We start from the raw sequence: 55,199 nt of genomic DNA, 5'->3' as shown, positions 1-55,199 counted from the left end.
TTTCCTGCGCCAGCTCGGCCACGACGTCACCGTCATCGACCGGCAGGCCGCGCCCGCCGCCGAAACCAGCTTCGCCAACGGCGGCCAGATCTCCGTCAGCCACGCTGAGCCGTGGGCCAACCCCTCCGCGCCGCTCAAGGTGCTGCAGTGGCTGGGCAAGGAAGACGCGCCGCTGCTGTTCCGCCTGCGCGCCGATCCGCAGCAGTGGCGCTGGGGCCTGCAGTTCCTGCGCGAATGCACGCCGGCCCGCACCCGCCACAACATCGCGCAGATCGTCCGCCTGGGCACCTACAGCCGCGACACGCTGCAGCAACTGCGGCGCGACCTCGGCCTGCAATACGACCAGCGCACGCAGGGCATCCTGCACTTCTACACGAGCCAGAAGGAGTTCGACGCCGCCGAAGCCCCCGCGGCGCAGATGCGCGATCTGGGCTGCGACCGGCGCGTGATCTCGGCGGACGAAGCCGTGCGGCTGGAGCCGGCGCTGCGCCACATCCGGCCGCAGCTGGCCGGGGCGACCTTCACCTCGGAGGACGAGTCGGGCGATGCGCGCCAGTTCACGCTCGCGCTGGCCGAGCGCTGCCGGCAGGACGGCGTGCGTTTCCTGATGGGGCACCACGTCATGGCGCTGCGCACGGTGGGCGGCCGGATCGACCACGTCGAGGTGACGGACGCCGACGGAGCGTTCCAGCGGCTGCGCGCCGATGCCTTTGTCCTGGCCATGGGCAGCTTCAGCCCGCTGCTGGCACAGCCGCTGGGCATCCGGCTGCCGATCTACCCGGCCAAGGGCTACTCGGTGACGATGCCGGTGAAGGACGCGGCGATGGCGCACCAGGTCTCGCTGACCGACGACGAATACAAGCTCGTCTTCTCGCGCCTGGGCGACCGCCTGCGCATCGCCGGCACGGCGGAGCTGAACGGCTACAGCCGCGACCTGAACCGCGTGCGCTGCGAGGCGATCGTGCGGCGCACGGAGCAGCTTTTCCCCGGCGCGGGCGACACGGCGCAGGCACAGTTCTGGACCGGCCTGCGCCCCGCGACACCCAGCAACGTGCCGATCATTGGCCAGTCCCGCGTCCCGAACCTGTTCCTCAACACCGGCCACGGCACGCTCGGCTGGACCCACGCCTGCGGCTCGGGCAAGAGCGTGGCGCGCATCCTCAGCGGGCTGGCGCCGGAGCTGGAGTTCGCCTTCACGCGCCCCTGACCCACACCGTCGTCATCCTCGCGAAAGCGAGGACCCACCCGTCCCCCCACCCTCAGAACCCCGAGCCGGGTTGCATCAGGAACCCGGCCTCCTCGGCGGTATTCGTCCGGCCGAGCGCTGCATTCCGATGCGGGAAGCGCCCGAAGCGCGCCACGATCACCCGGTGCCGCTCCGCCCACTCCAGCAGCCCGGCCAGCGCCGGCTCGTCCCGGCCCAGCTGCGCGAACAGGCGGATCGACTCGTCCTGATCGGCGAGCGACTCCGAGTGCTCGAAGGGCAGGTAGACGAACTGGCGCTGCACCCCGGTCAGCGTCCTGTCCGCGCCAGACGCGACCAGCGATTTCGCCAATGACAGCGCCCGCGGATCGCCCGCGAAGGCGCGCGGCGTGTCGCGGCCGGTGTTGCGGGTGAACTGGTCGAGGACGAGGATCAGCGCGAGCGTGCCGGTGGGGGTGGCGGTCCAGTCCTGGAGGCCGCCGGACAGGGCTTCGTCGATCAGCGGGCCGAAGCGGCGGGCGATCTCGGCGTCGAAGGTGGCGTCCTTGCGGAACCACTGGGGGCTGGATTGAGTGTGGGTGGGGTCGGTGGGGGGGCCGAACCAGAAGTCGAGGATGGCGCTTGATTTGGGTTGCATGGCGATCGATGGTATGACTGGTTTCGCGATGGAAGCACTCTGCATACACGCGAAAAAACTGCTAGCGTCATGGACTATTCCGATTCACCACCAAGGAACCCCGCATGACCATCTCCATGTCCTCCGCCAGCCTGCCCGTCTTCACCACCATGCTGCGCAACCTGAGCCACTGCATGGACAAGGCCGAAGCGTCCGCCGCAGCCCGCAAGTTCGACGTGAACGTGCTGGTGCAGGCCCGGCTGGCGCCGGACATGCTGCCGTTCGCCTCGCAGGTGCGCATCGCCTGCGACGCCGCGAAGCTGGCCGCGGCCCGCCTTGGCGGTGTCGACGCGCCCAAGTTCGCCGACGACGAAACCACCTTCGCCCAACTGAAGGAACGCATCGCCAAGACGCTGGAGTTCCTCGTCACCGTGCCGCCCACCGCGATCGACGGCACCGAAGGCAAGGACATCACCTTCCCCATCGGCCGCGACGGCTCGACCCGCACGATGAAGGGCGAGGACTACCTGAAGCACTGGGTGCTGCCGAACGTGTTCTTCCACGTCACCACCGCCTACGCGCTGCTGCGCCACAACGGCGTCGATCTGGGCAAGGTGGATTACCTGGTGGGCGCTCAGGCCGCGGCGTAACATTCGCTGGCCGGTTCATTCGAGGAGTCGATCCGATCATGTCTGCTGCTGCCATCCCCGCCATCGCATTCGACGACGCCCAGCAGCGTTTCGGACAATTGATCGATCAGGTCGGCAACACCCATGAATCGGTGCTGATCCTCGGCCGGGCCGGGCAACCCGTGGCCCGGCTGGTGCCCTTGGAGCCGTCTGGCGGCATCCGGCTCGGACTGGCCAAGGGACGTTTCCGGATTCCAGAGCCTTCGGACGAACTGGATGCGGAGATCGCGGCCGAGTTCGACGTTGAAACGCTGCCTGACAGCGGGTTGCCAGCAACCACTCGCCGGTAACCCGCGGCGATGCGGCTGCTCCTGGACACGCACATCGCGCTCTGGTCGGTCTATGAACCGGACCGGCTCCCGCGCCGGGCACACGCGCTGCTCACTGCGCCTGATGTCGAGGCCTTTGTCAGCGTCGCGACCCTGTGGGAAATCGCCATCAAGAACAGCAAGCATCCCGGATTGCTTCCCCCGGTTGCCGTTGCCCGGGCAGATTTCGCCGAGGCTGGCTTTCGCGAGTTTCCGATCACCGGGGAGGTGATGGCCCAGGTCGAATTGCTGCAAACGGACATCCACGGTGATCCGTTCGATCGTCTGCTGATCGCAACCGCCTTCAGCGAACCAATGCATCTGGTCACGCACGACCGCAAGGTCGGCGCGTACGACCCGGCCATGCGGTTGATCCTGCTCTGCTGAGGCGCGTCAGTCGCCGTCACCACTGCGCCGCAGCAGTTCGACAACGCTGCCGACGCTGACCGGCGCACCCGCTGCCGCAGCGCCACCCTGCGGCGAGTCCTGCCACTGCCAGACCCAGAACCCGACCACCACCGCGATCACCAGCGCCGCCACGACCCCGTGGTTGCGCTTGGCCAGATCCGGCCCGGCGCCGGGAATCCGCCCGGTGAGCATCGGCCGCGCAGCGTTGGTCCGGCGCAGCAGGCTCAGCAGCGCGATCAGGCCGATGTGGCCCAGCACCAGCGCCAACATGCCGTTGGCGAACAGTTCGTGTGCCTCCGCCAGCACCTCGCCGACCAGATCGCCACCCCATTCGTTGTAGGTCGCGTAGCCGCTGAGCGTCAGCGGCACGACGGCCACCATCAGCGCCAGCACGGCCAGTGCCATGCCCAGGTTCTGCGCCTGCCGGCCGTTGAACTGCCCCGCGCGGGCACTCGCCAGCCACGGCTTCAGCCCCGAGAGCTTGCGCAGCAGCAGCCCGAGCCGTGCCTGCCGCGGACCCACCAGCCCCCACACGATCCGGAACGCCAGCAACCCGGCCAGCGTGTAGCCCAACGTGACATGCACCAGCCGCCAGTGCTCGGACTCGGCGGTCAGGTACGCGCCGGTGAAGCAGAGCGCGAACAGCCAGTGGAAGACCCGCGTCGGGGCGTCGGTGACGCGGCGGCTCGGGGCGGTCGTGGTGGCCGAGGCGGCGTTCAGGGTCGGGCTGTTCATTTCGGGATCCTCACGCGGTCTTCGTCAAAATCGCCCTTGTCGGCGCCAGCGTGGCAGGCCATGCAGTTGGAGGCGCTCTTGATCGAGGCGCGTTTCCAGACGCTGGCGCCGACCTCGTCGTGCTGCCGGATGAACCAGGCGGAGCGGGTGATGCGGTCCTCGGGCGGCGGGGTGGCGCTGACGCGGCGGCCGGTGCCGGCGTTGTCGGTGAGCCAGCGGGTGATGAGCTTGGCCGAGGCGGCGTCGAGCGAGGCATCCGTGCCGTAGTGCTTGTCCAGACCGCCCATCAAGCGCGTCCACGACGCCGCCGGCAGCATCCCGGGCGGGTAGGCCATGTGGCAGGCGGCGCATTCCTGCTGGTATTGCGGCAGGGTGGGCACGCGCAGGGCACGGTGGTGGTCGTCGTCGGCGAATGCGGACGGTGCGAGCAGCGCGGTGGTCAGGAGCAGGGCGAGGGGTGGGCGCATGGGGTGGGTTCCCGCTTGCGCGGGAATGACGGTGAGGGGAACAGTGGGCTCAGCGCTTCTGGGCGATGAGGTAGGCGAGGACGTCGGCCTTTTCGGCGGCGCTGCACTCGCGGCTCACGACGTCCTTGCAGTTGCGGCGGAACCACTTGTCCACCTTGGCTTCGTCGGTGAAGGCCTTGGCGTTGAAGGCGGGCGCCATCGGGGCGATGGGCTTGTTGGTGCTGGCGTGTTTGCCTTCGGTGGTCGGCGGCGCGTTGTGGCAGGAGGAGCAGGACCACTCGCCGCCGTGCTTGCTGGTGAAGAACACGCGCCCACGTTCCGCACTGGCAGGCGCGCCAGCGGCCACGGTCCAGCGCTGGAGCTGGGCGTCGGGCGTCGTGTCACCCGCTTCGGCCGGCATCGCCAGCAGCAGCGAAGCCGCCGCTGCCGCGAGGGCGGTGAGCGTGGTGCGGACCAGGTGGGGACGGGCGGAGGGGGTGCGGTGAGAGTGCATGGCTGCATTCTGGAAAACCGCGGCTGTACGCTGTCTGAATCACCTGTTTACCTGGGGTTCAGATTCGGATGTGGACAATCCAGGGTGCAAGTGCCGGATGGACCGGCGCAGAAGGATCTCGGAATGTCGAAGCGGGCCCTGCAGTGGCTGGGAATGGCGGTGGTGCTGATGGCGGCCTGGTCCAGCCCCGCCGTGTCCATCGCCCGCGAGCGGGACGACCACGAACGCGCCCGGCAGGCGGTCGAGGCGGGCCAGATCCTGCCGCTCAAGACGATCCTGGCGCGGATGGAGCGCGAGGTGCCGGGCGAGGTGCTCGAAGTCGAGCTGGAGCAGCAGGACAGCGGGGTCTGGATCTACGAGATCAAGGTGCTGCAACGTGGCGGTGTGCTGACCAAGCTCAAGCTGGATGCCCGAACCGGCGCCATGCTGAAGACCCGCGCCCAGCGCGCTGGCACCCGCGAGCGCGGCCATGAACGCGATCGCGAAAGAGACTGATTGATGCGCATCCTGGTGGTGGAAGACGAAGCGACGCTGGCCGACCAGCTGCAGCAGGCGCTGGCCGACGCCGGCTACACGAGCGAACTCAGCCGCGACGGGCGCGACGCCTGGTACCGCGGCGAGGTCGATGCCTTCGATGCGGTGGTGCTCGACCTGGGCCTGCCGGAGATCGACGGCCTGACCGTGCTGAAGCGTTGGCGGGCGGCGGGTCGGCGGATGCCGGTGCTGATCCTGACCGCGCGCGACAACTGGCACGAGAAGGTGACCGGCATCGACGCCGGGGCCGACGACTATCTGACCAAGCCTTTCCACATGGAAGAGCTGCTGGCACGGCTGCGGGCGCTGATCCGGCGCGCGGCGGGGCAGGCCTCGGCGCAGCTGTGCTGCGGCGCGGTGCAGCTCGATACGCTGAGCGGGCGCGTCACGGTGGACGGACAGGCCGTGACGCTGACCAGCCACGAATACAAGGTGCTCGCCTACCTGATGCACCGACCGAACCGCATCGTCTCGCGCGTGGAGCTGATCGAGCACCTCTACGCGCAGGATTTCGACCGCGAGTCCAACACCATCGAGGTCTTCATCGGCCGGCTGCGGCGCAAGCTGCCGGCGGAGCTGATCGAGACCGTGCGCGGCCTGGGCTACCGCATCAACGCATGACGGCGTGACCAGGCCATGAACCGGCTGTTCGGCGCCTCGCTGCGGATGCGGCTGCTCATCGGCACGCTGCTGGGCGTGAGTGCGGCGCTGCTGGTGGCGGGGCTGGTGCTGTCGAACCTGTTCCGCGAGCAGGTGGCGCGGCAGTTCCAGGCCGGCCTGCGGGTGCATCTGGACCAGCTCACCGCCAGCGTGGAGGCTGGCCCCGATGGCCAGCCCGTGCTCTCGGCCGAGCTGGTCGATGCGCGCTGGAACAAGCCGTACTCGGGCCTGTACTGGCAGGTCGACGGGCTGCAGGGCGGCCAGACCGTGCCCGCACTGCTGCGCTCGCGGTCGCTGTGGGATGCGACCTTGTCGGTGCCCGCGGACGTGCTGGCAGACGGCGAGGTCCACGTCCACGACATCACCGGGCCGGACGGTCTGGGGCTGCGGGTGCTCGAACGCGTGGTGCACCCGGACGACCGGCCCGCCACATCCTGGCGCCTGAGCGTGGCGCAGGACACGCGCGAACTGGACGAGGCGGTGTCGTCCTTCGTCGGCATGTTGGTGCTCTCGCTGGGTGTGCTCGCCGTGGCGCTGATGGCGGCGGCCGCGGCGCAGGTCGTTGTCGGGCTGGCGCCGCTGCGCAGTCTGCAGGCGGCGGTGTCTGCGCTGCGGGCCGGTCGGCTGCAGCGGCTGGAGGGCGATTTCCCGGCCGAGCTGCAGCCGCTGGTAGACGATTTCAACGGCGTGCTCGACCAGAACACCCAGATCGTCGTGCGCGCCCGCACGCAGGCGGGCAACCTGGCCCACGCGATCAAGACGCCGCTGGCGGTGCTGTCCAACGCGGCGGCGCGTTCGGACACCGCGCCGGGCGAGCTGGCGCGGCTGGTCGACGAGCAAGTGGCGCAGGCGCAGCGGCAGGTCAACTGGCACCTGTCCCGGGCGCGGGCCGCGGCGGCAGTCGGTGTGCCGGGTGTGCGCACCCTGGTGTCCGCGGTGGCGGGGCCGCTGGTCAAGGTGATGGACCGGGTGCACGCCGGGCGCCATCTGGATTTCGACGACCGCACCGCCGACGTGCCGCTGTGGTTTGCCGGCGAAGAGCAGGATCTGCAGGAGATGCTCGGCAATCTGCTCGACAACGCCTGCAAGTGGGCGCGCTCGTCGGTGCTGGTGGAGGTCTCCGCAGTGGAGGGCGGGCCGCGGCGCTGCCTGCAAATCACGGTCGAAGACGACGGGCCGGGCATCGCCGAGGCGCTGCGCGAGAAGGTGCTGGTCCGCGGCGCCCGGGTCGATGAGCAGATGCCGGGCTCGGGGCTCGGGCTGGCGATCGTCCTCGATCTGGCGCAGTTACACGGCGGCACGCTGCGGCTGGAGCGCTCCGACGCGCTGGGCGGGCTGCGGGTGCGGCTGGTGCTACCCGCGGTTTGACGTCGTCGCGCCGGCTGCCTCACCACCGAAAAAGCGGCTCGGCGCCATGCCCACGGTGCGGGTGACCATCGCGGTGAACGCGCTCGGGCTGGCATAACCCAGCTCGGCGGCGATGTGGCTCATCGGCTTGCCACGCGCCGCCAGCGCCAGCGCACGGGCCAGCAGCACCTGGTGGCGCCACTGCACGAAGCTGGTGCCCAGCTCGTCCCGGAACAGCCGGGCCACCGTGCGCGCACTGGCCCCGGACTCTGCCGCCCAGGCGTCCAGCGTCGCGTGGCGGGTCGGCGCATCCAGCACGGCTTCGCAGAGATGCCGCAGCCGCTTGTCCTGCGGCAGCGCCACCCCCAGCGGCAGCGGCTGGGCGCGACGCAGCTCGTCCAGCACCAGCGTGCCGATGCAGCGCTCGCGCAGCTGGTCGGCCGCGTCCGGCACAGCGTCTGGATCGAGTTCGGTGAGCTGCTGCACCAGCTCGCGCAGCAGCGACGAGACCTCGATGACGCGGCAGCGGCGCCAGGCGTCTTCTTGCGCGGCCGGCACGTCCGGGCCACAGCGGTCGGCGGGCTGGTGGACGTAGAGCGTGCGCATGTCGGCGTCCTGCACCACGGTGACGGTGTGCACCACCTGCGGCGGGATCCACACCGCGCGCGAGGGCGGCACGAGGTAGGTGCTGTGGTCGGCGGTGACCCGCGTGACGCCAGTGGCCGAGAACGCGACCTGCGCCCAGGCATGGCTGTGGGGCGCGACACGGGTGTCGGCCTCCAGGCGCCGCGACTTGCCGCGCACGGGGCGGGCGGCGGTCGGCGCAAAGCGCTGGGGATCGAGCGGGGCGATGCTGCGGTGCGGAAGCATGGGGATGGCGGAATCGCGACAGAGAATGTCGTTCTATCGTAACCCGGACGCGGGCGGCGCCTCTACAGTGCCCGGATGCACTCCACCACCTTGCCCTCGAACGCCGCCACTGCGGCGGACGACGACCGCGCCCGGGCGCGCCGCGATGTCTCCACCATCGGCCTGATCGGGCTGGCCCACGGCACCTCGCACTTCCACCACCTGCTGCTGCCGCCGCTGTTCCCGCTGTTCATCCGCGACTTCGGGCTGAGCTATTCGGAACTCGGGCTGCTGGTGACGGTGTTCTTCGTGATCTCGGGGATCGGGCAGGCGCTGTCCGGCTTCCTGGTGGACAAGGTCGGCGCACGCCCGGTGCTGTATGCGGCGATGGGCAGTTTCATCGCCGCGTCGCTGGCGGGCGCGGTGGCGCAAGGCTATGGCGGGCTGATGCTGGCCGCGGCGCTGGCGGGGCTGGGCAATGCGCCGTTCCATCCGGTGGATTTCACGATCCTGAACAAGCGGGTGTCGCCGCAGCGGCTGGGGCACGCCTTTTCGGTCCACGGCATCAGCGGCAACCTGGGCTGGGCGGCGGCGCCGGTGTTCCTGATCGGGCTGTCTTCGGCGTTTGGAACGTGGCGGGCGGCGTATCTGGGCTCGGCGCTGGTCGCAGTCCTCGTGCTCGGGCTGCTGTTCCTGAACCGCGCCGCCATCGACGACCGGCAGGGCGCCTGGTCGCACCAGCGTGCCGGCGCCAAGGATGATCCCGCGCTGGCCGACGAACATCCAATGGCCTTCCTGCGCCTGCCGTCGGTGTGGATGTGCTTCTCGTTCTTCTTCTGGACGACTGCGGCGCTGACCGCGATCCAGAGTTTCGCCAGTCCCGCGCTGGGCAAGATCTACGGCCTCCCGGCATCGTCCACCGCCTACGTGGTGACCGGCTACATGCTGTGCGGGGCCGTGGGCATGGTGATCGGGGGCTTTCTGGTGCCGCGGGTGGCGCGCCTGGAGCGCACGATCGCGGCGGCGATGGCCCTGTCGGCGGTGTTGTTGCTGCTGGCGGGCACGGGCTGGCTGTCCGGCATGGCCTCAGTCGCCGCGGCGGCGCTTGCGGGCATCGGGACGGGGCTGGCCGGACCTTCGCGCGACATGCTGATCAAGCGCGCAGCCCCGCCGGGCGCGACCGGGCGGGTCTACGGCACGGTGTATTCAGGGCTGGACGCCGGCTTCGCGCTGGCGGCACCGGTGTTCGGTGTCTTGCTCGACCGCGGCATGGCGCCGGTCATCTTCTATGGCGCGGCGGCGGCGATGACGCTGGGCATCGTGTCCGCGGCGGTGGTGGGGCGCGGTTTGAAGCGGGCCTGAACACCGGAGCGGAAACCGGACCAGAAAACAAAAAGACCCGGCGTGGTCAGCGCCGGGTCGGGTAGTGCGAAGGCCGTTGCCGGCCCCGCACCAAAGACACATCCTGAAAAATCAGGCGGCCTTGGAGACAACCTTGGTCATCGACTGGATGTTGGCTTCAGCGGCGCTGACGGCTTGCTTGGCAGCCTTCTGGGCCGATTCCATCGCGGTGGAGCTGGCGGTCATGGCTTGCTTCATGAACGCGACGGCGCTTTCGCTGCCGGCGGGGGCGTTCTTCAGAGCGGCTTCCACGAAACCTTGCACCGATTGCTGCGAAGCGGCGACTTGGCCTTCGAACAGCTTGCTGATGTCGGCTTGCGTGGCAGCAGCGATTTCATAGACCTGGCGGCTGTAGGCGGTGGCCTTTTCAGCGGCCGGCTGCAGCACGCTGGATTGCAGGGCGGCGAAGCCTTGTGCGTCCTTGACCGACAGCAGGGCCTTGGCGTTGGCAGCGGACTCGTCCAGTGCAGCGCGGGCGGTTTGCAGGTTCAGTTCCACCAGCTTTTCGACGCCACCGAAGGCCTTCTGGCCCAGAGCAACAACGGAGTCCAGATTGGATTGGGCAGCGGCGGAGATTTGGTCAGCGTTCATCATGGTGAGCAGTCCTTTTGTGGGAAGAGGTGGCCGGTGGACCCGGCTTTGCTGCACTGCAGCATGATTCACAGTATAGGGACTGACTGCGCAATTGCAAGCATTCATGTTGCGACGCAGCATGAATTAGATCGCAACCTCTAAGTGACAAAATCCAGGACTGCCATGGCTGCTCAATGCATGTGGCCGGACATCGAACCGGCAGCACCCATGGGTTGCGCGATCGCCTTGACCTCGACCATCGAGCGCTGCTTGTCCCGGCCTTCGAGGACCAGCGTGAGCGGCACCGTGTCGCCCGCCTTGATGGGCTGCCTCAGGTCCATGAGCATGACGTGGTAGCCGCCGGGCTTGAGTTCGACCGCCTTGCCAGCCGGCAGATCCAGCCCGCTGACGGCGCGCATCCGCATCATGTCGCCGTCCATGGCCATCTCGTGGAGTTCCACGACACCGGCCATGCTCGAGCGGATCTCGACCAGTCGCACCGGCGTCGAGGCCTGCAGCTTCATGAAAGCGCCAGTGGACTTCTGTTCTGCCACGGTGGCACGCACCCAGGGCGCGCTCACGGTGACGGTCTGGGCGTGCACGGTGGTCGCGGTGGCGAATGCACAGGCGGACAGCAGCCCGAGAAGAACAAGGCGGATGGAGGGCATGGACAGGCTCAAAAAAAACCCGATGGGATCACCACCGGGATTGAAGGTACCTGAAAGCATTCTTTCGATAGGTACCGAGGAGACAACCAGTCGCGCATGGTCCGAAGAGAACCACACGCACCCGGACAGATCAGGTCGGATGGCAAAAGTTCAATCGACAGCTCGTAAAAAACTTCTCATCGACCGCGACCGCATCATTTCTTGCGGACGGCTTGGTTCATGGCCTCGAAATTGGTTTCCGCCACGTTGAGCGCCTGCTTGGCGGCCTGCTGGACATTGGCCAGCGCGCCGTTGGCCGCCGTCACCGCCTGCTTGATCATCGCCAGCGATTCCTCGCCGCCGGCCGGCGCGTTCTTCACGGCGGCATCGACCAGTCCCAGGATCTTTTCCTGCGCCGCCACCATCTGCGACTCGACCAGTTTCGACACCTCCGACTGCGTGCTGGTGGCGATGTCATAGACCTGCCGGCTGTAGGCAGTGGCCTTTTCGGCCGCCGGTTGCACCAGGTCGGCTTGCAGCGCGGCCAGGGCCTGCGGATCCTTGGCGGCCAGCAGGGCCTTGGACTGCTCCACCGAGTCGCCCATTGCAGCGCGCACAGCCTGCAGATTCAACTCGACCAGCTTTTCGACGCCCTCGAAGCTCTTGCGGGCGAGTTCAACCAGCGCGTCCAGGTTGGCCTTGTTGGCGGCAGCAAATTGTTCGGGGGTCAGCATGGTGGGGTCTCCAGTGGCGGTGGACTTGGGGTTATGTTCAAGTCACAGGCGTTTCATTGCTGCATTGCAACAATATGTGACTATAGGGGCGCCAGACGGCTGAATCAAGCCTTGGTCACAATGTCGCGATGCGCGCCTACTACGCCGACCATTTTGTACTCCCTCTGCCGTCCGGACACCGTTTCCCGATGCAGAAATACCGCCTGCTGCGCGACGCGATCCTGGCCGAGCTGCCCGAAGTGCGCCTGGCGCAAGCGGAAGCGGCCAGCGAGGGGGAGCTTGCACTGGTCCACACTCCCAGCTACATCGACGCGGTCCTGCACGGCGGCCTCAGCGCGGCCCAGCAACGCGAGATCGGCTTTCCCTGGTCGCCCGCCATGGCCGAACGCGCACGCCGCTCGGTCGGCGCCACGGTCAGTGCGGCCCGCGACGCGCTGCGCGAGGGCCTTGCCGCCAACCTCGCCGGTGGCACCCACCACGCCAGCGCGGACACCGGCAGCGGCTTCTGCGTCTTCAATGACCTCGCCGTCGCCGCGCGGCTGATGCAGGCCGAGTGGTTCCGGAAGCACCGCAGCGTGCTGCGGGTCGCGGTGATCGATCTGGACGTCCACCAGGGCAACGGCACCGCCGCCATCTTCCGCGACGACCCGACGGTCTACACGCTGTCGATGCACGGCGCCAAGAACTTCCCGTTCCGCAAGGTGCCCAGCGATCTGGACGTCGACCTGCCGGACGGCTGCACCGACGCGCCGTATCTGGCCGCACTCGACGACGCGCTGGCGCAGCTCTGGCAGCACCACGCAGACGAGCCGCCGGGCCTCGTCTTCTTCCAGGCCGGCGCCGATCCGCACGAGGGTGACCGCCTCGGTCGCCTGAAAATCACCGCCGCCGGCATGGCCGAGCGGGACCGGCGGGTCTTCGCAGCTTGCCGGTCGCGCGGCATCCCGGTCGTGCTGACGATGGGCGGTGGCTATGGCCATGTCATCGAGGACACGGTGGCCGTGCAGTTGCAGACCTACCGCGAGGCGCTGGCTGCATGGCGGGCCGGCCACCCGGACAATCCCGGCAAACCCGAGGTGCCTGCCATGCTGCATCGCGCAAATAATGCGCCGCACCACTCCAATTGAAAGCCACCCCATGCTCACCGACGACCAGCGCCGCGCCGCCGTGGACGATGCCATCACCTCCCGCCGCTCGCTGCGCGCCTACCTGCCGACCCCCGTGGCGCGCGACACCATCGAGGACATCCTGCGGGTCGCCTCGCGGGCACCGTCGGGCACCAACACGCAGCCGTGGAAGGTCCACGTGCTGACCGGCGCGTCGCGGGACGCCCTCAGCGCCAGCATCCTGGCCGCGCACAACGACCCGGCCGTCGCCGCCACCCACACCGAGGAATACGCCTACTACCCGACCCAGTGGCAGTCGCCCTACATCGACCGCCGCCGCAAGGTCGGCTGGGACCTGTACGGCCTGCTGGGCCTCGCCAAGACCGACAAGGCCGGGATGCACCGCCAGCATGGCCGCAACTACACCTTCTTCGACGCCCCGGTCGGCCTGGTCTTCACCATCGACCGCGTGATGCAGCAGGGCTCCTGGCTCGACTACGGCATGTTCCTGGAAAACATCATGGTCGCCGCCCGCGGCCGCGGTCTCGACACCTGCCCGCAAGCCGCGTTCACGCAGTACCACCGCCTGATCGCCGAACACCTCGGCCTCGGCGCGCACGAGATGGTGGTCTGCGGCATGGCGCTCGGGTTTGCCGATCCGGATGCCGTGGAGAACACGCTGGTCACCGAACGCGCCCCGGTGAGCGCGTTCACCACCTTCCACGAATGAGCCGAGTCCCCATGCCCCAGCGCAATTCCATGCGCTGGCCGGTCGCGGCCATCTTGAGCGCCACGCCGCTGCTGTCCCAGGCGGCCGAAATCGACGGCGCGACGCTGTCGGTCTGGTGGGGCCTGCCGTTCATCGTGCTGCTGACCGCAGCCAAGAACATCGCCGCGCGCGGGCATGCGCGTCTCGCAGGAGGAATCCCCGTCCTTTAGGGCGGGGAGGATGTCAAGGCGCTCTACACGGTGGCCGGCGGCTCGCTCACGCCGCTGGGGGATCCGCCGCTGTTTCCGCTGAACGGCATCGCAGATCAACACAGAAAGAATCCCACATGACCCGACCCGCTGTCCTCGTCGCACGCCGCCTGTTCCCCTCGGTGGTGGAGCGACTGGCCGCCCACTTCGACGTCGAGACCAACGACGCCGACACGCTCTGGAGCCGCGACGACCTGATCGCCCGCCTGCAGGGCAAGCAGGGTGTCTTCGTCACCACCGGCGAGCCGATCGATGCCACGCTGGTCGCCGCCTGCCCGGACCTGAAGGCCGTGTGCTCGATGGCCGTCGGCTACAACAACATCGACGTGGCGGCCTGCCACGCGCGCGGCATCACGGTGACCAACGCGCCAGACGTGCTGACCGAGACGACCGCCGATTTCGGCTTCGCGCTGATGATGGCGGCGGCACGGCGCATCACCGAGAGCGAGCGTTTCCTGCGCAGCGGTGCGTGGAGCAAGTGGGCGCCAGACTTCTTCGTCGGCGCGGACATCCATGGCGCCACGCTCGGCATCCTGGGCATGGGCCGGATCGGGCAGGCCATCGCGCGGCGCGGCGCGCTCGGTTTCGGCATGAACGTGATCTACCACAACCGCTCCCGGCTGGCGCCCGAGGCCGAAGCACCGATCGGTGCCCGCTGGGTCCCGCAGGCCGAGCTGCTGGCCGAGGCCGACCACCTGGTCATCGTCGTGCCCTATGGCCCCGCGTCCCACCACCTGATCGGCGCGGCGGAACTGGCGCAGATGAAACCGACCGCCACACTGACCAACATCGCCCGCGGTGGCGTGGTGGACGACGCCGCGCTGGCGATGGCCCTGAGGTCGAACCGGCTGGCCGCAGCCGCGCTCGATGTGTTCGAGGGCGAGCCGTCGGTCCACCCCGCGCTGCTGGAGGTGCCCAACGTCGTGCTGACCCCGCACATCGCCAGCGCCAGCCTGCCGACGCGCCTGGCCATGGCCGATCTGGCCGCCGACAACCTGATCGCGCTGCTCACGGGTGGTGCGGCGAAAACCCCTGTGCCGACGCCTTCGGCGGCCGCGGTGTAAGAACGCAGGCGCTGCACCGACTGATGGTGCTCGATGGTGTTGACCTCCAGGAGAAATTGACCATGACCGATCCGGCTTCTGCCACTACCGCCACCACGGCCACTGACCGCCCGCTGGAAACCGCCTACCTCGCCGGCGGCTGTTTCTGGGGCATGGAAGACCTGCTGCGCCGCATTCCGGGCGTGGTCGACACGGAAGTCGGCTACACCGGCGGCTGGCTGGAAAACCCGCGTTACGACGACACGCACGACTCCAAATCCGGCCACGCCGAGGCGGTGAAGATCGTGTTCGACCCGGCGGTGCTGGCCTTGGAGGACCTGCTCGTGCACCACTTCTTCCGGATGCACGACCCGTCCACGCCCGACCGCCAGGGCAATGACCGGGGCACGCAGTACCGCTCGGCGATCTTCCACACCAGCGATGCGCAACGGGCAGCGGCCCAGTCGGCGGTCGAGCGCGTGAACGCATCGGGCCTGTGGCCGCGACCGATCGTGACGCAGCTCGCGCCGTTCACCCAGTGGTGGGTCGGGGAGGGCTACCACCAGGACTACCTGATCAAGCATCCCGGCGGTTACAGCTGCCACTACATGCGCTGACCGCCGCGCGGCCAGCGGGGCAGGGCGTCAGGCGATCTCGATCGCCACCTTGCCGAACTGCGCGCCGGACTCCAGCCGGTCCAGCGCGGCGTGCGCATCGTCCAGCCCGTAGCGGCGGTCGATGATCGGCCGGATCAGGCCGCGCTCGCACACCTGCAGCAGGTCGCGGAACTCGCTCAGGTCGCCCAGCGTCGAGCCCATGATCTGCAACTGGCGGATGAACAGCCGGCGCAGGTCGGCCCCGGGCTGGTCGCCTGTGGTGGCGCCACAAGTGACGAGGCGGCCGCCGCGCACCAGCGACTTCATCGCGCTGGACCAGACGGCGGCCCCGACGTTCTCGAACACCACATCCACGCCACGGCCACCCGTCAGCGCCAGCACGCGGCGGGCGATGTCTTCCTTGGCGCCGTTGACCGCGTGGTCAGCGCCCAGGGCGAGGGCGCGCTGCAGCTTGTCGTCGTCCCGCGAGGTGACGATCGCGGTGGCACCAGTCATCTTCACCAGCTGCAGGGCCGCCAGCGACACGCCGCCCCCGACGCCGAAGATCAGCACCGTCTCCCAGGGCTTGAGCTGCGCCTTGGTGAACAGCATCCGCCAGGCGGTGAGGTGGTTGACGCCGAGCGCGGCGGCCTCGGCCCAGTCGAGCGCTGCCGGCTTGGGGAAGACATTGGACGCCGGCAGGCTGACGAACTCGGCGAGCGTGCCGTCGCGGTGTTCGCCCAGATAGCGGACCGAGGTGCACAGCACGCCCTGGCCGCGCAGGCAGAACTCGCAGCGCCCGCAGGACAGGCCGGGGTGCAGCACGACCGGCTGGCCCACCTTCAGCAGCGGCTCGTCGTCGTCCACCGCTTCGACGAGGCCGGCGCCGTCCAGCCCCATCGTCTGCGGCAACTGGTGCGTGATGCCGGCGCCGCTGTCGCGCATGTAGAGGTCGACGCGGTTGAGCGTGGCCGCCTTCATGCGCACCAGCACCTCGCCGCGGCGGCGCTCGGGCATCGGCCGCTCGCCGATGGCGACCACTTCGTTGCCTCCGTGGCCCGTGATGTAGATGGCTTTCATGGCCGGTCTCCTTGTCGCTTTGTTGTCCAGTTACAAAATAGAACCTGTCGACGCCTGCCGGATGACCCGGGCAACTTGTGTCCGTCGGCCAGACACGGCAAGGTGCAGCGCCACACCCATCGTGATTGCCATTGGAGACTCCCATGCTGACCGACGCCCAACTCGCCGCGATCATGCCCAACATGCCGGCTGCACGGCGCGCACTGTTTCTGCCCGCGCTGAACCAGACGATGCAGACCTACACGATCAGCAACCGGCTGCGTGCTGCGGCCTTCCTCGGTCAGCTCGCGCACGAATCCGGCGAGTTCAAGTACATGGAAGAACTCTGGGGCCCGACCGCGCAGCAGCTGCGCTACGAGCCGCCGAGCACGCTGGCGACCCGGCTCGGCAATACCAAAGCCGGCGACGGCAAACGCTACAAGGGCAGGGGGCCGATCCAGGTCACTGGCCGCGCCAACTACAAGCGCTACGGCGACCTGCTGGGGCTGGACCTGGTCGGCAAGCCGGAGCTGGTCGCGAAGCCGGGTATCGGTCTGTCGGCCGCGGGCATGTTCTGGCGCACGAACGGGCTGAATGCGCTGGCGGAGTTGCAGGATTACCGCGAGATCACCCGGCGCATCAATGGTGGCTACACCGGCTGGGAGGAGCGCCTGCGTTACTACGAAGTCGCGAAGAAAGTGCTGGCAACCGGCTTCTCGGTGCCCAAGAGCGCGCCGGTGCCGGTCCCGCCGAAGTCGCGCGGTGGCCCGGCGCCGGTGCCATTCGCGGTGCCCGCCAAGATTCCGCGCTCGCCGCTGGGACGGGGTCAGGAGGCGATCGACGCGCCCGCGCTCTGACGGTTCACACGTTCAGACACTCAGCAGCTTGTTGACCAGCTCCGGCGTGGTCGCTGCCTCGTACTTGCGCATCAGCCGCGCCCGGTAGACATCGACCGTGCGCGGGCTGATGCCCAGGCGCCGCCCGATCAGCTTGCTGGTCAGGCCCTCGACCAGCAGCGCGGCGATCTCGCGCTCGCGCGGGGTCAGCTCGGCCTTGATCTGGCGCTTGGCGGAGAGGTCGTCGAAGGACCAGATGCCGGCCGCGTGCGGGTCGGCCGGATCGAGCGCCCGCCCCGACACGTGGCACCAGAAGAGCGCGTCCTGACCCGCTGGCGCGTTCAGCCGCTTCATCACCCGGTCATCGGCGTAGCGGCCGGTCACATCCAGGCTGGCGGCGATGCGGGCGCCGGTGCGCTCGAACTCGGCGTGGCTGGGGTAGAGCACCTCGAAGCTCTGCCCGACGAGCTGCGCCCGCTGCGCGCCGAACATGGCCAGCACGTGCTGGTTGCAGTCCACCATCAGGCGGTGGCGCGACAGGATCAGCCCGACCGGAGCGAGGTCGAAGGCCGTGCGGTAGTCGAGATCGAGTGCAACCATTACTCAATTCTACGTACCCCCTACGTAAGGCCTTAGGTATTACAGTGCAGCGTCGGAAATTTGCGGAGAGTCTGCATATGAACAAGGTTTACCCGAGCGCCGCAGCCGCGCTCGAAGGCATCGTCCGGGACGGTCAACTGATCGCGGTGGGTGGTTTCGGTTTGTGCGGCATCCCCGAGGCGCTGATCGACGCGCTGGCGGCCAGTGGCGTGCAGAACCTGACCGCCATCTCCAACAACGCCGGGGTCGACGGCTTCGGCCTGGGCAAGCTGCTCAACACGCGCCAGATCAAGAAGATGATCTCCAGCTACGTGGGCGAGAACAAGGAGTTCGAGCGCCAGTACCTGGCTGGCGAGCTGGAGCTGGAATTCACGCCCCAGGGCACGCTGGCCGAGAAGCTGCGCGCCGGTGGCGCCGGCATCCCCGCGTTCTTCACCAAGACCGGTGTCGGCACGCTGGTGGCCGAGGGCAAGGAACTGCGCGAGTTCGACGGCGAGGTCTACGTGATGGAGCGGGCGCTGATGCCCGAGCTGTCGCTGGTCAAGGCGGATGTGGCCGACATGTCCGGCAACCTGCGCTTCAACAAGACGGCGCGCAACTTCAATCCGGCCGTCGCGATGGCCGGCAAGATCTGCGTGGTCGAGGTGGAACGCATCGTGCCGACCGGCGAGATCGCGCCGGACGACGTGCACCTGCCGGGCATCTACGTGCACCGCATCGTGGTGAACGCGACCCCCGAGAAGCGCATCGAGAAGCGCACGACCCGCGACCGCAAGTAAGGAGCACACACCATGGCATGGACGCAAGACCAGATGGCCGCCCGCGCGGCGCAAGAACTGCAGGACGGCTTCTACGTCAACCTCGGCATCGGCATCCCGACGCTGGTGGCCAACCACGTGCCCGACCACGTCGAAGTGTGGCTGCAGAGCGAGAACGGCATGCTGGGCATCGGCCCCTTCCCCTATGAGGACGAGGTGGACGCCGACCTGATCAACGCCGGCAAGCAGACCGTCACCACGATGAAGGGCTCGTCGATCTTCGGCAGCCACGACAGCTTCGCGATGATCCGCGGCGGCAAGATCAACCTGTCGATCCTGGGCGCGATGCAGGTGACCGACAAGGGCGATCTGGCCAACTGGATGATCCCGGGCAAGATGGTCAAGGGCATGGGCGGCGCGATGGACCTGGTCGCCGGCGTCAAGCGCGTCATCGTGCTGATGGAACACGTCGCGAAGAAGAAGGACGGCACGGTCGACCTGAAGATCCTGCCCGCCTGCACGCTGCCGCTGACCGGCGTGGGCGTGGTGGACAGGATCATCACGGACCTTGGCGTGTTCGATGTCACCCCCGCCGGCCTCCAGGTCGTGGAGATGGCACCGGACGTGACGCTCGAGGAAATTGCCTCCAAGACGGGTGTCCCGCTGGTCTGACGCCGCCCGCGCAGACGCCGTCATGGCGGCGACTCCGGCTGGCCCTACACTTCGCGGTTTTCCATCGTTCAGTTCACAGGTCTCGGAGTCGCCCGCATGCAGCGTTTCAACTTTCCCATCGTCATCATCGATGAGGACTACCGTTCGGAGAACACCTCCGGTCTGGGCATCCGCGCGCTCGCGCAGGCGATCGAGAAGGAAGGGTTCCAGGTTCTGGGCGCCACCAGCTACGGCGACCTGAGCCAGTTCGCACAGCAGCAGAGCCGCGCCAGCGCCTTCATCCTGTCGATCGACGACGAGGAGTTCACCCCCGGCCCCGAACTGGATCCGGCGGTGCTGAACCTGCGCAAGTTCATCGAGGAAATCCGGTTCCGCAACACGGACATCCCGATCTACATCTACGGCGAGACGCGCACCTCGCAGCACATCCCCAACAGCATCCTGCGCGAGCTGCACGGCTTCATCCACATGTTCGAGGACACGCCCGAGTTCGTGGCGCGTCACATCATCCGCGAGGCCAAGAGCTACCTCGATGGACTGGCCCCGCCGTTCTTCAAGGAGCTGATGGACTACGCCCAGGACGGCTCCTACTCGTGGCACTGCCCGGGGCACTCCGGCGGCGTCGCCTTCCTGAAGAGCCCGGTCGGCCAGATGTTCCACCAGTTCTTCGGCGAGAACATGCTGCGCGCCGACGTGTGCAACGCGGTGGAAGAACTCGGCCAGCTGCTCGACCACACCGGCCCGGTCGCGGCCAGCGAGAAGAACGCCGCGCGCATCTTCAACGCCGACCACTGCTTCTTCGTCACCAACGGCACGTCCACGTCCAACAAGATGGTGTGGCACCACACGGTGGCGCCAGACGACATCGTGGTGGTGGACCGCAACTGCCACAAGTCGATCCTGCACGCGATCATCATGACCGGCGCGATCCCCGTGTTCATGACGCCGACGCGCAACCACTACGGCATCATCGGCCCGATCCCGCAGAGCGAGTTCACCCGCGAAGCCATCGAGGCCAAGATCGCGCGCAATCCGCTGCTGGCGGGCGTCGATGTCAAGACCGTCAAGCCGCGCATCATGACGCTGACGCAGAGCACCTACGACGGCGTGCTCTACAACACCGAAACCATCAAGGGGATGCTGGACGGCTGGATCGACACGCTGCATTTCGACGAAGCCTGGCTGCCGCACGCCGCGTTCCACCGTTTCTACGGCTCGTACCATGCGATGGGCAAGAACCGCGCGCGTCCGAAGCAGGCGATGGTCTACGCCACGCAGTCGACCCACAAGCTGCTGGCCGGCATCAGCCAGGCCTCGCAGGTGCTGGTGCAGGACGCGCAGGAGCAGAAGCTCGACCGCCACCTCTTCAACGAGGCCTACCTGATGCACAGCTCCACCAGCCCGCAGTACGCGATCATCGCCTCGTGCGACGTCGCTGCGGCCATGATGGAGCCTCCGGGCGGCACGGCGCTGGTCGAGGAAAGCATCAAGGAAGCGCTGGATTTCCGCCGCGCCATGCGCAAGGTCGAGGACGAGTTCGGCCTGGACTGGTGGTTCAAGGTCTGGGGTCCGGAAGCACTGGCCGCCGACGGCATGGGCCACTCGGACGGCTGGATCCTGGAAGCCAACGAGACCTGGCACGGCTTCGGTGATCTGGCACCGGGCTTCAACATGCTCGACCCGATCAAGTCGACCATCATCACGCCCGGGCTGAACATGTCCGGCTCCTTCGACAAGACGGGCATCCCGGCCTCGATCGTCACCAAGTTCCTCGCCGAACACGGCGTGGTGGTGGAGAAGACCGGCCTCTATTCGTTCTTCATCCTGTTCACCATCGGCATCACCAAGGGCCGCTGGAACACGCTGCTGACCGCGCTGCAGCAGTTCAAGGACGACTACGACCGCAACCAGCCGATCTGGCGTGTCCTGCCCGAGTTCGCCGCCAAGTACCCGATGTACGAGCGCATGGGCCTGCGCGACCTCTGCCAGCAGATCCACGAGGCCTATGCCGAAGGCGACATCGCGCGCCTGACGACCGAGATGTACCTGTCGGACCTGCACCCGGCGATGAAGCCGAGCGAGGCCTACGCCTACATCGCCCACCGCAAGACGGAGCGGGTGGAGATCGACCAGCTCGAAGGCCGCATCACCACCTCGCTGCTGACGCCGTACCCGCCGGGCATCCCGCTGCTCATCCCGGGCGAGCGCTTCAACAAGAAGATCTGCGACTACCTGCGCTTCACCCGCAAATTCAACGACCGCTTCCCCGGCTTCCACACCGACGTGCACGGTCTGGTCGAAGAGGACATCGGTGGCGGCCAGCACCGCTACTACGTCGACTGCGTGAAGCAGTGAACGGAGCCCCGCACCCATGGCGCTGGGCGTTGCCTTCGCCCTGCTCGCGGGGCTGGTCTGGGGGCTGGTGTTCGTTGCGCCGCTGCTGCTGCCGCAGTATTCGGCCGCGCTGCTGACCTGCGGGCGCTATCTGGCCTTCGGGCTGGTGGCGCTGCCGCTGGGCTGGTTCGACCGGGCCCGTCTGCGGGAGTTCGCGCCAGCGGACTGGCTGGAGGCGCTCAAGCTCTCGGCGGTCGGCAATTTCCTCTACTACCTGTGTCTGGCCGCCGCCATCCAGCGCGCGGGCGGGCCGCTGCCGACGATGGTGATCGGGACCTTGCCGGTCGTGATCGCGATCAGCTCCAACCTGCGCGATGCACGGCGTGACGGCCGGCTACCGTGGATGAAGCTGCTGCCCTCGCTGGGCCTGATCGCGGCGGGCATCGCCTGCGTGAACCAGGTGGAACTGCAGCACCTGCGTGCAGAGCGCGATTTCGACCTCGCGCGCTATGGCAGCGGCCTGTTGCTGGCGGTGGGCGCGGTGGTGTGCTGGACCTGGTATCCGATGCGCAATGCCGACTGGTTGCGCGCGCACGCGGACCGCAACCCACGCAGCTGGGCGACGGCACAGGGGCTGGTGACGCTGCCACTGGCGGTGCTGGGCTACGGCGCGCTCTGGCTCTGGAGTGCGTTCGGCGGCGACCCCGGGCTGTCGATGCCCCTCGGTCCGACCCCGCAGCGCTACGTCCTGCTGATGCTCGCCGTCGGGCTTCTGGCGTCCTGGGTCGGCACGCTCTGCTGGAACGAGGCCAGCCAGCGCGTGCCCACGGCGCTGGTCGGGCAACTCATCGTCTTCGAGACGCTCTCGGCGCTGGGCTATGCCTTGCTGCTGCGCGGTGTCTGGCCCGATGCGCTGACCCTGGCCGGCATCGCGCTGCTGGTGGCTGGGGTGCTCCGGGCGGTGCGCATCAAGCCGGTACCAGTGTCGCCGTCACCCCCCTGAATGGGTGATCGATCACCGACGCTGGCGTCATCCTGATTCCGACACCGGTTTTGCCGGTTCTCCAATGGGCAGGGTGACGGCGCGTCCTTAAAGTCACTCCATCGATCCTCTCCGGATCGCAGGAGAACCACATGAACGCTCAGCAGCACGTCAGCCACCCCTTCGCCCTGATGATCAACGCACAGGACGTTCTGGCCGCCATGGAATGCTCCGAGCGGCTGCAGCATCTGCAGCGCCGGATCTGCCGCCCGCTGGACAAGCCGCTGATCCCGCACGCGCTCAGCGATCTGGAGCTGTATGACCGCAGCGTCGACGCCGGCATGGTCGACGACGATCTGACCGACACCGACGATTCCGCCGAGTGACACCGACAGCCTGAGGCCTGCCAGCCTCCCGGCTGGGCCTGCGATCCGAGGGATTTCATCGGGCTGGGTTCCAGCGCGGTTACATGGCAAGATGGTTTGCATGGCGAAATACATGCAAAACCAGGCGGATTGGTGGCGCGGCGCGGTCATCTACCAGATCTACCCCCGCAGTTTTCAGGACAGCAATGCAGACGGTGTCGGCGACTTGCCCGGCATCACGGCCCGACTGGACTACGTCGCTGCGCTCGGCGTGGATGCCATCTGGATCTCGCCCTTCTTCAAGAGTCCGATGAAGGACTTCGGCTACGACGTCTCGGACTACCGCGATGTTGATCCGCTGTTCGGCACGCTGGCCGATTTCGACGCACTGCTGGCCCGCGCGCACCAGCTCGGCCTGCGCGTGATGATCGATCAGGTGCTCTCGCACACCTCCGACCAGCACGCCTGGTTCCAGGAAAGCCGCCTCAGCCGCGACAACCCGAAGCACGACTGGTACGTCTGGGCCGATGCGAAGCCGGACGGCACGCCGCCCAACAACTGGCTCAGCGTCTTCGGCGGCTCGGCCTGGCAGTGGGACACGCGCCGGCGGCAGTACTACCTGCACAGCTTCCTCACCTCGCAGCCCGACCTGAACTTCCACAACCCCGCGGTGCAGAACGCCGTGCTGGGCGAGGTGCGTTTCTGGTGCGAGAAGGGCGTGGATGGCTTCCGCTTCGACGCCTGCAACCACCAAGTGCACGACGCGCTGCTGCGCGACAACCCGCCAGCCGATGGCGGCGACGTCAGCACCGTGCGCGCCGACAACCCCTACGCGATGCAGCGGCACCTCTTCGACAAGAGCCAGCCGGAGAACCTCGTGTTCCTGGAGCGCCTGCGTGGTGTGCTCGATGCGTTCGGTGCCGCCAGCATCGGCGAGGTCGGCGACGAGCATTCCCCGCCGATCATGGCCGACTACACCGAGGCCGGAAAACGCCTGCACATGGCCTACAGCTTCAGCCTGCTGACCAGCCGCAGCTCGCCCGCCCACCTGCGCAGCGAAGTCGAGGCACTGGAGCGCGAAATCGCCCGCACCGGCGGCTGGGGCTGCTGGGCGCTGTCCAACCACGATGTGCCGCGCATCGCCACCCGCTGGTCGACGACCGGGCAGGCGGATCCCAGGCAGGCGCGCATGTTGCTGTCGATGCTGCTGAGCCTGCGAGGCAGCGTCTGCCTGTACCAGGGCGAGGAGCTGGGCCTGCCGGAAGCGGACGTTCCCTTCGAGCGCCTGCAGGACCCATACGGCATGGCCTTCTGGCCCGAGTTCAAGGGCCGCGACGGCTGCCGCACACCGATGCCCTGGGTGGCCGAGGACACGCAGGGCGGTTTCTCGCCCGTCGAGCCGTGGCTGCCGGTGTCCGCACCACAGCGCGCGATCGCGGTCGATGTGCAGGAGGCTGATGCCGGCTCGGTGCTGCACGCCACGCGTGCGCTGCTGGCCTGGCGGCGCGCTTCGGCGGTGCTCCGTGCTGGCGACCTGCGCTTCCTCGACGCCGGAAGCGACGCCGTGCTGCTGTTCGAGCGCACGCTCGGCACCGAGCGCCGGCTGCTCGCGTTCAACTTCAGCGGCACCGAGGTGGCGCTTGCGCTGCCGCCCGGCTGGCAGTCCGCCACGATCGACGCCGCAGCCCCGCTGAGCGGAGCGCACATCGACGGGGCAAGCGCCCGCCTGATCCTTTCCCCCTTCGGCGCGCTGTGTTCACAGTCGTCCCACACCGAACACTGAGCGAGACCTGAACCATGGCGAGCAAGACTCCTGCAGCAAAGACCCCCGCCCGCAAGGCCCCGGAGAAGAAGGTTGCGCCAGACATCGGTCAGGTGGATGCCGACACGCTGGCCGCGCTGATGCGCGCCGACCACGGCGACCCGTTTGCCGTGCTCGGCATGCACCACACCGGCACGGCGCTGGTGGTGCGCGCGCTGCTGCCGACGGCGGACAAGGTCGAGCTGCTGGACGCGCTGGACCGCTGCCTGTGCGAGCTGACGCGGCAAGGCGACAGCGACCTGTTCACCGGCGCCGTGCCGCGCCGGCGCAACCCGTTCGCTTACCGCCTGCGCGTGCAGTGGCGCGCCCATGACGGTCAGCCGCCCCACACGACCGAGCTGGACGACCCGTACCGCTTCCCCGCACTCATCACCGAAGCCGACATCTACCTGCTCGCCGAAGGCACGCACCACCGCCCCTACGAGTGGCTTGGCGCGCACCTGAACACCGTGGACGGCGTGGCCGGCACGCGCTTCGCCGTCTGGGCGCCGAGCGCACGCCGCGTGTCGGTGGTCGGCAACTTCAACCAGTGGGACGGCCGCCGCCACATGATGCGGCTGCGCCACGAGTGCGGCGTGTGGGAAGTCTTCGTGCCGCAGGTGGGCGAGGGCGATCTCTACAAGTTCGAGATCCTCGGCGTCGACGGTACGGTGCACTCCAAGGCTGATCCATTCGCCTTCCGCGCCGAGATCCGGCCGCAGACCGCCTCGGTCGTCCAGCGCCTGCTGCCCGGCGTGGCCATCAGCGAACAGCGCCAGCGCGCCAATGCGCTGGACGCTCCAATCTCCATCTACGAAGTCCACCTTGGCTCCTGGAAGCGCAATGCCGAAGGCGAGTGGCTGACCTACCGCGATCTGGCCGAGCAGCTGGTGCCCTATGTGCGCGACATGGGCTTCACGCACATCGAGCTGCTGCCGATCCACGAGCACCCATTCGACGGCTCGTGGGGTTACCAGCCGACGGGCCTGTATGCGCCGACCTCGCGTTTCGGCACGCCGTGGGACTTCCGCGCGTTTGTCGATGCAGCGCATGAGGCTGGCCTCGGCGTCATCCTCGACTGGGTGCCGGCGCACTTCCCGACCGACGCCTTCGGTCTGGCGAACTTCGACGGCACGCACCTCTACGAACACGCCGATCCGCGCGAAGGCTTCCACCAGGACTGGAACACGCTGATCTACAACTTCGGCCGGGCCGAGGTGCGCAACTACCTCGTCGGCAACGCGCTGTACTGGATCGAGCGCTACGGCATCGACGGGCTGCGCGTGGACGCGGTGGCCTCGATGCTCTACCGCGACTACAGCCGCAAGCATGGCGAGTGGATCCCCAACAAGGACGGCGGCCGCGAGAACCTGGAAGCCATCGAGTTCCTGCGCCGCGTCAACCACATCGTCGGCACGCAGCGCCCCGAGGCCATGACCGTGGCCGAGGAATCGACCGCCTTCCCGATGGTGACGCGCCCCCCGTCGCCCGACCTGCAGTCCGGCGGCCTCGGCTTCCACTTCAAGTGGAACATGGGCTGGATGAACGACACGCTGAGCTACTTCGCGCGTGACCCGCTCTACCGCAAGTACCACCACGACCAGATCCGCTTCTCGCTGATGTACGCCTTCAGCGAAAACTTCCTGCTGCCGCTCTCGCACGACGAGGTGGTGCATGGCAAGGGCTCGCTGCTGCAGAAGATGCCGGGCGACGAGTGGCAGAAGTTCGCCAACCTGCGCGCCTACTACGGCTTCATGTGGGGCCACCCGGGCAAGAAGCTGCTGTTCATGGGCTGCGAGTTCGGCCAGAACACCGAGTGGAATGCCGAAGCCAGCCTGCCGTGGCACCTGCTCGACCAGCCCCTGCACCGCGGCCTGCAGCGCCTCGTGCGCGACCTGAACGCCGTGATGCGCCACTACCCGGCGCTGCACCAGCAGGACGTCAGCCCGGACGGTTTTGCCTGGATCAGCCACTCGGACGCCGAGCACTCGGTGCTGATCTTCGAGCGCCGCGCGGCCAACGGCCAGCGGGTCGTGGTCATCAGCAGCCTGACGCCGGTGGTGCACCGCGGCTGGCGCATCGGCGTGCCGACCGCAGGGGTCTGGCGCGAGCTGATCAACACCGACCTGTCGGTCTACGGCGGCTCCGGCGTGGGCAACGGCCTGATGCACAGCGAGCCGATCGGCTGGCATGACCAGGCGCAGTCGATCACGGTCACGCTGCCGCCGCTGGCGACGCTGATGCTGGTGTGCGATTGATGCGGATGGCGCCTGGTTTTCCGTGGCCCCTGGGTGCCGAGGTGGTAGCCGAGGGCGTGAACGTCGCCGTCTGGGCGCCGGACGCGACGCGGCTGGAGGTCTGCCTCTTCGATGCGGAAGGCGCGCAGGAACTGGCGCGGCACGCTTTGCCCATCTGCACCGACGGTGTCTGGCATGGCTGCCTCGTCGGCGCGGTGGCAGGCCTGGTTTATGGCCTGCGCGTCCACGGTCCGTGGAATCTCGCGCAGGGGCACCGGTTCAACCCCGCCAAGGTGCTGCTGGATCCGTGGGCGAAGTCCGTGGTCGGTCGCTATGGCGGGATGCCGGACGCCGACCTGAGCCTGTACTTGGGCCACAGCGAAGCCGATCCGGCCCTGCCCGACACCCGCGACAACGCCGCCGTGGCGCTCAAGGCCCGCGTGCTGCCAGCAGCGCCGGTGGTCGACGACGCGGAGCGCCCGCACTGCAGCGCCGACCGCACCGTGCTGTGCGAGCTGCACGTCCGCTCGACGACGAAGCTGCACCCGGACATTCCCGCCGCGCTGCGTGGCAGCTATGCGGCACTCGCGCATCCCGCCATGCTCGACCACTGGCAGCGCCTGGGCGTGACGAGCCTGAGCCTGCTGCCCGTGCACGCGCGCGCGGACGAAGCCCGTCTGCAGCAGCAGGGCCTGAGCAACCACTGGGGCTATTCGAGCATCGCCTTCCTGGCGCCGGAGCCGCGCTACTGGAGCGGCCGCCCCGGCACCACGCCCGAATCCGAATGCCGCGACCTGGTGCGTGCCGCCCACGCGGCGGGGCTGGAGGTGGTGCTCGACGTCGTCTTCAACCACACCGGCGAGACCGACGAATGCGGCCCGACGCTGTCGATGCGCGGGCTGGCGAATGCGCGCTACTACCACCTGGACGCCGAGCGGCGCGACCGCTACGTCAACTGGACCGGCTGCGGCAACTGCCTGAACCTGGCCGAGCCGCGGGTGGTGGAGCTGGTGCTGGGCTCGCTGCGGCACTGGGTGCAGACCTATGGCGTGGACGGCTTCCGCTTCGATCTGGCGCCTGTAATGGCGCGCGGACGGGACGGGCAGTTCAGTGCGGAGGCCGGCTTCTTCGCTGCGCTGCAGTCGGACCCGGTGCTGTCGCGCACCAAGCTGATCGCCGAGCCGTGGGACATCGGCCCGGGCGGCTACCAGCTGGGTGGGTTCCCGCCGGGCTGGTCGGAATGGAACGACCAGTACCGCGACACCCTGCGCGCCTGGTGGCTGCGGGGGGCGGGCGACCGCGGCGTGTTCGCGCACCGCTTCGCCGGTTCCAGCGCCCAGTTCCACCACGACCGGCGCCAGCCCACTGCAAGCGTCAACTTCATCACCGCGCACGACGGCTTCACGCTGCGCGACCTCGTCAGCTACGACCACAAGCACAACCACGCCAACGGCGAGCACAACCGCGACGGCCACCACCACAACAGTAGCTGGAACTGCGGCGTGGAAGGCGAGACGGCCGACCCGGCGGTCCGGGCACTCCGGCTGCGGCTGCAGCGCGCGCTGCTGGCCACGCTGCTGCTGTCGCAGGGCACGCCGATGCTGCTGGCCGGCGACGAGATCGGCCACAGCCAGCAAGGCAACAACAACGCCTACTGCCAGGACAACGCGCTGTCGTGGCTCGACTGGGCCGGGCAGGACGCGGACCTGCTCGCCACTGCGCAGCATCTGCTCGCCTTGCGCCGCGACTCGCCGGCGCTGCGCATCGGGCAATGGCTCACCGGCCAGCCCGACGCGCACGGCCGCACCGACGTGGTCTGGCTGCATCCGGACGGCCACCACCTCGCGCCCGCCGACTGGCGCTCGACCTCCGACCGCGCGCTGCTGGTGCATCTGCACGCGGCCACCGGGCCGCAGGTGCTGCTCGTGTTCAACCCGGAAACGGACGACCGGCGCTGCCGGCTCCCGGCGGGTGTCGACTGGCACCCGGCATTCGACAGCGCGCGCACAGGCGGCGAGCCCTCGACCGCCACATCCACGGCCACACTTGATACCACGGTGATCTGTTCGGCACGGAGCGTGCTAATGCTGCGTTCGCGCTGAACGGAACGCCCACCACTGAAAAGAAGGAGACCTGTCCCATGTCCGCCACGACCGTCACCACCCAGCCGTTCGCCGGCCAGCGCCCCGGCACCTCCGGCCTGCGAAAGAAAGTCACGGTCTTCCAGCAGCCGCACTACCTCGAGAACTTCGTGCAGTCGCTGTTCGACATCCTGCCGGACCGCGTCGGTCAGACGCTGGTGCTCGGCGGCGATGGCCGTTTCCACAACCGGGTCGCCGTGCAGACCATCCTGCGCATGGCCGCCGCCAACGGCTTCGGGCGTGTGCTGGTGGGGCAGGGCGGACTGCTCTCGACGCCCGCGGCCAGCGCCGTGATCCGCAAGCGCGCCGCTTACGGCGGCATCATCCTGTCGGCCAGCCACAACCCCGGCGGCCCGGACGGTGACTTCGGCATCAAGTACAACATCGGCAACGGCGGCCCCGCGCCCGAGAAGATCACCGAAGCGATCTACCAGCGCACCACCGAACTCACCGCCTACCAGACCACCGCGGACACCGCCGATCTGGACCTCGACACGCTCGGCTCCACCACGCTGGACGGCATGGTGGTCGAGGTGATCGACTCGGTCGCGCTGTACGCGGACCTGATGCAGACGCTGTTCGACTTCGACGCGATGCGCGCCTGGTTCGCGGCCGGCAACCGGATGCGCATGGACACGATGTGCGCTGCGGGGGGCCCGTACGCCAAGGCCGTACTCGAAGGCCTGCTTGGCGCGCCAGTGGGCACCGTGGTCAACGGCGAGCCGCTGGAGGACTTCGGCGGCCACCACCCGGACCCGAATCCGGCACACGCCACCGAACTGATCGCCGCCATGACCGGCGCCGGCGCTCCTGATTTCGGCGCGGCGTCCGACGGCGATGCGGACCGCAACATGATCCTCGGCCGCGACTTCGTGGTCACGCCCTCGGACAGCCTGGCCGTGATGGCCGCCCACGCCACCAAGGTGCCGGGCTACGCCGCCGGCCTGAAGGGCATCGCGCGCTCGATGCCGACCTCGTGCGCGGCCGACGCCGTCGCCAAGGCGCTGGGCATCCCGAGCTACGAGACGCCGACCGGCTGGAAGTTCTTCGGCAACCTGCTGGATGCGGACCGCGTCACCCTGTGCGGCGAGGAAAGCTACGGCACCGGCTCGAACCACGTCCGCGAAAAGGACGGGTTGTGGGCCGTGCTGTTCTGGCTCAACCTGCTGGCGGCCACCGGCGAGTCGGTCGAATCGCTGGTGCGCGGGCACTGGGCACGTTTCGGGCGCCACTACTACTCGCGCCACGACTGGGAAGGCATCCCCACCGAGCGGGCCGACGCCCTGATGGCCGCGCTGCGGGCGCAACTGCCGGCGCTGTCCGGACAGTCGTTCGGCGCACTGACGCTGGAGATGGCGGACGACTTCTCGTACACCGACCCGGTCGACGGTTCGGTGTCGAGCCGGCAAGGCGTGCGGCTGCTGTTCGCGGGTGGGGCGCGCGTCGTGTTCCGCCTCTCGGGCACCGGCACCGAAGGGGCCACGCTGCGCGTCTACCTGGAGCGCTACGAGGCCGATCCTGCACGGCACGACCAACCGACGCAGGACGCGCTGGCCGACCTCATCCTGATCGCCGACCGCGTGGCACGCATCCGCGCCCTCAGCGGCCAGGACGCGCCCACCGTCATCACCTGAGCCCGCGGTTTCCCACGTCAGCACCCGGCATTTCGCGCATCTGCACCCACCAAGAACAGGAGACTCCCATGGACATCACCCGACTGGCCGAAAGCCGCACACTCGCCCGCCGCACGCTGGCCCTGGTTCTGGCCGGCGGCCGCGGCTCGCGCCTGAAGGACCTGACCGACCGCCGCGCCAAGCCGGCCGTCCACTTCGGCGGCAAGTTCCGCATCATCGACTTCGCGCTGTCGAACTGCATGAACTCCGGGATGCGCCGCATCGGCGTGATCACGCAGTACAAGTCCCACTCGCTGCTGCGCCACCTGCAGCGCGGCTGGAGCTTCCTGCGCAACGAGATGAACGAGTTCGTCGACCTGCTGCCCGCGCAGCAGCGCCTGACCGAAGAACACTGGTACCGCGGCACGGCAGACGCCATCTACCAGAACCTCGACATCATCCGCAACTCGACGCCGCCCGAGTACATCGTCATCCTGGCCGGTGACCACATCTACAAGATGGACTACTCGATCATGCTGGCCGACCACGCCGCCAGCGGTCGGGGCGTCACGGTCGGCTGCATCGAGGTGTCGCGCGAGGAGGCCAAGGGCTTCGGCGTGATGGCCATCGACGAACACCGCGCGATCATCGAGTTCGTCGAGAAGCCGTCCGATCCGCCGCCGATGCCCGGCAACCCGGACGTCTCGCTGGCCAGCATGGGCATCTATGTCTTCACGGCCGAGTACCTCTACAAGCTGCTCGAAGACGACGCCAACGACCCGAACTCCGAGCACGACTTCGGCAAGAACCTGATCCCGCGCGCCGTGGCGGAGCAGCAGGCGCTGGCGCACCCGTTCTCGATGTCGGCGGTGGCCAACCCGCCGTACTCGCGCGCTTACTGGCGCGATGTCGGCACGGTCGATGCCTACTGGGCCGCCAATCTGGACCTGGCCACGACCACGCCCGAGCTGAACATGTACGACAAGGACTGGCCGATCTGGACCTACCAGGAACAGCTCCCGCCGGCCAAGTTCGTGCACGAGGAAATCGGCCGCACGGGTCAGGCGATCAACAGCCTGGTCTCGGGTGGCTGCATCGTCTCGGGTGCGACTGTGCGCAACTCGGTGCTGTTCTCGAACGTGCTGGTGCGCTCGTTCAGCGAGATCAACGAAGCCGTCGTGCTGCCCGATGTCCACATCGGCCGCGGCTGCCGGCTGAACAAGGTGGTCATCGACCGCCGTTGCCGCGTGCCGGACGGCCTCGTGATCGGTGAGGACCCGGTGCTGGACGCCCAGCGCTTCTTCCGCTCCGAGAACGGCGTCGTGCTGGTCACGCGCAAGATGCTGGAAGCCCTGTAACCCCGCCACGGGAACCGAGACGATGCGTGTCCTTCAAGTCTGTGCCGAAATTTTCCCGCTGCTCAAGACCGGCGGGCTGGCCGATGTCGCCGGGGCGCTGCCGCCCGCACTGCGTGCCCGCGGGCACGAGGTCCGTGTGCTGCTGCCCGGCTTCGACGCCATCCTGGCCGGGCTGGAGGATGCCGTCATCGTCTGCGATCTCTATCCGCCCGCGGGCCTGTCCTGGGGCGCTGGCCGTGCGCGGCTGCTCTACGGACGGCTGTCCGCGGCGGACGTCGAGGCCTATGTGATCGACGCGCCGGGCTTCTACGCCCGGCCCGGCGGCCCGTATGCCGATGCCCACCAGCAGGCTTACGGCGACAACCACCTGCGCTTCGGCCTGCTGGGCTGGGTGGCCGCAGAACTCGCGCAGGGAATGGACCCGTACTGGAGCCCCGCTGTCCTGCATGCCCACGACTGGCACGCCGGACTGGCGCCGGTCTACCTGCGGGCCGCGCAGCAGGCGCGCCACCAGCACCTCGCCGGCAGCGTGTTCACGGTCCACAACCTCGCCTACCAGGGCTGTTTTGCCGCCAACCATTTCGCCGAACTCGGGCTGCCGGCGCAGTTCTGGGGCGTGGAAGGGGTCGAGTTCCACGGGCAGCTCGGCTTCATGAAGGGCGGGCTTTACCACGCCGACCGCCTCACCACGGTCAGCCCCACCTACGCGGCCGAGATCCAGGGGCCGGAGCAGGGCTGCGGGCTCGACGGGCTGCTGCGCACGCGTGCGGTCGACCTGTCCGGCATCCTGAACGGGGTGGACGACGCGGTCTGGAATCCGGCCACGGATGCGCTGCTGCCGGCAACCTACGACACCGCCGACCTGTCCGGCAAGGCGCCGTGCAAGGCCGAGCTGCAGCGCGAGCTGGGTCTGGCGGTCGATCCGGACCGGCCGATCGCCTGCATCGTCAGCCGCCTGACCGAGCAGAAGGGCCTGCACCTCGTGCTGCAGGCGCTGCCCGGCCTGGTCGCGCAGGGCTGGCAGTTCGCCATGCTCGGCAGCGGGGACGCGTGGATGGAAGCCGCCTTCCGCGACGCCGCGGCTGCACAGCCGACCGCCATCGCCGTGCGCATCGGCTACGACGAGCGCTTCGCCCACCGCCTGATCGCCGGCAGTGACGCGATCCTCGTGCCTTCGCGCTTCGAGCCTTGCGGGCTGACGCAGCTCTACGGGCTGAAATACGGCACGCTGCCCATCGTGCGCCGGGTCGGCGGTCTGGCCGACACGGTGGTCGACACCCAGCTCGACACCATCGACACGGTCGCGACCGGTGTCGTGTTCGACGCTTTCTCGGCCGCCGCCTTGCTCGCCGCCACGGCCCGCGCCACAGCCCTGCACCGCCGGCCTGCCGACTGGGCCACCGTGCGCAGCCGGGCCATGCAGCAGGGATTCGGCTGGGCGGATGCGGCGCAGCAGTACGAGGCGCTGTACCTGCAAGTCCAAGGCTGACACAGGCATTCCGCGATCCCACCCGTTTTGACGACACTGAATCCGCCCATGGACCTGACCCAGTTCGAACACCATTACGACCACCTCGCCCGCGACGTGCCTGCGTTCAAGCGCGCGATCTCCAACAAGCTGATGTACACGGTCGGCAAGGATCCCGTCTCGGCGCTGCCGCAGGACTGGCTGCACGCCGTCTCCTACGCCGTGCGCGACCACCTCGTCGAGCGCTGGATGAAGACGACCCGCGCCCAGTACGCGCAGGACGTCAAGCGCGTGTACTACCTCTCGATGGAATTCCTGATCGGCCGCACCTTCTCCAACGCCATCCTCGCGCTGGAGCTGATGCCGACGATCCGGCAGGCGCTGTCGGAGCTGGACGTCAACATCGACACCGACAAGCTCTTCGACCTGGAGCCGGACGCCGCGCTCGGCAACGGCGGCCTGGGGCGGCTGGCGGCGTGCTTCCTGGATTCGATGGCGACGCTGGGTGTCCCCGGTTTCGGCTACGGCATCCGCTACGACTACGGCATGTTCCGCCAGATGATCGTCGACGGCCGGCAGGTCGAGGCGCCCGACTACTGGCTCACCAAAGGCAACCCCTGGGAGTTCCCGCGGCCGGAGGTGCAGTTCCGCGTGCGCTTCGGCGGTCAGCTGGAGCAGCACGGCGAGACGGTCCGCTGGGTCGGCACCGACGACGTGCTGGCGATGGCCTACGACACCATCATCCCCGGCTACGGCACCGAGGCGACCAACACGCTGCGGCTGTGGTCGGCCAAGGCCACCGAAGAGATGAACCTGCGCGCCTTCAACCAGGGCAACTACTTCGGCGCGGTCGAGGGCAAGAACCACTCGGAGAACGTCTCCCGGGTCCTGTATCCCGACGACTCGACCCCGTCTGGTCGCGAGCTGCGCCTGCGTCAGGAATACTTCTTCGTCTCGGCGAGCCTGCAGGATCTTGTGCGCCGCTACCTGCGTACCCACACCGGCTTCGATGCGCTGCCCGACAAGGTCAGCGTCCACATGAACGACACGCACCCGGTGCTGGCGATTCCCGAGCTGATGCGCCTGCTGGTCGACGAACACCGCGTGCCCTGGCTGAAGGCGTGGCAGCTGTGCCAGAAGGTGTTCTCGTACACCAACCACACGCTGATGCACGAGGCGCTGGAGACCTGGCCGGTGGAGATGTTCGCCCGGGTGCTGCCGCGGCACCTGCGCATCATCTTCGACATCAACGCGCATTTCCTCGGCGACGTCAGTGCGCAGCACGGCCACCAGCCGGAGCTGCTGCGCAAGCTCTCGCTGATCGACGAGTCGGGCGAGCGGCGCGTGCGCATGGCCTATCTGGCGGTGGTGGCGAGCCACTCGGTCAACGGCGTCTCGGCACTGCACTCCCAGCTGATGAAGGAGTCGATCTTTGCCGACTTCGCCCAGCTCTGGCCCGAGCGCTTCAACAACAAGACCAACGGCGTGACCCCGCGCCGCTGGTTGGCGCAGGCCAACCCTGGACTGGCCGCGCTGCTGGACCAGCGTCTGGGCCGCGGCTGGCGCCGGCAGCTCGACCAGCTCGAAGGCCTGCGACACGCACTCGATCTGCCGGGATTCCTGGGCGCCGTGCGCAAGGTCAAGCGCCAGAACAAGGAGCGTCTGGCCCGCGTCGTACTCAAGCAGCTCGGCGTCGATCTGAACCCGGACGCGCTGTTCGACGTGCAGGTCAAGCGCATCCACGAGTACAAGCGCCAGCTGCTCAACGTGCTGCATGTGATCACCCGCTACCAGCGCATCCTGGCGAATCCGGACGCGCAGTGGGTGCCGCGGGTGGTCGTGTTTGCCGGCAAAGCGGCCTCCGCCTACCACCAGGCCAAGCTGATCATCAAGCTCATCAACGATGTGGCCACGACGATCAACAACGACCCGCGCGTCGGCGGCCGGCTGAAGGTGGTATTCATCCCGAACTACAGCGTGAGCTTGGCCGAGGTCATCATCCCGGCCGCCGATCTGTCGGAGCAGATCTCCACCGCCGGCACCGAAGCGTCCGGCACCGGCAACATGAAGTTCGCGCTCAACGGCGCGCTGACCATCGGCACGCTGGACGGCGCCAACGTGGAAATGCGCGAGCAGGTGGGGGCGGAGAACTTCTTCATCTTCGGCAACACCACGCCGCAGGTGGCCGAGTTGCGCGCCCAGGGCTACGAGCCGCGCAAGTACTACGAGTCGAATGCCGAGCTGCGCGCCACGCTGGACGCGATCCGCAATGGCGTGTTCAGTCCGTCCGAGCCCGCGCGCTTCCAGGCCATCTTCGACGCGCTGGTGAATTGGGGCGACCACTACCTGCTGCTGGCCGACTACGCCGACTACATCGCGACGCAGGACCGGGTCGACACGCTCTACCGCAACGCGGACGAGTGGTCACGCAAGGCGGTGCTCAACATCGCAGGCATGGGGGCTTTCTCGTCCGACCGCACGATCGCCGAGTACGCGCACGACATCTGGCGGTCCCGGCCTGTCATTCTGGAGAAGCTTCCCAGCTAGCGCCCGAGAACAAGCGGTAGCAAATTCGCGGCGCCGAGTGGTCGTGCGGTGAAGAAGCGAACAGACGTGCCGTCTGGCCGCCACTGTGCCGGCACGGGGTGTGGTCGATCTCGGTTGGGAACACCCTGAACAAGGGGGGACTTCAGAGCAACTTATGGGCCCTGTCGCATCTGACACCACCTATTCTTGCGCTTGTCTTCTTTGCGTTCTCGCCAACCATATTTACCGTTGCAGTAGCCCACCATGATATTCAATACCCGTAGTTCCCACCGGCTGTCCCAAGTGACACGCGCACTGTTCAAGGGCGGTGTCGTGGTCGGTTGCCTGGCTTTCGGTTCTGCTGCGCAGGCGAACATCGAGTTCACCTTCGATTACGGCACCAACAACGGCCTTGGGTTCTGGGATCCCGCTTCCGGCGCCGCACGCCAAGCCGCCATGGCGGAATCGTCCGCTGCGTTCTCCACGATGTTTGGCAGCTATTTCAGCAACACCGCCACGATCCTGTTGACAGCCTCCGCGACAGATCTTCCGCTCAGCAACAACCTGGCATCAGCAGGGTCCGAGGCCTTTGGTGGTAATGGGGCGGGGTTCACTGTCCAGGAAATCGTCCGCACGAAGGCGCTGACTGGCGTGGACCTCAATGGTGCAACCGCAGACGGTTCGGTCAACGTCAACTTCGGTCAACCGTGGAACCTGGGCACGGGTACGACGTCGTCGACCGATTACGACTTCTACAGCACCATCTTCCACGAGTACACGCACGCTTTGGGCTTTGCGTCGGGCATCGTTCAAGACGGTACCCCGTTTTTCGGTGGCACCAAGGCTGCGGGCGAGTGGACGACCTATGACAGCTTCCTGGTCGACAAGAATGGCAATCGGGTGGTCAACAACACCACGTTCGCGCTGAATCAGGCTGTGTGGGACGCTGGCAGCGTGGGCGGCGCAAGCCCGGCAGGTGGTCTGTTCTTCAACGGCGCCAATGCAGCTGCCGCCAACGGCGGTCAACCGGTCGGTCTATACACACCTACCACCTGGGAAGGTGGCAGCAGCGTGGCTCACACGGATGACCAGAACCCTGCCATCTACGGCACGATGATGACGGCCCAGGGCCCGACCGGCCCGTGGCCGCGCACCTACAGCGCGATCGAAGTCGGCATCATGACCGACCTCGGCTACACGGCCGTAACTGCCGTGCCTGAACCTGAGACCTTCGCCATGATGCTGGCCGGGCTGGGATTCATCGGTGCTGCGGTGCGCCGTCGCAAGGCCTGATTTCCGTCGGTCCGGCATGATGGGACCCCGGAAACGGGGTCCCATTTCTTTTTTTCAGGAAGCTTCATGGCCATACCTGCCTCGTTTCGAAAGCTTCTTTCCGGCCTGCCCCTTTACCTGTCTTGCCTGGTGGGCATGAATGCGATGGCTGCGAAGGCGGGCCACTCAGTCGGGAAGCCACCAGCGTCCTATCCCCTTGACGAGGTTCGCGTTCAGGTGACGCGTCAGCCCGCGAGAGGGGGGGCGACTATGCAGCGCGTTCGTCTGAGTGGCAGTGGCAGCGCCATGCTGGAACGGGGCGGTCATAGCCTGCCGTTTCGATACGACCGCAAGGACCTCATGACCCTGTTGAACGCGTTCTACGGGATGCGTTTCTTCGAGATGTCAGCCGACACCACGACACGCTATTCAGTCGTGCTTCAGGACGACGGCACGGTGCGCACCAGCATGCTGCGCATGTCGGACGCATCAAGCACACAGGTCTGCTTCTCGGTCGCGTCCTACAGCAAGTGCGTCACCTACAGCAGTGACCCTCCTGGCGAGCTGGAAAGCGTCGTGCAACAAGTGTTCGACGAAGCCGATCGCTTGGCGAAGGGGCACGCGTCTGGCGATCCGGCGCCGCGTTGACCGCCCGGCCGGGGTAGGGACGCAGGACCCTGAACCGGCCCGCGCCGAGCTTGACGCTGCTCAATTGCATGAAGTGATCCGGCGCAGCATGCGCTTCAGGGCGCCTTGCGCAGCTTCACATAGGCCACGAAGCCGCCGCCCGAGGCGTTGCTGAGTTCCAGTTGCCCGCCCATGCGTGAAACGGTCTTGTCCACGATGGCGAGGCCGAGACCGGCGCCCGTGCTGTGGGTGTGCGTGCGGGCCTTGTCGCCTCGGTAGAACGGAGTCGTCAGCCGCGCCAGTTGCTCCGGACTCACGCCCGGGCCTTCATCGCGCACGCTGACCAGCACCCATTCGCCCGAGCGGGCGTAGGTCACGGTGACACGCGCGACGCCGTCTTCGGTCTGCGCATAGCGACGCGCGTTCTCGAACAGGTTGGCGAAGACGCGGTCCAGATCGGTCTCGTCGGCCAGCACGCGCACATCGGTGGTGACGCGGGCGACGACCTTCAGATGCTCGCCGTTGACGCGCCGGATCACCGTGTCCAGCAGCACCGCCAGCACGATCGGCACCAGCTTGACCTCGGTCGGCCGGGCGTAATCCATGAACTTGTCGATGATGGCGTCGAGCTGGTCGATGTCGGCGGCCATGTTGCGCTTGGCCTCCTCGTCGTAGACGCTCATCTCGGTTTCGAGCCGGATGCGCGCCAGCGGCGTGCGCAGGTCATGCGAGATGCCGGCCAGCATCACCGCGCGGTCGTCCTCGATCTTGGCCAACTCGCGCGCCATGCGGTTGAAGCCGCGGTTGACTTCGCGGATCTCGCGGGTGGTCGTGTTCTCGTCGAGGCTGGGCGTGTATTCACCGTCACGGATGCGGCTGGCGGCGATCGACAGCTGGCGCAGCGGGCGGTTGATGAGGCCGGCGATGAGCGCCGAGCCGCCCAGCGTCAGCAGGAAGGTCAGGCCCATCACCGCAAAGGTGGTCTTGCCGGTGACGGCGGGCTGGACGCGGCCGCGGTCGGCCTGCAGCCAGTAGTTGTCGGTCTCGATCAGGAAGCCGACCCAGAGTCCGGGCTTGCCATTCACGCTGCTGGCGATGATGGTGTGCGGGCCAAGCTGGCTGCGCAGTTCCGAGCCGATGGCGCGGGTGAAGCGGTCGATCTCGAAGGGCTCCCAGCGGTCGTTGGGCTCGCGGGGCTGGAGCTTGACGGCTTCCTGTTCGGCGATGTTCTTGACCAGGGCGACCCGGTTCACCTGGTCGGTGTAGCGCAGGGCGGCGCGCGACAGATTGACCAGACTGGCGATCTGCTGGGCCGCCTGCACGCCGCGCGGCTCCAGTTCGAGGAAGCGCAGCGTGTAGACCCAGCCCATGATGCCCACCCCCAGCATCAGCGACAGCAGCAGGAAGGTCCGCCAGAACAGGCTCATCGGCATGTAGCGGCGCACCACCGTGCCCACGCCGCGGGCCAGCAGACTGAACAGCGACTCGCGAGGGGCCTGGGGCGGAGGGTAGGAAGAACTCGTGGAGGCCATGAAGGAGGTCAGCAGCGTCGGTTGGTCACCATGCGCCGGCCGAGCCGCTCGCAGTGGGTCCCCTGACTACAGGTTAGGGTATTTGAAACCAAATGTATCAGGGGCTGTGAAATCACGCTGCACCGTCCGGCACGAACACGTAGCCGACGCCCCAGACGGTCTGGATGTAGCGCGGCTGGGACGGATCGGGCTCGATCATCTTGCGCAGGCGGGACACCTGGACATCCAGGCTGCGGTCGAAGGGCTCGAACTCGCGGCCACGGGCCAGCTGGGCCAGCTTGTCGCGGCTGAGCGGCTGGCGCGGGTGGCGCACCAGGGCCTTGAGCATCGAGAACTCGCCGGTGGTCAGCGAGATGACTTCGCCTTCGCGGGTCAGGCGGCGCAGGGCCAGGTCGAACTCGAAGGGGCCGAAGACGACGGTCTGCGCGTCGCGCGACGGCGCACCGGGCGCTTCCATGACCGGGCGGCGGCGCAGCACGGCGTGGATGCGGGCCAGCAGTTCGCGCGGGTTGAAGGGCTTGGGCAGGTAGTCGTCGGCGCCGACTTCGAGGCCGACGATGCGGTCCACGTCCTCGACCTTGGCCGTGAGCATGATGATGGGCGTCAGGTCGTTGGCAGCGCGCAGGCGGCGGCAGATCGACAGGCCGTCCTCGCCGGGCAGCATCAGGTCGAGCACGATCAGGTCGATGGTCTCGCGGGTCAGGATGCGGTTCAGCGCCTTCGAATCTTCGGCCAGCAGCACCTCGAAACCTTCCTGGGTGAGGTAGCGGCGCAGCAGGTCGCGGATGCGGGCGTCGTCATCGACAACGACGATCCGGTCGGTGCGCTGGGCGTTGGCGGTGGTCATGAGGCGTACTCCGAATTTGTAACAGGGGCGATTCTGCGCAGGTCCGCCAACTTTTTCATCCAGTCTGACCCCCTGTTACATTTCTTGCGCTCTGGCTCATCGCGCACATCTGTGAATTATTCACGAACCGCGGGCGAGGTCCCATCGTTGAAACTACCGTATCTACCCTTGGAGGACCGAACGATGACCCCGATGAACCGCCGCTGCCGCCTGCCGTTCCTGCCGACCGCGATGCTGGTCTTGAGTCTTGCGAGCGGCACCGCCAAGGCCGCAGACGCGCTGCCCGCCAACCAGATCGCCTTCAGCACCAGCGCCAGCCTGGAGGTCACGCGCGATGTGCTGACCGTTTCACTGCAGGTGGTGCGCGACGGCACGGACGCCAACACGGTGCAATCCGCCCTGAAGCAGGTGCTTGACGCCGCGCTGAACGAGGCCCGCAAGCAGGCGGACCCCGCGGGCATGGCGGTGCGGACCGAGGGCTTCAACCTCTCGCCACGCTATGGACGCGAGGGCAAGCCCAATGGATGGACCGGCACGGCCGGTCTGGTGCTGGAAGGCAAGGACATCGCCCGCGTGGCCACGACCGCCGGCAAGCTGACCGGCATGAACATCGTCGGCACCGGCTACAGCCTGTCCCGGGAGTTGCGTGAACGCAACGAGGCGGAGCTGACGGCGCAGGCGATCAAGAAATTCCGGGCCCGCGCCGAGGAGATGGCACGGCAGTTCGGCTTCACCGGCTACCAGTTGCGCGAGGTGAGCGTGCAGTCCAGCGACGGGGACGTGGGTGGACGGCCGGCGCTGGCGGCGGTGCGGGCGACAGCGATGCAGGCGGACGCCGCGCCGCTGCCGACCGAGGCGGGCAAGGGCCTGCTCAGCGCCACCGTGCAGGGCTCGGTGACGCTGACGCGTTGATAGGTCAACGCGCCGAAGGACTTACTGGGCGGTCCAGCCGCCGTCCACGTTCCAGGCCACGCCGCGCACGTTGTTGCCGGCGGGCGAGCACAGGAAGACGGCCAGTTCGCCCAGCTCTTCCGGCGTGGTGAACTGCAGCGAGGGCTGCTTTTCCCCCAGCAGGCGGCGCACGGCTTCCGCGTTGTCCACGCCGTCCTTGGCGGCGCGGGCATCGACCTGCTTCTGCACCAGCGGCGTCAGCACCCAGCCCGGGCAGATGGCATTGCAGGTCACGCCGGTGGTGGCGTTCTCCAGCGCGGTCACCTTGGTCAGACCGACCACGCCGTGCTTGGCCGCCACATAGGCCGACTTCTGTGTGGAGGCCACCAGGCCGTGGATCGACGCGACGTTGATGATCCGGCCCCAGTTCTTCGCCTGCATGGACGGCAGCGCCAGCCGCGTCGTGTGGAAGGTGGAGCTGAGGTTGATGGCGATGATCGCGTCCCAGCGCTCGACGGGGAAGTCCTCGATCGGCGCCACAAACTGGATGCCGGCGTTGTTCACCAGGATGTCCACGCCGCCGAATTCGGCCTGCGCGTAGGCCATCATCGCCTCGATCTCGGCGGGCTTGCTCATGTCGGCACCGTGGTAGCCGACCTGCACGCCCAGTGCGGCCACTTCGGCCTTCGGGCCATCGACATCGCCGAAGCCATTGAGAATGATGTTGGCGCCCTGACGTGCGAGGCACAGCGCCACACCCAGCCCGATCCCGCTGGTGGAGCCGGTGACCAATGCGGTTTTACCTTTCAGCATGAATTCATCCTCTGGTGGTTGGTTAACATCCATTATCGGGCTCGAATCCGAGCCATCCCTGACACAGTCCCCCATGACCGAACCCCGCCTGCACCACGTCACCTGCGCCAACCCCAAGGGCCTGCACCGAATGGCCTACTGGGAATGGGGCGCGCAGGACAACCCCCGCGTGGTCGTCTGCGCCCATGGCCTGACCCGCCAGGGCCGCGATTTCGACACGCTGGCGCAGGCGCTGTCTGCGGATTTCCGGGTCATCTGCCCGGACGTCGTCGGCCGCGGCCGCTCGGACTGGCTGCCCGACCCGATGCACTACGCCGTGCCCACCTACGTCGCCGACATGGTCACGCTGCTGGCGCGGCTGAACGTCGAGCAGGTGTCCTGGGTCGGCACCTCGATGGGCGGGCTGATCGGCCTGTCGCTGGCGTCCCTGCACGCGCAGGGGCAGGTCTCGCCGATCAGCCGCCTGGTGCTCAACGATGTCGGGCCGGTGATCGAGTTCGCCTCGCTGCAGCGCATCGGCACCTACCTCGGCGCGCCGATGCGCTTCCCGTCGGTCGAGGCCGGCGCGGAGTTCCTCTGGAGCATCTCGCAGAGCTTCGGCCCGCACACCCCCGCGCAGTGGTTGGCGCTGAGCCGTCCGCAGTTCAAGCCGGCGCCCGAAGGCGGCTGGATGTTCCAGTACGACCCGGCGATTGCCGTGCCGTTCCGCGCCTTCACGCCCGAGATCGCGACCTTCAGCGAAGCCATGCTCTGGAAGGCCTATGACAGCGTCACGGTGCCGACGCTGCTGGTGCGCGGTCAGGACTCCGACCTGCTGTCCGCCGACACGGCCCGCACCATGGGCCAGCGCGGTCCCAAGGCACCATGCGTGGAATTCGCCGGCGTCGGCCACGCGCCCACCCTGATCGCCGACGACCAGGTCGCCTGCGTGCGCGAGTTCCTGCTGGCCTGAGGTTGTCCGCGTGAAGAGCACCCGCCTCGAACCCGCCGAGGCCGCCGCGCCCATTGTCCAGCTGGCCGCAGACACGACCGGCGACACCGGAGACCTCGCCTCCATCGCCCAGGAGATGGACCGGCTGGACCGGGCGCGCCAGTTTGCGCGGCCCCTGCTGGCCAACAGCCGCTTCGACACCGGCGAGAACGCGCTCGACCACGCCGACGGTGTGGCCGAGATCCTGCGCTCCATCGGTGCAGCCCCCTCGATGCAGGCGGCGGTCTATCTGGTCTACGCCGGGGACTACCTGAGCGAGCCGGAAACCGTGGTCGAGCAGGCCTTCGGCGCGTCCTACGCCAGCCTCGTCACGCACACGCGGCAACTCGTGCGGATCCAGCGCAACGCGCGCAACGCATGGACGGACGAAACCGACCGCGAACTGCTCGCCGAGCAGCTGGAGCGGGTGCGCAAGATGCTGCTGGCGTTCTCGCGCGACCTGCGGGTGGTGCTGCTGCGCCTGGCCTCGCGGCTGCAGACGCTGCGTTTCTATGCGGCCACCAAGGCGCCATGCCCGGTGGCGCTCGCCCGCGAAGCGCAGCAGGTGTTTGCGCCGCTGGCGAGCCGGCTGGGCATCTGGCAGATCAAGTGGGAGCTGGAGGATCTGGCCTTCCGCTTCCTGCGGCCCGACGACTACAAGCGCATCGCCACCGAGCTGGCCGAAAAGCGCGTCGAACGCGAGCAGGGCATCGACACGGCCCGCGCCCATCTGGCTCAGGAGCTGGCGAAGGTCGGCCTGGAGGCCGAGGTGTTCGGGCGGCCCAAGCACCTGTATTCCATCTGGAAGAAGATGCAGGGCAAGCAGCTGAAGCTCTCGCGCGTGTTCGACCTGCGGGCGCTGCGGGTGATCGTGGCCTCGGTGCCGGACTGCTACGCCGCGCTCAGCCGCGTGCACGAGGTCTGGCGTCCGCTGCCGGAAGAATTCGACGACTACATCGCCCGGCCCAAGCCCAACGGCTACCAGTCGCTGCACACCGTGGTGCTCGACCACGAGGACCGGCCGCTGGAAATCCAGATCCGTACCCGCGAGATGCACGACCATGCTGAAAGCGGCGTGGCAGCGCACTGGGCCTACAAGGAGGCCGGCACCAAGGGCTACGCCGGGGTGAGCGCTGCGGGCGATTTCGAGGGCCGGGTGGCGCAAGCGCGGCGCGCGGTGCTGCAGCAACTGCTGGCGTGGGAGCGCGACTTCATCGGCCACAACACGCCGTCCCAGAGCTTCTTCGAGGAACGCATCTATGTCTTCACGCCGCAGGCCCGGCTGATCGAGCTGCCGGCGGGCGCCACCGCGGTGGATCTGGCCTACAACCTGCACACCGACCTGGGCCACCGCTGCCGCGGCGCGCGGGTGGATGGTCAGATGGTGCCGCTGAACACGCCGCTGGTGAGCGGGCAGACGGTCGAAGTGATTTCGGCGAAGGAGGGCGGCCCGTCGCTCGACTGGCTCAACCCGCAGCTGGGTTATCTGAAGAGCCAGCGCTCGCGGGCCAAGGCGCGTGCGTGGTTCAACGCCCGGGCGCTGCAGGAAACGATTGCCCGGGGCCGCGAGGCCGTCGACAAGCTGCTGCAGCGCGAGGGCAAGACGGCCATCAAGCTGGACGATCTGGCGGGACAACTCGGCTTCCGCAACGCCGAGGCGCTGTTCGAGGTGGTCGGCAAGGACGAGTTCTCGCTGCGCAACATCGAGAGCGTGCTGCGGCCACCCGCGCCGGTGCTGCCGCCAACGCCAGAATCCGAGATGCCGCTGTTCAAGCCGGCGGCGGCGGCACCGGGCGGACGTGGCGCCGTGCTGGTGGTGGGGGTCGAGTCGCTGCTCACGCAACTGGCGCATTGCTGCCGTCCGGCGCCACCGGATGCCATCGGCGGTTTCGTCACCCGCGGCAAGGGGGTGGCGGTGCACCGCGCCGACTGCGCCAACCTGCGGCAACTGGCGGGCCGCAATCCGGAGCGGCTGATCGACGTCCAGTGGGGCGAAGTCGCTCCCGTGCAGGGACGTCCGGCGGTCTACCCGGTCAACATCTCGGTCATCGCCAATGACCGGCAGGGGTTGCTGCGCGACATCTCGGAAGTCTTTGCCCGCGAGAAATCCAACGTCATCGGCGTGAATACCCAGACCATCCGCGAAACGGCCCGGATGACCTTCACCATCGAGGTTCGGGACTCCGCCGCGCTGGCCCATGTGCTGCGCCAGGTCGGAGAAGTGGATGGTGTTCAAAGTGCCAGAAGAAAATAAGTGCCTGAAAACGATTGACGGAATCTAAAAACACGCTATAGTTCGAGGCTCTTCAGGCGCATAGCTCAGTTGGTTAGAGCACCACCTTGACATGGTGGGGGTCGTTGGTTCGAATCCAATTGCGCCTACCAGAAAAATTTGAAAGACCGCCGCAAGGCACCCCAGGCGCATAGCTCAGTTGGTTAGAGCACCACCTTGACATGGTGGGGGTCGTTGGTTCGAATCCAATTGCGCCTACCAGATTCGTGAATTGAAAAGGCGCTGGCAGGCACTGTCAGCGCCTTTTTCATTGTCCGCGCCGTCGCACACCGTTCGTACCCGTTGATCTGGGTGCAGTCCGGGGCAAACCCTAGCGAAGGGTCGCACCAAGGGCTGCCTAGAATCTTTGTGCACACGCACACAGGAGAGAGTTGCATGCCATCGAATCGCCGCGCCGCGGAAACGGCCCCAGGTCAGCCCGACGGACCGCGCGTGCTCAAGAAGTACCCCAACCGCCGCCTCTACGACACCCAGACGAGCAGCTACATCACGCTCACGGACGTCAAGCAGATGGTGCTGGATGCCGAGGTCTTCGAAGTACGGGACGCCAAGTCCGGCGATGAACTGACGCGCAGCATCCTCCTGCAGATCATCCTGGAAGAGGAGAGCGCCGGCATGCCGATGTTCTCGACGCAGATGCTGGCGCAGCTCATCCGCTTCTATGGCCACACCATGCAGGGCATGATGGGCGAGTACATGGAGCGCAACCTCCAGAGCTTCGTCGATCTGCAGAAGCGCTTCGCCGACCAGACGGGCGGCCTCTACGAAGGCAAGGCCTTCAATCCGGAAGCGTGGGCGAAGTTCATGGCCGTGCAGCCCCCGGCGATGCAGCACATGATGAGCAACTACTTCGACCAGTCGAAGTCGATCTTCACGCAGATGCAGGAAACGATGCAGAAGCAGGCCGAGAGCTTCTTCCCCGGCATGGCGGGATTCACGCCGCCAACGCCGCCGGCCAAGCCCTGAATCCGGGCGACCTCAAGCCTTCAGCCAGGGCTTGAGCACCGGCCAGACGTTGTCGAGGATGCGCGGGTGCGCCGTGGCGTTCGGGTGGAGACGGTCCGCCTGGAACCAGCGCACCGGGTCCGGGTCATCCGCGATGCCGGCCAGCAGAAACGGCACCAGCGCCGCCCCTTGCGAGCGCGCCACCTCGCCGAACATCGCGTAAAAGTCGCGCGTATAAGCCCCGCCATAGTTCGGCGGCACCTGCATCCCCACCACCAGCACCTTGGCGCCCGCCGCCTTGGCCGCCTGGGCGATGGCCACCAGATTGTCCTGGCTGCTCTTGAGCGGCAGACCCCGCAGCGCGTCATTGCTCCCCAGCTCGATCACGACGTGCGTGGGACGGTGCTGCGAGAGCAGGGCGCCGATGCGTGCCCGCCCGCCCGAGGTCGTGTCGCCGCTGATGCTGGCGTTGACGACGGTCGCCGCGATCTTGTCGCGCACCAGCCGCGCCTCCATCAGTGCCACCCAGCCGGTGCCGCGTGCCAGCCCGTACTCGGCCGACAGGCTGTCACCCAGCACGAGGAGGCGGACCGCGCGCCCAGTCGCGGGCAGCGCCACCGCCGCCGAACCCGCAACCCCGAGCGCCACGCAGGACACCATGCGCGCGATACAGTCGCGGCGCGTCCAAACAGTGGTGTCATCAGGGTTCAGCATGGGTGTAGCGATCATTGAAGTAGCCGGCGTCAGCAAGCGCGTCCGGGATTCCGCGGGGGAGCTGACGATTCTGCATGAGATCAGTTTCCAGCTCGCGCCACGGGAATCGGTGGCCATCGTCGGTGCGTCCGGGTCCGGCAAGAGCACGCTGCTGTCGATCCTGGCTGGTCTGGACACGCCCAGCGACGGCACGGTCCGGCTCGACGGCATCGACCTGTTCGCGCTCGACGAGGATGCGCGCGCGGCGGTGCGCGGCGAGCGCATCGGCTTCGTGTTCCAGAGCTTCCAGCTCATGGGCCACCTGAGCGCACTCGAAAATGTGATGCTGCCGCTGGAGCTGCGCGGCGAGCGCAACGCGCGGGCGCTGGCCACCGAGATGCTCGGCCGGGTCGGGCTGGGGCAGCGGCTCGGCCACTATCCCAAGCTGCTGTCGGGCGGCGAGCAGCAGCGGGTGGCGCTGGCGCGGGCCTTCGTGGTGCGGCCGGCGCTGCTGCTGGCCGACGAACCGACCGGCAGCCTCGACCACGCGACCGGCGAGTCGGTGATGCAACTGATGTTCGAACTCAACCGCGAGATCGGCACGACGCTGGTCCTGGTCACCCACGATCCGCGCATTGCCGAGCGTTGCGACCGGCAGATCCGGCTGGAGGCCGGGCGCATGGTCTGAGCCCGCGCTGCGCTACCATCGGCGGCTATGTCAGGAACACTACTTTTCGGTTTCCACGCGGTGCAGGTGCGTCTGAAGACGGCGCCCGAATCGGTGCGTGAGGTCCACATCGACACGGCCCGCCGTGATGCGCGCATGCGCCAGTTCATCGAGCGCGCGCAAGCCAGCGGTCGCACCATCGTCGAAAGCGATGGCGCCCGGCTGGACAAGCTCGCGGGCACGACCCGCCACCAGGGTGTCGTCGCCCGGGTCACGGTACTGGCCGTGAACCACTCGCTCGACGATCTGCTCGACAGCGTCGAAGGCCCGCCGCTGGTGCTGCTGCTGGACGGCGTGACCGATCCGCACAACCTCGGCGCCTGCCTGCGGGTGGCCGATGGGGCGGGCGCACACGCGGTCATCGCGCCGAAAGACCACGCGGTCGGCGTCAATGCCACGGTGGCCAAGGTGGCCAGCGGCGCGGCCGAGTCGGTGCCGTACTTCATGGTGACCAATCTGGCGCGCACGATGGGCGAGCTGAAGGAGCGCGACATCCTCGTCGTCGGCACCAGCGACGATGCCAAGCAGTCGATCTACGACCTGGACCTCACCGGGCCGGTCGCGGTCGTGCTGGGTGCCGAAGGGGCCGGAATGCGGGCGCTGACCCGCAAGACCTGCGATGTGCTGGTCCACATTCCGATGCACGGGGCGGTCGAAAGCCTGAACGTGTCGGTCGCCTCGGCCGTGTGTCTCTACGAAGTGTTGCGCCAGCGTTCGCGCAAGGGAGTGTCTGCATGACGACCACCATACTGTCCCGCCGCCTGCCCGGCTCCGCAATCGCTCTGCTGCTTGCCGCGGCCGCACTGGCCGGCTGCACGCAGGAAAAGCAGAACGAGATCATGCGCAGCGTCCAGAACTGGACCGGCACGAACGGCGTGCTGGAAGTCTTCGCTGGCGACAAGATGGTCAAGCGCTTCATCAAGATCGACAAGATGAGCACCGCCTACGGCACCGAGGACAAGGTGGCGCGGCCGTACCGCTACGGCTACGGCGTGCTCGACGAAAACCTCAACGGCACGCAGGACGAGGGCGAGAAGCGCGTCTATTTCGAGATCAGCGACTACTCGACGGCCTACGTGTTCTACGAGAGCCCGCGTTGACCCCAGCGCCCGCGGCGGATCGCGGGCGCGCCGGGTTGACCGCACTGTTCGGCGCGACCTTCCTCGAACTGTGCGGTCTGTTCATGTATGGCCCGCTGCTGCTGTTCACGCTCAAGGAGCGTGGGCTGTCCACCAGCACGATCGGCCTGTTCAGCGCCGCCCAGTGGCTGGGCATGGTCCTGGCGACCCCCTTCACCGCCCTGTGGGTGCGCCGGCTGGGCGCACGGCGGGCCTTGCTCACCAGCGCTGCCGTTCCGTTCGTGGCGTTCACGCTGATGAACCTGAGCGAGCAGATCGCCGTGTGGGCCGTGCTGTATCTGCTGGCGGGCATGGCGGGCGCGCTGCGCTGGATCGTCGCGGAGTCGATGGTGTCCGAGCTGGCGCCGGCCGAGCGGCGAGGGCGGATCATCGGGCTGTTCTCGACCATGGTCGGTCTGACCTTCGTGGTCGGTCCGGCCCTGCTGGCGGCGCTCACCACCGCTGGCATCGCGCCGCAGTGGATCCGCTGGAGCGCCACCGCGCTGATCGGACTGGCCTTGTTCCTCAGCTGGCGCGTGCCCACCCTGCACAGCCACCAGCAGCACCACGGCGAGCGCATCGGCCTGCTGGGCATCCTTGACGCCGTGCGCGCCGCGCCGGTGGTCATGGTCGCCGGCCTGGTGGGCGGATTCTTCGAGGCCGGGCTGGCGAGCGTGCTGCCGCTGTACGGACTGGCGATCGGACTCGGCGCAGCGGCGGCGGCGCTGCTGGTGTCAGTGAGCGGCATCGGCAGCTCGCTGATGATGGTGCCGATCGGCGTACTGGTGGACCGCTGGGGGCCGGCCCGGGTGTGGCGGGTCTGTGCGGTCGTCAATCTGCTGGCCACGCTGCTGCTGCCGTGGGTGGGTCAACTGGGAGCACTGGCCTGGGTGATCGCCTTGCTGTGGGGCGCTGCGGGCGGCGGGCTGTACACGGTGGCGATGGTCGACATCGGCAGCCGGCACCGGGGCGTGGCCTTGGTCAGCGCGACCTCGGTGCTGGTCATGTCCTACACCTTCGGCGGCATGATGGCGCCCGCGCTCGGCGGCGCGGCGTTGCAGTGGTCGCCGCAGTGGGGATTTCCGGCGCTGCTGGTGACCTGGGCGGCGGTGGGAACCTGGGTGCTGTTCAGGCCCAGTCCAGCGCGCCCACCACGGCACCCAGCCCGATCAGCCACATCGGACTGAGCTTCGTGCACAGCATCACCGCCACCGTCAGCGCGATCATCACGACGCCACCCGGCCGACCGTGGCCCAGCACCGGCTGCGACAGCACCCAGCCGGTCGACAGCAGCAGCCCGACCGTCAGCGGCGTCAGCCCGTTGGTGAAGATCCGCACCGCAGGATGGTCCGGTCGGCGCTGACCCCAGCGGGTCACGGCCCAGGCGATGGTCGAGCTGGGCAGCAGGATGCCGGACATCGCGGCGACGACGCCCAGCGGCCCGGCCACGTTCCAGCCCAGCACGGCGATGAAGAGCAGGTTCGGCCCCGGCGCCGCCTGGGCGAGGGCGACAGAGTCGGTGAACTGCACGTCGGTGAGCCAGTGGTGCTCGTGGACGAGGTAGCGGTGGATGTCCGGCGCCGTGGTGATGGCGCCGCCGACCGACAGCAGCGACATCAGCGTGAAGTGCAGGAGCATCTGCAGCAGATCGGCGGCGGACAGGGCGCTCATGCGGACGCTCCGCGCCGGAGTTTCCATGCCACATGGCCCATCGTCACGGCACCCAGCCCGAGCACCACCGCTGCCATCGGAAAGCGCAGGGCGCCAATCAGCACCACCGTCAGCGCCGCGTAGCACAGGCTGAGCTGGAGGCCGAGCGGATTCTTGCGCAGACCGCGGATGGCCTTGAGGCCGGTCGCGAGGATCATGCCGGCCGCCACCGCACCCATGCCGCGCAGGGCACCCGACACCTGCGGCAGGTCAGACCAGTGTCCGTACAGCGCGGCCGCCGCCAGCACGACGAGCATCGGCAGCAGCAGCATCCCACCCACCGAAGCCACCACGCCGCGCCAGCCGAAATAGCGGTCGCCCAGCATCAGCGACAGGTTGACCACGTTCGGCCCCGGCAGCACCTGGCTGACGGCGAGCAGTTCCAGAAATTCGGCCGCGGTCAGCCAGCGCTGCCGGTCGACCAGTTCGCGCTGCGCGATGGCGATCACGCCACCAAAGCCTTGCAGGGCCAGCCGGCTGAACACCCAGAACATCTGCATCGGCGAAGCAGGGCGCTGGAGCCCGGTCATCGCAGGATCAGACATGGTCCGGGTCACGCAACATGCGGCGCGCCGCCCAGCCGCTCAAGGTCAGGGCCAGCAGGGTCCAGCCCAGACCGGCCCAGTGCAACGATCCGAAGCCGGCTGCGTTGATGATGGCGCCGCCGGACATCGCCCCGATCGCCTGTCCAAGGTAGATCGCCGAGGTGTTGAGCGCCAGCAGCGCCGGCGCGAGCATCGGCGCGGCGTGGCCGAGCCGCGCCTGCTGCGCCGAGTTCGACGCGAAGGTGCCAAACGCCCAGGGGATCATCACCAGCGCCATCATCCAGGGCCGTGACGCCACCGGCAGGATCAGCAGACTCACGGCAATGCCCGACAGGAAGAAACCGACGGCCCGCGCCGCACCGATGCGGTCCACATTGCGGCTCAGCACCACGTTGCCGGCCAGGCCCCAGGCGCCGAACCACATGAACAGCAGGCTCACCTCGAGCGGCGTCGCGCCCAGCACCTGGCGGTAGTAGGGCGCGATGTAGGCAAACAGCGTGAACTGCCCGGCGCCGCTCAGTGCGGTGACCACGATCACCGCCATCAGCACCGGGTGCGTGAAGACCTCGGACCAGGCCCGCATCGACAGGGCGGGCGGTTTCACCCCGGTGGGCAACACGCGCCACACCCAGACCGCGCCAATCAGGCCCAGCAAGGCGACCAGCCCGAAGGCCCAGCGCCATCCGAATGCCTCGCCGATGTAGGCGTGCAGCGGCATCCCCAGCACCGACGCCATGGACCAGCCGAGAAAGATGGTGGTGATGGAGCGCCCGCGCTTGGCGGCCGGCGCCATGAAGCCCATCGCCGCGCCCGCCTGCGGCGTGAAGACGGCCGCGCCCAGCACCGCCAGCGCCCGCAGCGGCAGCAGCGCCGCGTAATTCGGGGCGAGGGCGCAGAGCAGGTGCCCCAGTCCGTACCAGAGCAGGGTCAGCGTGAGGAGACGCCGCCGGTCCCAGCCCGCCAGCAGCGCAGCCAGCAGCGGTGCGCCCAAGGACATGCCGATGGCGCCCACGCTGATCAGCTGACCGCCGAGCGCCACCGAAATCTCCAGCGAGCGCACGAGGTCATTGAGCGAGCCGGGCACCACCATCACGCCGCAGCCGATGGTGAAGTTGCCGAACAGCAGCGCGCGCTGGCTGGCGGCCAGCGCCGGTCCGTCCACGCTGCCGGCGGCGACCACGGGCGAGGGCGCCGCCACGCTCATGTCAGAGGCCCGGGTGGAGCTTGAACGCGTCCGGGTTGACGATGTTCGTCGGTGTGCCGGCCAGATAGGCGGTCACGTTGTCGAAAGCGGCCTGGAAGTAGTTCTCGTAGGTGTCGAGTTCCACGTAGCCGATGTGCGGTGTGCAGACCGCGTTTTCGAGGCGCATCAGCGGGTGGCCTTGCAGGATCGGCTCGCTTTCGAACACGTCGACCGCTGCCATGCCAGGGCGACCGCGGTTGAGCGCCGTCACCAGCAGCGTGTCGCCGACCAGTTCGGCCCGCGCCGTGTTCACGAACAGCGAGGTCGGCTTCATCCGCGCCAGATCGTCCATCGTGATCAGGCCGCGGTTGTCCTCGCTGAGACGCAGGTGCAGGCTCAGCACGTCGGCGTCGCTGAAGAAGGCCTCGCGGCTCTCGGCGGCCTCGTAACCGTCGGCCACCGCCTGCAAGCGCGAACGCTCGCTGCCCCAGATCTGCACCTTCATGCCGAAGGCGCGGCCGTAGCCCGCCACCAGCTTGCCGATGCGGCCATAGCCCCAGATCCCCAGCGTCTTGCCGCTCAGCAGCATGCCTAGCCCGAAATTCGGGGGCATGGAGCCGGCCTTGAGACCCGAGTGCTGCCAGGCGCCGTGCTTGAGGTTGCCGATGTACTGCGGCAGACGGCGCATGGCCGTCATGATCAGCGACCAGGTCAGCTCGGCGGGTGCCAGCGGTGAACCGACGCCTTCGGCCACGGCGATGCCGAGGCGGGTGCAGGTCTCGACATCGATGTGTGACCCGATGCGGCCCGCCTGGGCGATCAGCTTGAGGCGCGGCAGCTTTTCCAGCAGCGCCCGCGGGAAGTGCGTGCGCTCACGGATCAGGACGAGGATTTCCGCGTCCTTCAGCCGCACGGACAGTTGGCCGATGCCCTTGACCGTGTTGGTGAAGACCTTGACGTTCTGTAGTTCCAGACGTTCGGCACACCGCAGCTTGCGCACGGCGTCCTGATAGTCGTCGAGGATGATGATGTTCATGTATTGACCGCGTGGAACCCGATATTGTGCCTTTCTTTGGTGTCAACGCTGATTGACACCCGCTGACTTGCGCGGGGCGTGGTTTCAGCGCTTCTTCTTGCCGTCCCCGCCCATCACCCCGTCATCGAGCAACGCCGCCCCGCGCATCCCCAGCACCTCCCCCTTGCGAAAGTACCCCAACACGCTCGCCGGAGAGCGATGCCCGGTGAGGGCCATGGTCTCGGCCATGGGGATGTTCTGCTGGGCGGCCTCGGTGACGAAGCCCGAGCGCAGGGAGTGGGCGGAGAACGCCGGATCCAGCCCCGCCAGCGCACAGCGCGCCTGCACGATCAGGCGCACCGACTGCGCCGACAGCGCCGCCCCCGGCACGCCCGACTTGCCGATGCGGCGGAACAGCCCGCCGCTGGGCGCCGGCTGGCCGGCCGCGGCCGCCGCGCGCTGCCAGGCCTCCAGCCACGCCTGCAGCGCCTCGGCCGCGCGGCCCACGATCGGCTTGTGGCTGTCGCCGCGCGCGCGCCCGGCCTGGTTCGACTTCGACACCCCCATCTCGTACACCCAGCCCCCCGCCTGACGGCGCGTGTTCTCCAGCGTCGCCGCCGTCACCTCCGAGCGCCGACGCCCGCCGCTGGCAAACGCGAACAGCAGCAACGCCCGGTCGCGCAGACCCACCAGCGAGCCGTCGCAGGTCTCCAGCAGCGCCTCCAGCGGCTCGCGCGTGAGGGCGGGCTTGGCGTTCACCTGCTGCGCCCCCCGGCGCGCGTAGCCCCGGCGCATCCGCGCCATCAGCTCCCGCACGCGGCCGTCGTCGCACGGGTTCTCCAGCCCCTGCAACTGGTGCAGCTTCGACAACACGCTGACCCGGTGCACCAGCGTGGCCAGCGCCGGCGCGCCCAGGCCCGCCTTGTGGCCGGCCGCCACCAGCGCCGCGTCCACCGCCGGCGGCAGCCCGTGCACCAGGCGGCCGGCGTCGTCCATGCGCTGCGCATGGTCCACGATGAACTGCAGCACCACCGGCACCGGCAGCGGCAAGGCCAGCCGCCGCCCATAGCGCACGCTGAACCACGCCGCCCAGTAGCGCAGCCCCGAGCGGTAACTGCGGACGGTGTTCGGCGACTCGCCCTGGTCCAGCAGCGCGCGCACCGCCGCCTGGCTGCTCTCGGGCAACTCGTCGACCACCAGCAGCGGCGTGCGGCCATCCGGCGTGAGCACCACCAGATCAGAAGAAAAAGACAGCGCCATGCAGAACTCCGGGCTGGGTGGATGAAGGGTGGATGGTGGATGGTGACTGTATGAAATACGATGTACGCTGTATGATATCTGACAGATAACGTGCATCACTAGCGATAAGCTTCAATTATCGCTAGTTAATCATCCGAACGAAAGAGGGCGCTTCACCATGACCAAAGGCATCACCGACCACGACGTCTGGCGCGCCGCCGACGCGCTGCTGCTCGACGGCCACCGCCCCACCATCGAGCGCGTGCGCCAGCACATCGGCCGCGGCTCGCCCAACACCGTCAGCCCGCACCTGGACACCTGGTTCGCCCGCCTGGGCGCCCGCATCGCCGACCCCCAGGTCTTCCGCGGCCCAGCGCCCGACGCCGCGCCGGAGCCCGTGCAGGCGCTGGCCCGGCAGTTGTGGGACACCGCCCAGGCCCTCGCGCGTGGCCAGGCCGAGACCCGCGCCCTGGAGGCCGAGGCCCGCGCCGACGCCGCCCTGGCCGCACAGGCCCACGCCGAGCACACCCTCGCCGCCGAGCGCGCCCGCCTCGACGCCCTCGCCAGCGAACTCGACGCCCAGCGCCTGGCCCACGCCGCCCAGCACGCCAGCCTCACCGAGCGCCTGCACGCCCTCGGCC

Annotated in this window: 56 protein-coding genes and 2 tRNA genes (1 of these 58 running past the window's edge); 39 read left to right on the top strand and 19 right to left on the bottom strand. The window is 68.0% G+C overall.

Translation table 11 applies throughout. The features are described 5' to 3' along the window. Positions 1-1,207, top strand: the 3' portion of a protein-coding gene (locus AABN02_RS10930; protein WP_338414963.1) for a D-amino acid dehydrogenase. Its footprint begins 50 nt before the window's first position; only the last 1,207 of its 1,257 coding nucleotides appear in the window; the start codon falls outside the window, past its left edge; its stop codon occupies positions 1,205-1,207. Positions 1,208-1,259: 52 nt separating this feature from the next. Here AABN02_RS10930 and AABN02_RS10925 read toward each other — a convergent pair whose 3' ends face one another. Next, entirely contained in the window at positions 1,260-1,841 is a 582-nt protein-coding gene (locus AABN02_RS10925) for a DUF924 family protein (protein ID WP_338414962.1), read from the bottom strand. A gap of 104 nt (positions 1,842-1,945) precedes the next feature. Between AABN02_RS10925 and AABN02_RS10920 the strand changes: the two genes are divergently transcribed. Genes AABN02_RS10920 through AABN02_RS10910 form a run of 3 tightly spaced genes read left to right on the top strand, consistent with a single transcriptional unit; the run spans position 1,946 to position 3,204 of the window. Further along, complete coding sequence (locus AABN02_RS10920; protein ID WP_338414961.1) at positions 1,946-2,470, top strand: DUF1993 domain-containing protein; 525 nt, start codon at positions 1,946-1,948, stop codon at positions 2,468-2,470. Positions 2,471-2,508: 38 nt separating this feature from the next. Continuing rightward, positions 2,509-2,799 carry a type II toxin-antitoxin system Phd/YefM family antitoxin gene (locus AABN02_RS10915; protein ID WP_338414960.1) on the top strand — a complete coding sequence of 97 codons (291 nt, stop codon included), beginning with the start codon at positions 2,509-2,511 and terminating at the stop codon, positions 2,797-2,799. 9 nt (positions 2,800-2,808) lie between these two features. After that, a complete protein-coding gene (locus tag AABN02_RS10910; RefSeq protein ID WP_338414959.1) occupies positions 2,809-3,204 on the top strand; it encodes a type II toxin-antitoxin system VapC family toxin in 396 nt (131 codons plus the stop codon). A 6-nt stretch (positions 3,205-3,210) separates the two neighbouring features. Here AABN02_RS10910 and AABN02_RS10905 read toward each other — a convergent pair whose 3' ends face one another. From AABN02_RS10905 to AABN02_RS10895, 3 genes are read right to left on the bottom strand one after another with little or no spacing between them, the layout of a single operon-like run. Continuing rightward, positions 3,211-3,960: a cytochrome b/b6 domain-containing protein gene (locus tag AABN02_RS10905; protein ID WP_338414958.1), complete on the bottom strand. Its 750-nt coding sequence runs from the start codon at positions 3,958-3,960 to the stop codon at positions 3,211-3,213. Further along, complete coding sequence (locus tag AABN02_RS10900) at positions 3,957-4,427, bottom strand: diheme cytochrome c (protein ID WP_338414957.1); 471 nt, start codon at positions 4,425-4,427, stop codon at positions 3,957-3,959. Before AABN02_RS10900 ends, AABN02_RS10905 begins: the two co-directional genes overlap by 4 nt. 49 nt (positions 4,428-4,476) lie before the next feature. Next, positions 4,477-4,827, bottom strand: coding sequence for a DUF1924 domain-containing protein (locus tag AABN02_RS10895; RefSeq protein ID WP_338415070.1), 351 nt, complete (start codon positions 4,825-4,827; stop codon positions 4,477-4,479). Between the two features lie 216 nt (positions 4,828-5,043). Here AABN02_RS10895 and AABN02_RS10890 point away from each other — a divergent pair, with 216 nt between their 5' ends. Genes AABN02_RS10890 through AABN02_RS10880 form a run of 3 tightly spaced genes read left to right on the top strand, consistent with a single transcriptional unit; the run spans position 5,044 to position 7,482 of the window. Further along, complete coding sequence (locus tag AABN02_RS10890) at positions 5,044-5,415, top strand: PepSY domain-containing protein (protein WP_338414956.1); 372 nt, start codon at positions 5,044-5,046, stop codon at positions 5,413-5,415. A gap of 3 nt (positions 5,416-5,418) precedes the next feature. Then, positions 5,419-6,075: a response regulator transcription factor gene (locus AABN02_RS10885; protein WP_338414955.1), complete on the top strand. Its 657-nt coding sequence runs from the start codon at positions 5,419-5,421 to the stop codon at positions 6,073-6,075. Positions 6,076-6,090: 15 nt separating this feature from the next. Beyond that, entirely contained in the window at positions 6,091-7,482 is a 1,392-nt protein-coding gene (locus AABN02_RS10880) for a sensor histidine kinase (protein WP_338414954.1), read from the top strand. Here the strand turns inward: AABN02_RS10880 and AABN02_RS10875 are convergent. Further along, positions 7,468-8,331, bottom strand: coding sequence for a helix-turn-helix transcriptional regulator (locus AABN02_RS10875; protein WP_338414953.1), 864 nt, complete (start codon positions 8,329-8,331; stop codon positions 7,468-7,470). The genes AABN02_RS10880 and AABN02_RS10875 overlap by 15 nt on opposite strands. Positions 8,332-8,406: 75 nt before the next feature. On the opposite strand from AABN02_RS10875, the gene AABN02_RS10870 reads away from it, so the two are divergent. After that, a complete protein-coding gene (locus tag AABN02_RS10870; RefSeq protein WP_338414952.1) occupies positions 8,407-9,672 on the top strand; it encodes an MFS transporter in 1,266 nt (421 codons plus the stop codon). 111 nt (positions 9,673-9,783) lie between these two features. Here the strand turns inward: AABN02_RS10870 and AABN02_RS10865 are convergent, their stop codons facing one another. The 3 genes from AABN02_RS10865 to AABN02_RS10855 form a co-directional block, all read right to left on the bottom strand. Next, positions 9,784-10,305, bottom strand: coding sequence for a phasin family protein (locus tag AABN02_RS10865; protein WP_338415069.1), 522 nt, complete (start codon positions 10,303-10,305; stop codon positions 9,784-9,786). A gap of 170 nt (positions 10,306-10,475) precedes the next feature. Next, positions 10,476-10,952: a copper chaperone PCu(A)C gene (locus AABN02_RS10860; RefSeq protein ID WP_338414951.1), complete on the bottom strand. Its 477-nt coding sequence runs from the start codon at positions 10,950-10,952 to the stop codon at positions 10,476-10,478. A gap of 194 nt (positions 10,953-11,146) precedes the next feature. Then, complete coding sequence (locus tag AABN02_RS10855) at positions 11,147-11,665, bottom strand: phasin family protein (protein WP_338414950.1); 519 nt, start codon at positions 11,663-11,665, stop codon at positions 11,147-11,149. Between the two features lie 128 nt (positions 11,666-11,793). Between AABN02_RS10855 and AABN02_RS10850 the strand changes: the two genes are divergently transcribed. The 5 genes from AABN02_RS10850 to msrA all read left to right on the top strand — a co-directional run bounded on the left by AABN02_RS10850 (position 11,794) and on the right by msrA (position 15,409). Next, positions 11,794-12,792: a histone deacetylase gene (locus tag AABN02_RS10850; protein WP_338414949.1), complete on the top strand. Its 999-nt coding sequence runs from the start codon at positions 11,794-11,796 to the stop codon at positions 12,790-12,792. Between the two features lie 10 nt (positions 12,793-12,802). Then, entirely contained in the window at positions 12,803-13,501 is a 699-nt protein-coding gene (locus AABN02_RS10845) for a nitroreductase (protein ID WP_338414948.1), read from the top strand. An 11-nt stretch (positions 13,502-13,512) separates the two neighbouring features. After that, positions 13,513-13,710, top strand: a complete 198-nt coding sequence (locus AABN02_RS10840) for a hypothetical protein (RefSeq protein WP_338414947.1) — start codon at positions 13,513-13,515, stop codon at positions 13,708-13,710. Between the two features lie 116 nt (positions 13,711-13,826). Then, complete coding sequence (locus tag AABN02_RS10835) at positions 13,827-14,813, top strand: D-glycerate dehydrogenase (protein WP_338414946.1); 987 nt, start codon at positions 13,827-13,829, stop codon at positions 14,811-14,813. Between the two features lie 62 nt (positions 14,814-14,875). Further along, positions 14,876-15,409: a peptide-methionine (S)-S-oxide reductase MsrA gene (msrA, locus tag AABN02_RS10830; protein ID WP_338414945.1), complete on the top strand. Its 534-nt coding sequence runs from the start codon at positions 14,876-14,878 to the stop codon at positions 15,407-15,409. A gap of 27 nt (positions 15,410-15,436) precedes the next feature. Here the strand turns inward: msrA and AABN02_RS10825 are convergent, their stop codons facing one another. Further along, positions 15,437-16,468, bottom strand: a complete 1,032-nt coding sequence (locus AABN02_RS10825; RefSeq protein WP_338414944.1) for a zinc-binding dehydrogenase — start codon at positions 16,466-16,468, stop codon at positions 15,437-15,439. A gap of 143 nt (positions 16,469-16,611) precedes the next feature. Between AABN02_RS10825 and AABN02_RS10820 the strand changes: the two genes are divergently transcribed. After that, on the top strand, positions 16,612-17,304 hold the full coding sequence (locus AABN02_RS10820; RefSeq protein ID WP_338414943.1) for a glycoside hydrolase family 19 protein: 693 nt from the start codon (positions 16,612-16,614) through the stop codon (positions 17,302-17,304). A 12-nt stretch (positions 17,305-17,316) separates the two neighbouring features. Here the strand turns inward: AABN02_RS10820 and AABN02_RS10815 are convergent, their stop codons facing one another. Next, complete coding sequence (locus AABN02_RS10815) at positions 17,317-17,883, bottom strand: LuxR C-terminal-related transcriptional regulator (protein WP_338414942.1); 567 nt, start codon at positions 17,881-17,883, stop codon at positions 17,317-17,319. A gap of 77 nt (positions 17,884-17,960) precedes the next feature. On the opposite strand from AABN02_RS10815, the gene AABN02_RS10810 reads away from it, so the two are divergent. The 14 genes from AABN02_RS10810 (at position 17,961) to AABN02_RS10745 (ending at position 38,058) form a co-directional block, all read left to right on the top strand. Further along, positions 17,961-18,662, top strand: coding sequence for a CoA transferase subunit A (locus AABN02_RS10810; RefSeq protein ID WP_338414941.1), 702 nt, complete (start codon positions 17,961-17,963; stop codon positions 18,660-18,662). Positions 18,663-18,674: 12 nt separating this feature from the next. Continuing rightward, positions 18,675-19,313 (top strand): 3-oxoacid CoA-transferase subunit B, encoded by a 639-nt coding sequence (locus tag AABN02_RS10805; protein WP_338414940.1) that lies wholly within the window; start codon positions 18,675-18,677, stop codon positions 19,311-19,313. 96 nt (positions 19,314-19,409) lie between these two features. Further along, on the top strand, positions 19,410-21,668 hold the full coding sequence (locus AABN02_RS10800) for an arginine/lysine/ornithine decarboxylase (protein WP_338414939.1): 2,259 nt from the start codon (positions 19,410-19,412) through the stop codon (positions 21,666-21,668). A 16-nt stretch (positions 21,669-21,684) separates the two neighbouring features. Continuing rightward, positions 21,685-22,650 carry a DMT family transporter gene (locus tag AABN02_RS10795; RefSeq protein ID WP_338414938.1) on the top strand — a complete coding sequence of 322 codons (966 nt, stop codon included), beginning with the start codon at positions 21,685-21,687 and terminating at the stop codon, positions 22,648-22,650. 131 nt (positions 22,651-22,781) lie between these two features. Continuing rightward, positions 22,782-23,015, top strand: a complete 234-nt coding sequence (locus tag AABN02_RS10790) for a hypothetical protein (protein WP_338414937.1) — start codon at positions 22,782-22,784, stop codon at positions 23,013-23,015. A gap of 100 nt (positions 23,016-23,115) precedes the next feature. After that, the gene (locus AABN02_RS10785) at positions 23,116-24,777 is read left to right on the top strand and encodes an alpha-glucosidase family protein (protein WP_338414936.1); all 1,662 of its coding nucleotides are present in this window, start codon (positions 23,116-23,118) and stop codon (positions 24,775-24,777) included. A gap of 119 nt (positions 24,778-24,896) precedes the next feature. Beyond that, a complete protein-coding gene (gene glgB, locus AABN02_RS10780; protein WP_338415068.1) occupies positions 24,897-27,053 on the top strand; it encodes a 1,4-alpha-glucan branching protein GlgB in 2,157 nt (718 codons plus the stop codon). After that, entirely contained in the window at positions 27,053-29,134 is a 2,082-nt protein-coding gene (gene glgX / locus AABN02_RS10775; RefSeq protein WP_338414935.1) for a glycogen debranching protein GlgX, read from the top strand. The genes glgB and glgX overlap by 1 nt, the downstream gene beginning before the upstream one ends. Positions 29,135-29,172: 38 nt before the next feature. Then, positions 29,173-30,807: an alpha-D-glucose phosphate-specific phosphoglucomutase gene (locus AABN02_RS10770; RefSeq protein WP_338414934.1), complete on the top strand. Its 1,635-nt coding sequence runs from the start codon at positions 29,173-29,175 to the stop codon at positions 30,805-30,807. 68 nt (positions 30,808-30,875) lie between these two features. Further along, on the top strand, positions 30,876-32,144 hold the full coding sequence (glgC, locus tag AABN02_RS10765) for a glucose-1-phosphate adenylyltransferase (protein ID WP_338414933.1): 1,269 nt from the start codon (positions 30,876-30,878) through the stop codon (positions 32,142-32,144). A gap of 22 nt (positions 32,145-32,166) precedes the next feature. Continuing rightward, on the top strand, positions 32,167-33,633 hold the full coding sequence (glgA, locus tag AABN02_RS10760; RefSeq protein ID WP_338414932.1) for a glycogen synthase GlgA: 1,467 nt from the start codon (positions 32,167-32,169) through the stop codon (positions 33,631-33,633). 48 nt (positions 33,634-33,681) lie between these two features. After that, complete coding sequence (locus AABN02_RS10755) at positions 33,682-36,159, top strand: glycogen/starch/alpha-glucan phosphorylase (RefSeq protein WP_338414931.1); 2,478 nt, start codon at positions 33,682-33,684, stop codon at positions 36,157-36,159. Between the two features lie 243 nt (positions 36,160-36,402). Continuing rightward, positions 36,403-37,431, top strand: coding sequence for a PEPxxWA-CTERM sorting domain-containing protein (locus AABN02_RS10750; protein WP_338414930.1), 1,029 nt, complete (start codon positions 36,403-36,405; stop codon positions 37,429-37,431). A 66-nt stretch (positions 37,432-37,497) separates the two neighbouring features. Then, on the top strand, positions 37,498-38,058 hold the full coding sequence (locus AABN02_RS10745) for a hypothetical protein (RefSeq protein WP_338414929.1): 561 nt from the start codon (positions 37,498-37,500) through the stop codon (positions 38,056-38,058). A 95-nt stretch (positions 38,059-38,153) separates the two neighbouring features. Here AABN02_RS10745 and AABN02_RS10740 read toward each other — a convergent pair whose 3' ends face one another. Further along, on the bottom strand, positions 38,154-39,569 hold the full coding sequence (locus AABN02_RS10740) for an ATP-binding protein (protein ID WP_338414928.1): 1,416 nt from the start codon (positions 39,567-39,569) through the stop codon (positions 38,154-38,156). 112 nt (positions 39,570-39,681) lie between these two features. Then, positions 39,682-40,416 carry a two-component system response regulator OmpR gene (ompR, locus tag AABN02_RS10735; protein ID WP_338414927.1) on the bottom strand — a complete coding sequence of 245 codons (735 nt, stop codon included), beginning with the start codon at positions 40,414-40,416 and terminating at the stop codon, positions 39,682-39,684. A 183-nt stretch (positions 40,417-40,599) separates the two neighbouring features. Between ompR and AABN02_RS10730 the strand changes: the two genes are divergently transcribed. Next, positions 40,600-41,328, top strand: a complete 729-nt coding sequence (locus AABN02_RS10730) for an SIMPL domain-containing protein (RefSeq protein ID WP_338414926.1) — start codon at positions 40,600-40,602, stop codon at positions 41,326-41,328. A 21-nt stretch (positions 41,329-41,349) separates the two neighbouring features. Here the strand turns inward: AABN02_RS10730 and AABN02_RS10725 are convergent, their stop codons facing one another. Further along, the gene (locus AABN02_RS10725; RefSeq protein ID WP_338414925.1) at positions 41,350-42,120 is read right to left on the bottom strand and encodes a 3-hydroxybutyrate dehydrogenase; all 771 of its coding nucleotides are present in this window, start codon (positions 42,118-42,120) and stop codon (positions 41,350-41,352) included. Positions 42,121-42,193: 73 nt separating this feature from the next. Between AABN02_RS10725 and AABN02_RS10720 the strand changes: the two genes are divergently transcribed. From AABN02_RS10720 to phaR, 5 genes are all read left to right on the top strand, one after another. Then, positions 42,194-43,072, top strand: a complete 879-nt coding sequence (locus AABN02_RS10720; protein WP_338414924.1) for an alpha/beta hydrolase — start codon at positions 42,194-42,196, stop codon at positions 43,070-43,072. Positions 43,073-43,082: 10 nt separating this feature from the next. Next, entirely contained in the window at positions 43,083-45,344 is a 2,262-nt protein-coding gene (locus tag AABN02_RS10715) for a bifunctional (p)ppGpp synthetase/guanosine-3',5'-bis(diphosphate) 3'-pyrophosphohydrolase (RefSeq protein ID WP_338414923.1), read from the top strand. Positions 45,345-45,398: 54 nt separating this feature from the next. Continuing rightward, positions 45,399-45,475: transfer RNA gene (locus AABN02_RS10710), tRNA-Val, on the top strand. Positions 45,476-45,507: 32 nt separating this feature from the next. Further along, positions 45,508-45,584 (top strand) — tRNA-Val (locus AABN02_RS10705). A 174-nt stretch (positions 45,585-45,758) separates the two neighbouring features. Beyond that, positions 45,759-46,349, top strand: coding sequence for a polyhydroxyalkanoate synthesis repressor PhaR (phaR, locus tag AABN02_RS10700; RefSeq protein WP_338414922.1), 591 nt, complete (start codon positions 45,759-45,761; stop codon positions 46,347-46,349). Between the two features lie 12 nt (positions 46,350-46,361). On the opposite strand, the gene AABN02_RS10695 is transcribed toward phaR, so the two are convergent. Beyond that, positions 46,362-46,988, bottom strand: a complete 627-nt coding sequence (locus AABN02_RS10695; protein WP_338415067.1) for an arylesterase — start codon at positions 46,986-46,988, stop codon at positions 46,362-46,364. A gap of 52 nt (positions 46,989-47,040) precedes the next feature. On the opposite strand from AABN02_RS10695, the gene AABN02_RS10690 reads away from it, so the two are divergent. From AABN02_RS10690 to AABN02_RS10675, 4 genes are read left to right on the top strand one after another with little or no spacing between them, the layout of a single operon-like run. Beyond that, a complete protein-coding gene (locus AABN02_RS10690) occupies positions 47,041-47,709 on the top strand; it encodes an ABC transporter ATP-binding protein (RefSeq protein WP_338414921.1) in 669 nt (222 codons plus the stop codon). Between the two features lie 27 nt (positions 47,710-47,736). Continuing rightward, positions 47,737-48,486, top strand: a complete 750-nt coding sequence (gene rlmB / locus AABN02_RS10685) for a 23S rRNA (guanosine(2251)-2'-O)-methyltransferase RlmB (RefSeq protein WP_338414920.1) — start codon at positions 47,737-47,739, stop codon at positions 48,484-48,486. After that, positions 48,483-48,848, top strand: coding sequence for a hypothetical protein (locus AABN02_RS10680; RefSeq protein ID WP_338414919.1), 366 nt, complete (start codon positions 48,483-48,485; stop codon positions 48,846-48,848). The genes rlmB and AABN02_RS10680 overlap by 4 nt, the downstream gene beginning before the upstream one ends. Positions 48,849-48,883: 35 nt before the next feature. Next, positions 48,884-50,053 (top strand): MFS transporter, encoded by a 1,170-nt coding sequence (locus AABN02_RS10675; protein ID WP_338414918.1) that lies wholly within the window; start codon positions 48,884-48,886, stop codon positions 50,051-50,053. Here AABN02_RS10675 and AABN02_RS10670 read toward each other — a convergent pair. The 5 genes from AABN02_RS10670 to AABN02_RS10650 all read right to left on the bottom strand — a co-directional run bounded on the left by AABN02_RS10670 (position 49,995) and on the right by AABN02_RS10650 (position 54,579). Continuing rightward, positions 49,995-50,537, bottom strand: coding sequence for a chromate transporter (locus AABN02_RS10670; protein WP_338414917.1), 543 nt, complete (start codon positions 50,535-50,537; stop codon positions 49,995-49,997). The two genes, AABN02_RS10675 and AABN02_RS10670, sit on opposite strands and share 59 nt — an antisense overlap. Further along, a complete protein-coding gene (locus AABN02_RS10665; protein WP_338414916.1) occupies positions 50,534-51,121 on the bottom strand; it encodes a chromate transporter in 588 nt (195 codons plus the stop codon). Before AABN02_RS10665 ends, AABN02_RS10670 begins: the two co-directional genes overlap by 4 nt. After that, entirely contained in the window at positions 51,114-52,325 is a 1,212-nt protein-coding gene (locus AABN02_RS10660) for an MFS transporter (protein ID WP_338414915.1), read from the bottom strand. The genes AABN02_RS10665 and AABN02_RS10660 overlap by 8 nt, the downstream gene beginning before the upstream one ends. A gap of 1 nt (position 52,326) precedes the next feature. Then, on the bottom strand, positions 52,327-53,340 hold the full coding sequence (locus AABN02_RS10655; RefSeq protein ID WP_338414914.1) for a D-2-hydroxyacid dehydrogenase family protein: 1,014 nt from the start codon (positions 53,338-53,340) through the stop codon (positions 52,327-52,329). 84 nt (positions 53,341-53,424) lie between these two features. Further along, positions 53,425-54,579 (bottom strand): site-specific integrase, encoded by a 1,155-nt coding sequence (locus AABN02_RS10650; protein ID WP_338414913.1) that lies wholly within the window; start codon positions 54,577-54,579, stop codon positions 53,425-53,427. A 157-nt stretch (positions 54,580-54,736) separates the two neighbouring features. Between AABN02_RS10650 and AABN02_RS10645 the strand changes: the two genes are divergently transcribed. Beyond that, on the top strand, positions 54,737-55,199 hold a 463-nt coding region (locus AABN02_RS10645; RefSeq protein ID WP_338414912.1), incomplete at its 3' end, for a DNA-binding protein.

The organism is uncultured Sphaerotilus sp., assembly GCF_963924895.1.
Classification (GTDB): domain Bacteria; phylum Pseudomonadota; class Gammaproteobacteria; order Burkholderiales; family Burkholderiaceae_C; genus Sphaerotilus.
The sequence above is the reverse complement of the archived record's forward strand: the minus strand, read 5'-3'. Positions and strand labels throughout refer to the sequence as shown.

Bases quoted from the DNA above. Each gene is read 5' to 3' on its own strand.
- AABN02_RS10925 (WP_338414962.1), bottom strand. From the start codon at position 1,841: ATGCAACCCAAATCAAGCGCCATCCTCGACTTCTGGTTCGGCCCCCCC.
- AABN02_RS10920 (WP_338414961.1), top strand. From the start codon at position 1,946: ATGACCATCTCCATGTCCTCCGCCAGCCTGCCCGTCTTCACCACCATG.
- AABN02_RS10915 (WP_338414960.1), top strand. From the start codon at position 2,509: ATGTCTGCTGCTGCCATCCCCGCCATCGCATTCGACGACGCCCAGCAG.
- AABN02_RS10910 (WP_338414959.1), top strand. From the start codon at position 2,809: ATGCGGCTGCTCCTGGACACGCACATCGCGCTCTGGTCGGTCTATGAA.
- AABN02_RS10905 (WP_338414958.1), bottom strand. From the start codon at position 3,960: ATGAACAGCCCGACCCTGAACGCCGCCTCGGCCACCACGACCGCCCCG.
- AABN02_RS10900 (WP_338414957.1), bottom strand. From the start codon at position 4,427: ATGCGCCCACCCCTCGCCCTGCTCCTGACCACCGCGCTGCTCGCACCG.
- AABN02_RS10895 (WP_338415070.1), bottom strand. From the start codon at position 4,827: ATGCCGGCCGAAGCGGGTGACACGACGCCCGACGCCCAGCTCCAGCGC.
- AABN02_RS10890 (WP_338414956.1), top strand. From the start codon at position 5,044: ATGTCGAAGCGGGCCCTGCAGTGGCTGGGAATGGCGGTGGTGCTGATG.
- AABN02_RS10885 (WP_338414955.1), top strand. From the start codon at position 5,419: ATGCGCATCCTGGTGGTGGAAGACGAAGCGACGCTGGCCGACCAGCTG.
- AABN02_RS10880 (WP_338414954.1), top strand. From the start codon at position 6,091: ATGAACCGGCTGTTCGGCGCCTCGCTGCGGATGCGGCTGCTCATCGGC.
- AABN02_RS10875 (WP_338414953.1), bottom strand. From the start codon at position 8,331: ATGCTTCCGCACCGCAGCATCGCCCCGCTCGATCCCCAGCGCTTTGCG.
- AABN02_RS10870 (WP_338414952.1), top strand. From the start codon at position 8,407: ATGCACTCCACCACCTTGCCCTCGAACGCCGCCACTGCGGCGGACGAC.
- AABN02_RS10865 (WP_338415069.1), bottom strand. From the start codon at position 10,305: ATGATGAACGCTGACCAAATCTCCGCCGCTGCCCAATCCAATCTGGAC.
- AABN02_RS10860 (WP_338414951.1), bottom strand. From the start codon at position 10,952: ATGCCCTCCATCCGCCTTGTTCTTCTCGGGCTGCTGTCCGCCTGTGCA.
- AABN02_RS10855 (WP_338414950.1), bottom strand. From the start codon at position 11,665: ATGCTGACCCCCGAACAATTTGCTGCCGCCAACAAGGCCAACCTGGAC.
- AABN02_RS10850 (WP_338414949.1), top strand. From the start codon at position 11,794: ATGCGCGCCTACTACGCCGACCATTTTGTACTCCCTCTGCCGTCCGGA.
- AABN02_RS10845 (WP_338414948.1), top strand. From the start codon at position 12,803: ATGCTCACCGACGACCAGCGCCGCGCCGCCGTGGACGATGCCATCACC.
- AABN02_RS10840 (WP_338414947.1), top strand. From the start codon at position 13,513: ATGCCCCAGCGCAATTCCATGCGCTGGCCGGTCGCGGCCATCTTGAGC.
- AABN02_RS10835 (WP_338414946.1), top strand. From the start codon at position 13,827: ATGACCCGACCCGCTGTCCTCGTCGCACGCCGCCTGTTCCCCTCGGTG.
- msrA (WP_338414945.1), top strand. From the start codon at position 14,876: ATGACCGATCCGGCTTCTGCCACTACCGCCACCACGGCCACTGACCGC.
- AABN02_RS10825 (WP_338414944.1), bottom strand. From the start codon at position 16,468: ATGAAAGCCATCTACATCACGGGCCACGGAGGCAACGAAGTGGTCGCC.
- AABN02_RS10820 (WP_338414943.1), top strand. From the start codon at position 16,612: ATGCTGACCGACGCCCAACTCGCCGCGATCATGCCCAACATGCCGGCT.
- AABN02_RS10815 (WP_338414942.1), bottom strand. From the start codon at position 17,883: ATGGTTGCACTCGATCTCGACTACCGCACGGCCTTCGACCTCGCTCCG.
- AABN02_RS10810 (WP_338414941.1), top strand. From the start codon at position 17,961: ATGAACAAGGTTTACCCGAGCGCCGCAGCCGCGCTCGAAGGCATCGTC.
- AABN02_RS10805 (WP_338414940.1), top strand. From the start codon at position 18,675: ATGGCATGGACGCAAGACCAGATGGCCGCCCGCGCGGCGCAAGAACTG.
- AABN02_RS10800 (WP_338414939.1), top strand. From the start codon at position 19,410: ATGCAGCGTTTCAACTTTCCCATCGTCATCATCGATGAGGACTACCGT.
- AABN02_RS10795 (WP_338414938.1), top strand. From the start codon at position 21,685: ATGGCGCTGGGCGTTGCCTTCGCCCTGCTCGCGGGGCTGGTCTGGGGG.
- AABN02_RS10790 (WP_338414937.1), top strand. From the start codon at position 22,782: ATGAACGCTCAGCAGCACGTCAGCCACCCCTTCGCCCTGATGATCAAC.
- AABN02_RS10785 (WP_338414936.1), top strand. From the start codon at position 23,116: ATGGCGAAATACATGCAAAACCAGGCGGATTGGTGGCGCGGCGCGGTC.
- glgB (WP_338415068.1), top strand. From the start codon at position 24,897: ATGCGCGCCGACCACGGCGACCCGTTTGCCGTGCTCGGCATGCACCAC.
- glgX (WP_338414935.1), top strand. From the start codon at position 27,053: ATGCGGATGGCGCCTGGTTTTCCGTGGCCCCTGGGTGCCGAGGTGGTA.
- AABN02_RS10770 (WP_338414934.1), top strand. From the start codon at position 29,173: ATGTCCGCCACGACCGTCACCACCCAGCCGTTCGCCGGCCAGCGCCCC.
- glgC (WP_338414933.1), top strand. From the start codon at position 30,876: ATGGACATCACCCGACTGGCCGAAAGCCGCACACTCGCCCGCCGCACG.
- glgA (WP_338414932.1), top strand. From the start codon at position 32,167: ATGCGTGTCCTTCAAGTCTGTGCCGAAATTTTCCCGCTGCTCAAGACC.
- AABN02_RS10755 (WP_338414931.1), top strand. From the start codon at position 33,682: ATGGACCTGACCCAGTTCGAACACCATTACGACCACCTCGCCCGCGAC.
- AABN02_RS10750 (WP_338414930.1), top strand. From the start codon at position 36,403: ATGATATTCAATACCCGTAGTTCCCACCGGCTGTCCCAAGTGACACGC.
- AABN02_RS10745 (WP_338414929.1), top strand. From the start codon at position 37,498: ATGGCCATACCTGCCTCGTTTCGAAAGCTTCTTTCCGGCCTGCCCCTT.
- AABN02_RS10740 (WP_338414928.1), bottom strand. From the start codon at position 39,569: ATGGCCTCCACGAGTTCTTCCTACCCTCCGCCCCAGGCCCCTCGCGAG.
- ompR (WP_338414927.1), bottom strand. From the start codon at position 40,416: ATGACCACCGCCAACGCCCAGCGCACCGACCGGATCGTCGTTGTCGAT.
- AABN02_RS10730 (WP_338414926.1), top strand. From the start codon at position 40,600: ATGACCCCGATGAACCGCCGCTGCCGCCTGCCGTTCCTGCCGACCGCG.
- AABN02_RS10725 (WP_338414925.1), bottom strand. From the start codon at position 42,120: ATGCTGAAAGGTAAAACCGCATTGGTCACCGGCTCCACCAGCGGGATC.
- AABN02_RS10720 (WP_338414924.1), top strand. From the start codon at position 42,194: ATGACCGAACCCCGCCTGCACCACGTCACCTGCGCCAACCCCAAGGGC.
- phaR (WP_338414922.1), top strand. From the start codon at position 45,759: ATGCCATCGAATCGCCGCGCCGCGGAAACGGCCCCAGGTCAGCCCGAC.
- AABN02_RS10695 (WP_338415067.1), bottom strand. From the start codon at position 46,988: ATGGTGTCCTGCGTGGCGCTCGGGGTTGCGGGTTCGGCGGCGGTGGCG.
- AABN02_RS10690 (WP_338414921.1), top strand. From the start codon at position 47,041: ATGGGTGTAGCGATCATTGAAGTAGCCGGCGTCAGCAAGCGCGTCCGG.
- rlmB (WP_338414920.1), top strand. From the start codon at position 47,737: ATGTCAGGAACACTACTTTTCGGTTTCCACGCGGTGCAGGTGCGTCTG.
- AABN02_RS10680 (WP_338414919.1), top strand. From the start codon at position 48,483: ATGACGACCACCATACTGTCCCGCCGCCTGCCCGGCTCCGCAATCGCT.
- AABN02_RS10670 (WP_338414917.1), bottom strand. From the start codon at position 50,537: ATGAGCGCCCTGTCCGCCGCCGATCTGCTGCAGATGCTCCTGCACTTC.
- AABN02_RS10665 (WP_338414916.1), bottom strand. From the start codon at position 51,121: ATGTCTGATCCTGCGATGACCGGGCTCCAGCGCCCTGCTTCGCCGATG.
- AABN02_RS10660 (WP_338414915.1), bottom strand. From the start codon at position 52,325: ATGAGCGTGGCGGCGCCCTCGCCCGTGGTCGCCGCCGGCAGCGTGGAC.
- AABN02_RS10655 (WP_338414914.1), bottom strand. From the start codon at position 53,340: ATGAACATCATCATCCTCGACGACTATCAGGACGCCGTGCGCAAGCTG.
- AABN02_RS10650 (WP_338414913.1), bottom strand. From the start codon at position 54,579: ATGGCGCTGTCTTTTTCTTCTGATCTGGTGGTGCTCACGCCGGATGGC.